The organism is Nonomuraea sp. B208, assembly GCF_057536035.1.
Window position 1 is genome coordinate 220,986 of sequence record NZ_BAAJOU010000010.1, and the last position, 55,879, is coordinate 276,864.

At 69.6% G+C, this 55,879-nt stretch carries 54 protein-coding genes, 1 tRNA gene and 2 pseudogenes (2 of these 57 only partly in view); 26 read left to right on the plus strand and 31 right to left on the minus strand.

Annotated features, from left to right (window positions below; genetic code table 11):
* Positions 1-1,079: the 5' portion of a dihydroxy-acid dehydratase gene (ilvD, locus tag AC27IY_RS06635; protein ID WP_487177396.1), read on the minus strand. The gene continues 571 nt to the left of window position 1, outside the view; the window shows 1,079 of its 1,650 coding nt (coding positions 1-1,079); it begins with the start codon at positions 1,077-1,079; its stop codon lies off the left edge, out of view.
* Between the two features lie 52 nt (positions 1,080-1,131).
* A complete protein-coding gene (locus AC27IY_RS06640) occupies positions 1,132-2,355 on the minus strand; it encodes a saccharopine dehydrogenase family protein (protein ID WP_487177397.1) in 1,224 nt (407 codons plus the stop codon).
* A 102-nt stretch (positions 2,356-2,457) separates the two neighbouring features.
* Between AC27IY_RS06640 and AC27IY_RS06645 the strand changes: the two genes are divergently transcribed.
* From AC27IY_RS06645 to AC27IY_RS06655, 3 genes are read left to right on the plus strand one after another with little or no spacing between them, the layout of a single operon-like run.
* A complete protein-coding gene (locus AC27IY_RS06645; protein WP_371248584.1) occupies positions 2,458-3,156 on the plus strand; it encodes a TetR/AcrR family transcriptional regulator in 699 nt (232 codons plus the stop codon).
* Between the two features lie 9 nt (positions 3,157-3,165).
* The gene (locus AC27IY_RS06650) at positions 3,166-3,918 is read left to right on the plus strand and encodes a DNA-formamidopyrimidine glycosylase family protein (RefSeq protein ID WP_487177398.1); all 753 of its coding nucleotides are present in this window, start codon (positions 3,166-3,168) and stop codon (positions 3,916-3,918) included.
* A 2-nt stretch (positions 3,919-3,920) separates the two neighbouring features.
* A complete protein-coding gene (locus AC27IY_RS06655) occupies positions 3,921-4,985 on the plus strand; it encodes a spore photoproduct lyase family protein (RefSeq protein WP_487177399.1) in 1,065 nt (354 codons plus the stop codon).
* 1 nt (position 4,986) lies between these two features.
* Here the strand turns inward: AC27IY_RS06655 and AC27IY_RS06660 are convergent, their stop codons facing one another.
* The 5 genes from AC27IY_RS06660 to AC27IY_RS06680 form a co-directional block, all read right to left on the minus strand.
* Positions 4,987-6,018, minus strand: a complete 1,032-nt coding sequence (locus AC27IY_RS06660) for a hypothetical protein (protein ID WP_487177400.1) — start codon at positions 6,016-6,018, stop codon at positions 4,987-4,989.
* 55 nt (positions 6,019-6,073) lie between these two features.
* The gene (locus AC27IY_RS06665; protein WP_487177401.1) at positions 6,074-6,307 is read right to left on the minus strand and encodes a hypothetical protein; all 234 of its coding nucleotides are present in this window, start codon (positions 6,305-6,307) and stop codon (positions 6,074-6,076) included.
* Positions 6,308-6,455: 148 nt separating this feature from the next.
* Positions 6,456-8,939, minus strand: coding sequence for a Tex family protein (locus AC27IY_RS06670; protein WP_487177402.1), 2,484 nt, complete (start codon positions 8,937-8,939; stop codon positions 6,456-6,458).
* A gap of 27 nt (positions 8,940-8,966) precedes the next feature.
* Complete coding sequence (locus tag AC27IY_RS06675; RefSeq protein ID WP_423475151.1) at positions 8,967-10,130, minus strand: amidohydrolase; 1,164 nt, start codon at positions 10,128-10,130, stop codon at positions 8,967-8,969.
* A gap of 65 nt (positions 10,131-10,195) precedes the next feature.
* Positions 10,196-10,630 (minus strand): RpiB/LacA/LacB family sugar-phosphate isomerase, encoded by a 435-nt coding sequence (locus AC27IY_RS06680; protein WP_344206721.1) that lies wholly within the window; start codon positions 10,628-10,630, stop codon positions 10,196-10,198.
* A gap of 115 nt (positions 10,631-10,745) precedes the next feature.
* Here AC27IY_RS06680 and AC27IY_RS06685 point away from each other — a divergent pair, with 115 nt between their 5' ends.
* The 7 genes from AC27IY_RS06685 to AC27IY_RS06715 are packed head-to-tail and all read left to right on the plus strand — an operon-like array spanning position 10,746 to position 18,460.
* Positions 10,746-11,804: an S-methyl thiohydantoin desulfurase family protein gene (locus AC27IY_RS06685; protein ID WP_487177403.1), complete on the plus strand. Its 1,059-nt coding sequence runs from the start codon at positions 10,746-10,748 to the stop codon at positions 11,802-11,804.
* Entirely contained in the window at positions 11,797-13,335 is a 1,539-nt protein-coding gene (locus tag AC27IY_RS06690; protein WP_487177404.1) for a hydantoinase/oxoprolinase N-terminal domain-containing protein, read from the plus strand. Before AC27IY_RS06685 ends, AC27IY_RS06690 begins: the two co-directional genes overlap by 8 nt.
* 22 nt (positions 13,336-13,357) lie before the next feature.
* Entirely contained in the window at positions 13,358-14,980 is a 1,623-nt protein-coding gene (locus tag AC27IY_RS06695) for an ABC transporter substrate-binding protein (RefSeq protein WP_487177405.1), read from the plus strand.
* 3 nt (positions 14,981-14,983) lie between these two features.
* The gene (locus AC27IY_RS06700; RefSeq protein ID WP_364453434.1) at positions 14,984-16,000 is read left to right on the plus strand and encodes an ABC transporter permease; all 1,017 of its coding nucleotides are present in this window, start codon (positions 14,984-14,986) and stop codon (positions 15,998-16,000) included.
* Positions 15,997-16,827, plus strand: coding sequence for an ABC transporter permease (locus tag AC27IY_RS06705; RefSeq protein ID WP_487177406.1), 831 nt, complete (start codon positions 15,997-15,999; stop codon positions 16,825-16,827). Before AC27IY_RS06700 ends, AC27IY_RS06705 begins: the two co-directional genes overlap by 4 nt.
* On the plus strand, positions 16,824-17,561 hold the full coding sequence (locus tag AC27IY_RS06710) for an ABC transporter ATP-binding protein (protein WP_449953931.1): 738 nt from the start codon (positions 16,824-16,826) through the stop codon (positions 17,559-17,561). Before AC27IY_RS06705 ends, AC27IY_RS06710 begins: the two co-directional genes overlap by 4 nt.
* Entirely contained in the window at positions 17,558-18,460 is a 903-nt protein-coding gene (locus AC27IY_RS06715) for an ABC transporter ATP-binding protein (protein ID WP_487177407.1), read from the plus strand. Before AC27IY_RS06710 ends, AC27IY_RS06715 begins: the two co-directional genes overlap by 4 nt.
* On the opposite strand, the gene AC27IY_RS06720 is transcribed toward AC27IY_RS06715, so the two are convergent.
* Both AC27IY_RS06720 and AC27IY_RS06725 read right to left on the minus strand, forming a co-directional pair.
* A complete protein-coding gene (locus AC27IY_RS06720) occupies positions 18,438-18,794 on the minus strand; it encodes a DUF742 domain-containing protein (RefSeq protein ID WP_329590998.1) in 357 nt (118 codons plus the stop codon). The two genes, AC27IY_RS06715 and AC27IY_RS06720, sit on opposite strands and share 23 nt — an antisense overlap.
* On the minus strand, positions 18,787-20,643 hold the full coding sequence (locus AC27IY_RS06725; protein ID WP_487177408.1) for a sensor histidine kinase: 1,857 nt from the start codon (positions 20,641-20,643) through the stop codon (positions 18,787-18,789). The genes AC27IY_RS06720 and AC27IY_RS06725 overlap by 8 nt, the downstream gene beginning before the upstream one ends.
* 208 nt (positions 20,644-20,851) lie before the next feature.
* Here AC27IY_RS06725 and AC27IY_RS06730 point away from each other — a divergent pair, with 208 nt between their 5' ends.
* Positions 20,852-22,411: an ABC transporter substrate-binding protein gene (locus AC27IY_RS06730; RefSeq protein WP_487177409.1), complete on the plus strand. Its 1,560-nt coding sequence runs from the start codon at positions 20,852-20,854 to the stop codon at positions 22,409-22,411.
* Here AC27IY_RS06730 and AC27IY_RS06735 read toward each other — a convergent pair.
* The gene (locus AC27IY_RS06735; RefSeq protein WP_344206732.1) at positions 22,387-22,566 is read right to left on the minus strand and encodes a hypothetical protein; all 180 of its coding nucleotides are present in this window, start codon (positions 22,564-22,566) and stop codon (positions 22,387-22,389) included. The two genes, AC27IY_RS06730 and AC27IY_RS06735, sit on opposite strands and share 25 nt — an antisense overlap.
* Before the next feature lie 18 nt (positions 22,567-22,584).
* Between AC27IY_RS06735 and AC27IY_RS06740 the strand changes: the two genes are divergently transcribed.
* The 4 genes from AC27IY_RS06740 to AC27IY_RS06755 all read left to right on the plus strand — a co-directional run bounded on the left by AC27IY_RS06740 (position 22,585) and on the right by AC27IY_RS06755 (position 25,354).
* Positions 22,585-23,205 carry a hypothetical protein gene (locus tag AC27IY_RS06740; protein WP_487177410.1) on the plus strand — a complete coding sequence of 207 codons (621 nt, stop codon included), beginning with the start codon at positions 22,585-22,587 and terminating at the stop codon, positions 23,203-23,205.
* Positions 23,206-23,213: 8 nt separating this feature from the next.
* Complete coding sequence (locus AC27IY_RS06745; protein ID WP_487177411.1) at positions 23,214-24,188, plus strand: inositol-3-phosphate synthase; 975 nt, start codon at positions 23,214-23,216, stop codon at positions 24,186-24,188.
* 45 nt (positions 24,189-24,233) lie between these two features.
* Entirely contained in the window at positions 24,234-25,037 is an 804-nt protein-coding gene (locus AC27IY_RS06750; protein ID WP_487177412.1) for an exodeoxyribonuclease III, read from the plus strand.
* 128 nt (positions 25,038-25,165) lie between these two features.
* The gene (locus AC27IY_RS06755; RefSeq protein WP_423446086.1) at positions 25,166-25,354 is read left to right on the plus strand and encodes a hypothetical protein; all 189 of its coding nucleotides are present in this window, start codon (positions 25,166-25,168) and stop codon (positions 25,352-25,354) included.
* 78 nt (positions 25,355-25,432) lie between these two features.
* Here AC27IY_RS06755 and AC27IY_RS06760 read toward each other — a convergent pair whose 3' ends face one another.
* Positions 25,433-26,461 (minus strand): cobalamin biosynthesis protein, encoded by a 1,029-nt coding sequence (locus AC27IY_RS06760; protein ID WP_487177413.1) that lies wholly within the window; start codon positions 26,459-26,461, stop codon positions 25,433-25,435.
* Positions 26,424-27,212 (minus strand): phosphotransferase, encoded by a 789-nt coding sequence (locus AC27IY_RS06765; protein WP_487177414.1) that lies wholly within the window; start codon positions 27,210-27,212, stop codon positions 26,424-26,426. Before AC27IY_RS06765 ends, AC27IY_RS06760 begins: the two co-directional genes overlap by 38 nt.
* A 162-nt stretch (positions 27,213-27,374) precedes the next feature.
* On the opposite strand from AC27IY_RS06765, the gene AC27IY_RS06770 reads away from it, so the two are divergent.
* A tRNA-Arg gene (locus AC27IY_RS06770) sits at positions 27,375-27,448 on the plus strand.
* A 222-nt stretch (positions 27,449-27,670) separates the two neighbouring features.
* On the opposite strand, the gene AC27IY_RS06775 is transcribed toward AC27IY_RS06770, so the two are convergent.
* Genes AC27IY_RS06775 through AC27IY_RS06790 form a run of 4 tightly spaced genes read right to left on the minus strand, consistent with a single transcriptional unit; the run spans position 27,671 to position 30,340 of the window.
* A complete protein-coding gene (locus AC27IY_RS06775) occupies positions 27,671-29,050 on the minus strand; it encodes a site-specific integrase (RefSeq protein WP_487177415.1) in 1,380 nt (459 codons plus the stop codon).
* Positions 29,047-29,217 (minus strand): helix-turn-helix transcriptional regulator, encoded by a 171-nt coding sequence (locus AC27IY_RS06780; protein WP_487177706.1) that lies wholly within the window; start codon positions 29,215-29,217, stop codon positions 29,047-29,049. Before AC27IY_RS06780 ends, AC27IY_RS06775 begins: the two co-directional genes overlap by 4 nt.
* Entirely contained in the window at positions 29,214-30,047 is an 834-nt protein-coding gene (locus tag AC27IY_RS06785) for a replication initiator (RefSeq protein WP_487177416.1), read from the minus strand. Before AC27IY_RS06785 ends, AC27IY_RS06780 begins: the two co-directional genes overlap by 4 nt.
* Positions 30,002-30,340 carry a tyrosine-type recombinase/integrase gene (locus AC27IY_RS06790; protein ID WP_487177707.1) on the minus strand — a complete coding sequence of 113 codons (339 nt, stop codon included), beginning with the start codon at positions 30,338-30,340 and terminating at the stop codon, positions 30,002-30,004. The genes AC27IY_RS06785 and AC27IY_RS06790 overlap by 46 nt, the downstream gene beginning before the upstream one ends.
* Before the next feature lie 352 nt (positions 30,341-30,692).
* Between AC27IY_RS06790 and AC27IY_RS06795 the strand changes: the two genes are divergently transcribed.
* Positions 30,693-31,076 (plus strand): hypothetical protein, encoded by a 384-nt coding sequence (locus AC27IY_RS06795; protein ID WP_371248561.1) that lies wholly within the window; start codon positions 30,693-30,695, stop codon positions 31,074-31,076.
* A 42-nt stretch (positions 31,077-31,118) separates the two neighbouring features.
* Positions 31,119-32,963: an endonuclease/exonuclease/phosphatase family protein gene (locus AC27IY_RS06800; protein WP_487177708.1), complete on the plus strand. Its 1,845-nt coding sequence runs from the start codon at positions 31,119-31,121 to the stop codon at positions 32,961-32,963.
* 562 nt (positions 32,964-33,525) lie between these two features.
* On the opposite strand, the gene AC27IY_RS06805 is transcribed toward AC27IY_RS06800, so the two are convergent.
* Complete coding sequence (locus AC27IY_RS06805) at positions 33,526-33,690, minus strand: hypothetical protein (RefSeq protein WP_487177417.1); 165 nt, start codon at positions 33,688-33,690, stop codon at positions 33,526-33,528.
* A gap of 606 nt (positions 33,691-34,296) precedes the next feature.
* Positions 34,297-35,079 (minus strand): transposase family protein, encoded by a 783-nt coding sequence (locus tag AC27IY_RS06810; RefSeq protein ID WP_487177418.1) that lies wholly within the window; start codon positions 35,077-35,079, stop codon positions 34,297-34,299.
* A gap of 233 nt (positions 35,080-35,312) precedes the next feature.
* Between AC27IY_RS06810 and AC27IY_RS06815 the strand changes: the two genes are divergently transcribed.
* The 4 genes from AC27IY_RS06815 to AC27IY_RS06830 all read left to right on the plus strand — a co-directional run bounded on the left by AC27IY_RS06815 (position 35,313) and on the right by AC27IY_RS06830 (position 38,240).
* The gene (locus tag AC27IY_RS06815) at positions 35,313-35,765 is read left to right on the plus strand and encodes a transposase (protein ID WP_487177419.1); all 453 of its coding nucleotides are present in this window, start codon (positions 35,313-35,315) and stop codon (positions 35,763-35,765) included.
* Between the two features lie 419 nt (positions 35,766-36,184).
* On the plus strand, positions 36,185-36,853 hold the full coding sequence (locus AC27IY_RS06820; RefSeq protein ID WP_487177420.1) for a helix-turn-helix transcriptional regulator: 669 nt from the start codon (positions 36,185-36,187) through the stop codon (positions 36,851-36,853).
* 54 nt (positions 36,854-36,907) lie between these two features.
* Positions 36,908-37,405: a dihydrofolate reductase family protein gene (locus AC27IY_RS06825; protein ID WP_487177421.1), complete on the plus strand. Its 498-nt coding sequence runs from the start codon at positions 36,908-36,910 to the stop codon at positions 37,403-37,405.
* Positions 37,406-37,496: 91 nt separating this feature from the next.
* A complete protein-coding gene (locus tag AC27IY_RS06830; RefSeq protein ID WP_487177422.1) occupies positions 37,497-38,240 on the plus strand; it encodes an alpha/beta fold hydrolase in 744 nt (247 codons plus the stop codon).
* Positions 38,241-38,641: 401 nt separating this feature from the next.
* Here AC27IY_RS06830 and AC27IY_RS06835 read toward each other — a convergent pair.
* Positions 38,642-38,873 (minus strand): annotated as a pseudogene (locus AC27IY_RS06835) (DDE-type integrase/transposase/recombinase); the annotation flags it as partial.
* A gap of 118 nt (positions 38,874-38,991) precedes the next feature.
* Between AC27IY_RS06835 and AC27IY_RS06840 the strand changes: the two are divergent.
* Positions 38,992-39,411: an HIT family protein gene (locus AC27IY_RS06840; protein ID WP_344206747.1), complete on the plus strand. Its 420-nt coding sequence runs from the start codon at positions 38,992-38,994 to the stop codon at positions 39,409-39,411.
* Positions 39,412-39,904: 493 nt separating this feature from the next.
* Here AC27IY_RS06840 and AC27IY_RS06845 read toward each other — a convergent pair whose 3' ends face one another.
* The 4 genes from AC27IY_RS06845 to AC27IY_RS06860 all read right to left on the minus strand — a co-directional run bounded on the left by AC27IY_RS06845 (position 39,905) and on the right by AC27IY_RS06860 (position 46,351).
* The gene (locus tag AC27IY_RS06845) at positions 39,905-41,089 is read right to left on the minus strand and encodes a hypothetical protein (RefSeq protein ID WP_487177423.1); all 1,185 of its coding nucleotides are present in this window, start codon (positions 41,087-41,089) and stop codon (positions 39,905-39,907) included.
* Positions 41,086-44,019 carry a DEAD/DEAH box helicase gene (locus AC27IY_RS06850; RefSeq protein ID WP_487177424.1) on the minus strand — a complete coding sequence of 978 codons (2,934 nt, stop codon included), beginning with the start codon at positions 44,017-44,019 and terminating at the stop codon, positions 41,086-41,088. Before AC27IY_RS06850 ends, AC27IY_RS06845 begins: the two co-directional genes overlap by 4 nt.
* A 16-nt stretch (positions 44,020-44,035) precedes the next feature.
* The gene (locus AC27IY_RS06855; RefSeq protein WP_487177425.1) at positions 44,036-45,118 is read right to left on the minus strand and encodes a hypothetical protein; all 1,083 of its coding nucleotides are present in this window, start codon (positions 45,116-45,118) and stop codon (positions 44,036-44,038) included.
* A gap of 342 nt (positions 45,119-45,460) precedes the next feature.
* Complete coding sequence (locus tag AC27IY_RS06860; protein ID WP_487177426.1) at positions 45,461-46,351, minus strand: NAD-dependent epimerase/dehydratase family protein; 891 nt, start codon at positions 46,349-46,351, stop codon at positions 45,461-45,463.
* Positions 46,352-46,492: 141 nt separating this feature from the next.
* On the opposite strand from AC27IY_RS06860, the gene AC27IY_RS06865 reads away from it, so the two are divergent.
* Positions 46,493-47,386 (plus strand): LysR family transcriptional regulator, encoded by an 894-nt coding sequence (locus AC27IY_RS06865; RefSeq protein WP_487177427.1) that lies wholly within the window; start codon positions 46,493-46,495, stop codon positions 47,384-47,386.
* 503 nt (positions 47,387-47,889) lie between these two features.
* Here AC27IY_RS06865 and AC27IY_RS06870 read toward each other — a convergent pair.
* The 3 genes and pseudogenes from AC27IY_RS06870 to AC27IY_RS06880 all read right to left on the minus strand — a co-directional run.
* Entirely contained in the window at positions 47,890-48,771 is an 882-nt protein-coding gene (locus AC27IY_RS06870; RefSeq protein WP_487177428.1) for a TIGR03854 family LLM class F420-dependent oxidoreductase, read from the minus strand.
* Between the two features lie 571 nt (positions 48,772-49,342).
* Positions 49,343-49,855: a hypothetical protein gene (locus AC27IY_RS06875; protein ID WP_487177429.1), complete on the minus strand. Its 513-nt coding sequence runs from the start codon at positions 49,853-49,855 to the stop codon at positions 49,343-49,345.
* A 22-nt stretch (positions 49,856-49,877) separates the two neighbouring features.
* Positions 49,878-50,480, minus strand: a pseudogene (locus tag AC27IY_RS06880) (hypothetical protein); the annotation flags it as partial.
* Positions 50,481-50,952: 472 nt separating this feature from the next.
* Between AC27IY_RS06880 and AC27IY_RS06885 the strand changes: the two are divergent.
* On the plus strand, positions 50,953-51,306 hold the full coding sequence (locus AC27IY_RS06885) for a helix-turn-helix domain-containing protein (RefSeq protein ID WP_487177430.1): 354 nt from the start codon (positions 50,953-50,955) through the stop codon (positions 51,304-51,306).
* A gap of 27 nt (positions 51,307-51,333) precedes the next feature.
* Here AC27IY_RS06885 and AC27IY_RS06890 read toward each other — a convergent pair whose 3' ends face one another.
* From AC27IY_RS06890 to AC27IY_RS06900, 3 genes are all read right to left on the minus strand, one after another.
* A complete protein-coding gene (locus AC27IY_RS06890) occupies positions 51,334-51,924 on the minus strand; it encodes a ClpP family protease (RefSeq protein ID WP_371248548.1) in 591 nt (196 codons plus the stop codon).
* Positions 51,921-52,547, minus strand: coding sequence for a ClpP family protease (locus tag AC27IY_RS06895; RefSeq protein ID WP_344206758.1), 627 nt, complete (start codon positions 52,545-52,547; stop codon positions 51,921-51,923). The genes AC27IY_RS06890 and AC27IY_RS06895 overlap by 4 nt, the downstream gene beginning before the upstream one ends.
* 365 nt (positions 52,548-52,912) lie before the next feature.
* Positions 52,913-53,866 carry an NAD(P)-dependent alcohol dehydrogenase gene (locus AC27IY_RS06900; protein WP_487177431.1) on the minus strand — a complete coding sequence of 318 codons (954 nt, stop codon included), beginning with the start codon at positions 53,864-53,866 and terminating at the stop codon, positions 52,913-52,915.
* 103 nt (positions 53,867-53,969) lie between these two features.
* On the opposite strand from AC27IY_RS06900, the gene AC27IY_RS06905 reads away from it, so the two are divergent.
* A complete protein-coding gene (locus AC27IY_RS06905) occupies positions 53,970-54,554 on the plus strand; it encodes a TetR/AcrR family transcriptional regulator (RefSeq protein WP_487177432.1) in 585 nt (194 codons plus the stop codon).
* 284 nt (positions 54,555-54,838) lie between these two features.
* Here the strand turns inward: AC27IY_RS06905 and AC27IY_RS06910 are convergent, their stop codons facing one another.
* On the minus strand, positions 54,839-55,837 hold the full coding sequence (locus AC27IY_RS06910; RefSeq protein WP_487177433.1) for a LacI family DNA-binding transcriptional regulator: 999 nt from the start codon (positions 55,835-55,837) through the stop codon (positions 54,839-54,841).
* Between the two features lie 29 nt (positions 55,838-55,866).
* Positions 55,867-55,879, minus strand: partial view of a glycoside hydrolase family 3 C-terminal domain-containing protein gene (locus AC27IY_RS06915; protein WP_487177434.1) — the 3' end only. It continues 2,624 nt past the right edge of the window; only the last 13 of its 2,637 coding nucleotides appear in the window; the start codon falls outside the window, past its right edge — the gene reads right to left on this strand; it ends in the stop codon at positions 55,867-55,869.

Genomic DNA, 55,879 nt, shown 5'->3' on the forward strand with positions numbered 1-55,879 from the left:
GCCACGACCTCCTGGCCCGGCCGCTCCTCGGCCTGCGCGGCCACGTCGGCGAGGGTGCGGCCGTCCGCCAGCGTCACGTTCTCGCGCAGCAGCCCGGCCTCCAGCAGCCGCCGCGCCACCAGCGAGGTGCCGCCCGCCCGCCACAGGTCCAGCGCGGTGTAAGGACCGCCGCTCGGCTTGAGCCCGGTGATGATCGGCACCCGGCGGCAGATCTCGCCGATCTCGTCGATCACCAGCGGCAGCCCGGCCTCGCGGGCGATGGCCAGCAGGTGCAGCACGGCGTTCGTGGAGCCGCCCATGGCGGCCACCGAGACGATCGCGTTGTGCAGCGCGTCCTCGGTGAGCACCCGTGACGGCCGGGCGTCGCGGGCCAGCGCGTCCATGGCGAGCTCGCCGACCCGCCGCGCCGCGGCGTTCTTCTCCTCCGCCACGGCCGGGATGTCGCCGATCCCGAACGGCGCGAGGCCCAGGAAGTCGGCGACCGAGCCCATGGTGTTGGCGGTGTACTGGGCGGCGCAGGTGCCGGCCCCGGGACAGGCGTGCCGGGCCAGGTCGTCGAGGTCGGCCTGGTCGAGCCGGCCGACCTCGCGCTCGCCCAGCGCCTCCCACATGTCCTGGATCGTCACGTCCCGGCCGCGCCACCGGCCCGGCATCATGGTGCCGCTGTAGAGCACCACGGACGGCACGTCCAGCCGGGCCAGCGCCATGATGGCGGCCGGCACGGTCTTGTCGCAGCCGACGATCGCCACCAGGGCGTCGAAGCCGTGCGCGCGCCCCATGAGCTCGATCGAGTCGGCGATGACCTCCCTGCTGACCAGGGACGCGCGCATGCCCGGGGTGTGCATGGTGAGGTTGTCGGAGACCGCGATGGTGTTGAACTCCATCGGCGTGCCGCCCGCCGCGCGCACGCCCTCGGCGACGTGCGCGGCGAGCTCGCGGTGGGTGAGGTTGCACGGCATGGTGCCGGTCCAGGTGGAGGCGATGCCGACCACGGGCCGGCGCTGCTCCTCCTCGGACAGGCCCATGGCGTACAGGTGGGAACGGGCGGGTGCGCGGTCGGGATCGTCGGCGATGCTCAAGGGGGTCCTCCCGATGTACGGTTGTCGCCCCCTTATGATCCCGGACGCCGTCTCACTGCTCCCGCATGCCCCAGGGGGAACCGTACTCGACGAGCAGGTCCAGGAACGGGCGCGGCTCGAACGCCTCGGGGCCGAGCACGCCCGCGCCCTTCCACGTCCCGTCGGCCAGCAGCTCCAGGGCGATCACCGGGTTGACGGCGGTCTGCCAGACGACGGCCTGGGAGCCGTACTCGCGCATCGACCACTGGTTGTCGACCACGTGGTAGAGGTACACCTCGCGCGGCCGGCCGTCCTTGACGCCCTTCACCCACGTGCCGGCGCAGGTCTTGCCGCGCATGCGCGCGCCCAGCTCGGCCGGGTCGGGCAGGACCGCGGCCACCACGTCGCGCGGTGACACCCGCACCGTGGTCCCGCCGTCGCCGCGCACGGGGACCGGCTCGGTGCGGTCCACGCCGAGCGCGTGCAGGGTCTTCAGCGTGTCGATGAACTCCTCGCCGAGGCCGTACTTGAAGGTGACCCGGCGGGCGTCGACCCAGCGGGGGACCAGCAGGACCTCCTCGTGCTCGACGTTCACGCACTCGACCGGGCCGATGCCCTCGGGGAAGTCGAAGACCTCGGGCTCGCTGAAGGGCTCGGTGGTGTACCAGCCGCGGTCCTTCTCGTAGATGACCGGCGGGTTGAGGCACTCCTCGATGGTGGTCCAGATGGAGAACGACGGGGCGAAGTCGTAGCCGTCGACGGTGAGGTTGGCGCCGTCCCTGATGCCGATCTCCTCGATCTCGTCGAAGAGGTCGTCGGCGGCGTAACGGGCGAAGACGTCGGCGAGGCCGGGCTCGACGCCCATGCCCACCAGCGCGAGGCGGCCGGAGGCGGCCCAGTCGGCCGAGCGGGCGAACTGCTCGTCGCCCAGCTTGACCCCCACCTCCTCGTACGGCCGCTCGGGGTGCGGCCTGGACATCGACATCGCCATGTCGAGGTAGTCGGTCCCGGCCGCGAGCGCCGCGTCGAACAGCGGCAGCACGAAGCGCGGGTCGGTGGCGTTGAGGAGCACGTCGCAGTCGTGCTCGCGGAGCAGGGCGGTGACGGCGTCCCGGTCGGCGGCGTCCACCTTGACCGGCGTGAACCGGTCGGCGTCGGCGCCCAGCGCGGCGACGGCCGCCTTGGCGCGGGGCAGGTCGTAGTCGGCGACGAGCATGTGGTCGAAGAACGTGCGGCGGGCGGCGATCCGTGTGATGGCGGTTCCCACCCCGCCGGCTCCCACGAGAAGGATACGCATGACGAAAAAATCCCCTTTGGATGCTTTTGGGGGGCTGTGTCACTAATCCAACTGCACTACGCTCATCAACGTCAATGGCGTTGGCATAAGGAAGGTTTCGCGATGGCGAAGCGGGTGGTGCCGGAGACGGCACGCAGGCGGCGGCGGCCGACCAAACAAGGGCAGGTCCTGACTCATCAGCTCATCGTGGAGACGGCGCTGCGCATGCTCCGCGAGCACGGCGCCGCCGGTCTCACCGCCCGCCGGCTCGGCCTCGCGCTCGGCGCCGACGCCAGCACCGTCTACCGCTACTTCCGCGGCATGGACGACCTGGTCCTCGCCATCGCCGACGAGCTGTTCGGGCACGCCGTCGAAGGCTGGTCGCCGAGCGGCGACTGGCGGGCCGACCTGCGCGAGCTCGGCCTGCGCATCCACCACGCCTACCTGACGCACCCGCAGGCCGCCGTGCTCACCGCCAGCCGCGTCACCGGCCTCCCCCAGGAGGTCGCCACGGACGAGATGATCCTCGGCATCCTGCGCGGGGCCGGCTTCCCCGACGCCGACGCGGTCCGCATCTACCACGCCTTCATCGACCAGAGCCTCGCCTTCTCGATCCTGGACGCCGCCACCCTCTCCCTGCCGCCGGCCGCCCGCGAGGCCGACGAGGAGGTCTGGCGCGACACCTACGCCCGCCTGCCCGCCAGCACCCACCCCCACATCGCCGCGACCGCCCCGCTGCTGGTCGCCCGCATGAACGACAGCGCCTACCCGACCGCGCTCGACATGCTGCTGGCGAGCGCATCAGCCCAGCTCAGGGGGTAGAGGGGCGGTGTGCCTGAGGGACATCTGGTTCACCGCCACGCCGACGAGCAGCAGGCGGCCCTGGGCGGGCGCGTCGTGCGCGCCTCCGGGCCGCAGGGCCGCTTCGACGCGCGGCCCTACGACGGGCGGACGCTGAGCGCCGTCGAGGCCCTGGGCAAGCACCTGCTGTACCACTTCGAGGACGCCCCCGCGATCCACGTGCACCTCGGCATGCGCGGGATCTTCCTGCGGTACGACGGCCCCGCGCGCGAGCCCCGGCGCGGGACGCGGCTCCGGCTGGCCACGGGCGACGTGGCGTTCGACCTGATCGCGCCCATCCAGTGCGAGGCGTACGGCCCCGGCGAGGTGGCCGCGCTGCGGGCCTCGCTCGGGCCCGACCCGCTGCGGGACGACGCCTCCAGGGACGAGGCCGTACGGCGGTTGACCGCGTTCGGCGGGCCGGTCGGCGCGGCCGTGCTCGACCAGAAGGTGTGGGCGGGCATCGGCAACGCCTGGCGGGCCGAGCTGCTGTTCCTCGTCGGCCTGCATCCCGCCGCCAGGGACGTCGGCGCGGAGGGCGCCGGGCGGCTGTGGGACACCGCGGCCGAATACCTCGCCCTGGGGCGCGACGCCGGGCAGGTCGTCAGCGATCCCGACCGGCCCGACGAGCGCTGGGTCTACCGCCGCGAGCACTGCCGCCGCTGCGGCGCACCCGTCCTGACCTGGGAACTCGCTTCCAGGACCGCATACGCTTGTCCTGTGGACCAGCCAGGGAAGGGGTGAACATGCGGACACAGCCGCTCCTCGACGTCCGGCGCGTCTACGTCGAGCCGGAGGCGGCCGGGCTGCCGCGCGGGCAGGAGATCCTCGCCCGCTTCCCCGACGCCGAGCTCATCGAGATCGGCAGCCACCACCGCATCCCCGAGCTGTACGGCGACGAGACCAACGTCAACCGCTGGGTGCGCATCAAGACCGAGGCGCTGGTGCTCGGCGTCAAGAAGTCGCTCACCGCCCGCCCCAACGACCGCTCGGCCGACTTCATCGCGCCCTCAACCGCCAACGGCTGCGCGATGGCCTGCGCCTACTGCTACGTGCCACGCCGCAAGGGCTACAGCAACCCGATCACGGTGTTCGCCAACATCGACAAGATCCTCGGGTACGTCCGCCGCCACGCCGGCCGCCAGGGCGTCAAACCGGCGCCCAACCAGGCCGACCCGCGCGACTGGATCTACGACATCGGCGAGAACTCCGACTGCTCGGTCGACGCCACGATCTCCGACAACGTGCGCGACCTGGTCCGGCTGTTCCGCGACCTGCCCAACGCCAAGGCCAGCTTCGCCACCAAATACGTCAACCGCGACCTGCTCGACTGGGACCCACGGGGCCGCACCCGCATCCGCTTCAGCCTCATGCCCGCCGCCGACTCCAAGCTGCTCGACATCCGCACCTCGCCGATCGCCGAGCGCCTGGCCGCCATCGACGACTTCGTGGCCGCCGGCTACGAGGTGCACGTCAACTTCAGCCCCGTCGTGGTGCGGGACGGCTGGCTGGAGAGCTGGGGCGAGCTGTTCGACCAGCTCGACGCCGCCCTCGGTCCGCAGGCGAAGGCCCAGCTCGCCGCCGAGGTCATCTTCCTCACCCACAACGACCGGCTGCACGAGGTCAACCTGGGCTGGCACCCGAAGGCGGAGGAGGTGCTGTGGCGGCCGGAGCTGCAGCAGGCCAAACGGTCGCAGACCGGCGGCTGGAACGTCCGCTACCGCACCGGGCAGAAGGGGCGTCACGTCGCCGCCCTCACCGATCTGATCGCGGCGAGGCTGCCGTACTGCCGGATCCGGTACGCCTTCTGACTCACCCGTCCTGCGGGTCCTGGCCGAGTCTGGCTCGGGCGAGGCGTTTGCCGAGGCCGGCCAGCGATTCGTCGGCCATCAGCGCGGCCAGGCGCGGCGCGTCCTCGTCGATCCGGCGCGACACCTCCGGCTGGTCACCGTTGAACCGCGTCCACGCCCGCACCACCTCCGGCATCGCGGCGATGGCCGCGTCCGACAGGATCGCCTCGCGCGGCAGCCACGAGGTCAGGAACCGCGACGCCCGGTCCGGGCTCCACCACAGCGGATGGTCACCGACGAACTCCCGCAGCTTCCCGAACGCCTCCCGCGCCCCCGGCAGGTCCGGCAGGCCCGCCAGCTCCGCGAACCGCTCCGCCGTGTCGTCGCCCGCTCCCCGCACCAGCCCCGGCACGCCCCGCGCCCGCGTCACTGCCAGCGCCCTTACGCCCGGCAGGGTGTCGGCCACCTCCGCCCCGAGCAGGCGGTCACCCAGCTCGAACGCGTCCAGCATCCGCCCCGCGACCACCCCCGGCTCGGCCGCCGCCAGCCCCAGATCGTCGAGGAACTTCACCTCCTCGACCACGGCGTCCACTGCCAGGCCGCCGTGCGGCTGGTCGATGCCGACCACCAGGACGTGCGGCTCCTTGCCGTTCTCGTAGCGGAAGCTCAGCGCCGCGAGGATCTGCTCGCCGTACGGGTCGGCCCTGCCGTACCAGGCGCCTTCGCAGACCACCCGTCCCATGCGCCGGGTCCATCCCGGCAGCGCCTCCAGCGCCCCTTCCGCGGCCCGCCCGAACACCGACCCGCCCGGGGATTCGCCGGGCTCCCGGACGGCGTCTGCCTGCTCCTGGGGCGCCACCGCGGCCAGGGCCGCGAGCGTCAACCGCGCCTCCGCGCGGCCGTCGCCGGTCAGCTCGCGGAGGAACGGCTCCACCTGTCCCGGCTCCAGCTCGGCCGTCAGCCGGGCCGCCCAGAGCTCGGTCCTGAGCGGGGAACGCCACCTGAGCAGGTCGCGAGCCTGCGCGAGCGCCGTACTGAACGTCGAAGTGCTCACCCTCCGACCGTAGCCCCCGCGCCGCCCTCGTCGCGCCCCGGGTGGCGGGGCGCGACTACTTCCTCAGCCAGAGCATGTAGTACGGGCTGTCCCAGCGGCAGTCGTACTCCTTGTAGTTCTCCATGACGAGCTTGGCCGTCCCCGCCTTGACGCAGTTCGTGAGCGTCCGGAAGGCCTGGTACGGGATCCAGCCCGCGGCCGTGGCACTGGCCGGGGAGGCGAGGGCGCCGGCGGTGAGGGCGCCGGCCATGGCCAGTGTCACGCCGAAACGTGCGGCTTTCTGTCGCATGACATCGTCCTTCCTTTGTGGGCGACGCACGCGCCGCCCGTACGGATGGACTCACGCTACAGCTTGTTGATCTAGAAAAATCGGTAATTGTGGATCTTGTCCGGAAGATCCGGCGATCGGTTGAGCGGCCGCCCCGGACAAGTCCCGGCTAGCGGCGGTCGTCGCCGGTGAGGCCCGCCTTGCGGAGGGCTTCGGCCATGGCGCCCGTGGGGGCGGGGCTCTGGCGGCGCTGACCGCCACCACCACGCTGGCCGCCCTGGCCCCGGCCGCCTTCACCACGTCCGCCGTCGCCCCCGCGCCGGCCGTCACGACCACCCTGGCCGCCCTGACCACCTTGACCGCCCTGGCCCCGGTCGCCGCGGGCGCCGTCACCACGAGCGCCGTCACCGCGTCCGCCGTTGCCCCGGGCGCGGTCGCCGCGGGCGCCGTCCCCTCGGGCGCCCTCACCCCGGGCGCCGTTGGAGCGGCGCGGGCCGTCGGACTGGGCCGTGGCGTCGTCCTCCAGGCGCAGGGTCAGGGAGATGCGCTTGCGCGGGATGTCGACGTCCAGCACCTTCACCCGGACGATGTCCCCGGGCTTGACCACGTCACGCGGGTCCTTGACGAACGTGCGGGACATGGCCGACACGTGCACCAGACCGTCCTGGTGGACGCCGACGTCGACGAAGGCGCCGAAGGCGGCGACGTTCGTGACCACGCCCTCCAGGATCATCCCGGACGACAGGTCGGAGATCTTCTCGACGCCCTCCTTGAACGTGGCGGTCTTGAAGGCGGGACGCGGGTCGCGGCCCGGCTTCTCCAGCTCGCGCAGGATGTCGGTGACCGTCGGCAGGCCGAAGGTGTCGTCGGTGAAGTCGTCAGGACGCAGCGAGCGCAGGGCGGCGGTGTTGCCGATCAGCGACTTGAGGTCGGTCTTGACCGAGCCGAGGATGCGGCGGACCACCGGGTAGGACTCGGGGTGCACGCTCGACACGTCGAGCGGGTCGTCGCCGCCGCGGATGCGCAGGAAGCCCGCGCACTGCTCGAACGCCTTCGGGCCGAGCCGCGGCACCTCCTTGAGCGCGGTGCGGGTGCGGAACGGGCCGTTGGCGTCGCGGTGCCGCACGATGCTCTCCGCGAGCGTGGCGCCGATGCCCGACACGCGCGTGAGCAGCGGCGCCGAGGCGGTGTTGACGTCGACGCCGACCGCGTTGACGCAGTCTTCGACCACGGCGTCGAGCGAGCGCGACAGCTTGGTCTCGGCCAGGTCGTGCTGGTATTGGCCGACGCCGATCGACTTGGGGTCGATCTTGACCAACTCGGCCAGCGGGTCCTGCAGCCGGCGGGCGATGGAGACCGCGCCGCGCAGCGACACGTCGAGCTCGGGCAGCTCCTGCGAGGCGTAGGCCGAGGCGGAGTAGACCGACGCCCCCGCCTCCGAGACCACGATCTTGGTGAGCCCCGGCATGTGCTTGCACAGCTCGCCGGCCAGCTTGTCGGTCTCGCGGGAGGCGGTGCCGTTGCCGATGGCGATCAGCTCGACGCCGTGCCGCTGCGCGAGCGCGCCGAGCACGGCGAGCGACTGGTCCCACTGGCGCTTGGGCTCGTGCGGGTAGATGGTGGCGGTGTCGACGACCTTGCCGGTGGCGTCGACCACGGCGACCTTCACGCCGGTGCGCAGGCCGGGGTCGAGCCCCATCGTCGTACGGGTGCCGGCCGGCGCGGCGAGCAGCAGGTCGCGCAGGTTGGCGGCGAAGACCCGCACCGCCTCGTCCTCGGCCGCCTGCCAGAGCCGCATCCGCAGGTCGATGCCCAGGTGGACGAGGATGCGGGTGCGCCAGGCCCAGCGCACGGTGTCGTTGAGCCACTTGTCGGCCGGCCGGCCCTGGTCGGAGATGCCGAACCGGGAGGCGATGCGCAGCTCGTAGTCGGGGCTGTCGTCGGGCTCCAGCGTGACGCTGAGGATCTCTTCCTTCTCGCCGCGGAACATCGCCAGGATGCGGTGGGAGGGCAGCTTGGTGAACGGCTCGCCGAACTCGAAGTAGTCGGAGAACTTGGCCCCCGCCTCCTCCTTGCCCTCGCGGACCTTGGACACGAGCCGGCCGCGCGTCCACAGCTGCTCGCGCAGGCCGCCGATGAGGTCGGCGTCCTCGGCGAAACGCTCGATGAGGATGGCCCGCGCGCCCTCCAGGGCCGCGCCCGCGTCGGCCACGCCCTCGGTGACGAAGCCCGCGGCCTCGGCGGCCGGGTCGAGGGACGGGTCGGCGAGCAGCCGGTCGGCCAGCGGCTCCAGCCCGAGCTCGCGGGCGATCTGCGCCTTGGTGCGCCGCTTGGGCTTGTAGGGCAGGTAGATGTCCTCCAGGCGGGCCTTGGTCTCGGCCGCCATGATCTGCTCGCGCAGCGCGTCGTCGAGCTTGCCCTGGGACTCGATGGACTCCAGGATCGCGGTGCGGCGCTCCTCCAGCTCGCGCAGGTAGCGCAGCCGCTCCTCCAGCGTGCGCAGCTGGGCGTCGTCGAGCGCGCCGGTGACCTCCTTGCGGTAGCGCGCGATGAACGGCACGGTCGCGCCGCCGTCGAGCAGTTCGACGGCCGCCTGCACCTGGCCGTCGCGTACGCCGAGCTCCGCGGCGATCCGCTGGTGAATAGAGAGCACTTGCCTGCCTTTCGATGGTCCCGCCGGTCAATTGTGCAGGACTGCGCCGTCCTTCATGACCAGAGTGCGCGCAGGGTGAACGACCACGGCCTCCGCCGCGCCGCCGCACGGCAGCACGACGAGGTCGGCCCGGTCGCCCGGCTTCAGCCCGTAGCCCCGCAGCCCGAGCAGGCGGGCGCCGCCCGTGGTGGCCGCCTCCAGCGCCAGCTCGATGTCCTCGTCCCTGCGGAAGGTGCTGCGGTAGGCGAGGTGCATGGCCCGCTCCAGCAGGTCGCCGCTGCCGTACGGCCCCCAGAGGTCACGGATGCCGTCGTGCCCGCAGGCGAGCGTGACGCCCGCCGCCCGCAGCTTCTTGACCGGCGGCACCGGGAAGTCGTAGACCGCCGCGGTGACCAGGGCCACGCCCGCCTCGGCCAGCCCCTGGACCAGCCGGTCCTGGGCGGCCTCGCCGAGCTGGCCCAGCGCGTAGGCGTGGCTCACCGCCACCCGCCCGCCCAGCCCGAGCGCCTTGGTGCGCTCGATGATCAGCTCCAGCTCCCAGCCGCCGAGCGTGCCGCCGTCGTGCAGGTGGATGTCGACGTGGGCGCCGTAGCGCTCGGCCAGGCCGAAGATCACGTCGAGGTGGCGCACCGGGTCGCGGTCGATGCCCGCGGGGTCGAGCCCGCCGACCGCCTCCACGCCGCTCTTGAGCGCCTCCTCCAGCAGCTCGGCCGTGCCCGGGTTGGTCAGCACGCCGTGCTGCGGGAAGGCGACCTGGCGCACCTCGACGGGCACGCGGGCGGCGGCCTCGCGCACGGCCTCCACGCCGCGCAGCCCGACCTGCGGGTCGATGTCGGTGTGCGTGCGCACGTGGGTGGTGCCGGCCGCGCTCATGCGCTCCAGCAGGGCCGTGATGCGCCCGGCGTCGGGCACGCCGAGCTCGGCCCGGCGGCCGAGGTCGTTGCCGATGCGGCCGGTGAGGGTGTCGTCGGCGGAGTGGGGCACCCACGGGCCGCCGTAGAGGGTCTTGTCGAGGTGGCAGTGCGCCTCGACCAGGCCGGGCAGGACGAGCTGCCCGGTGATGTCGGCCACCCGCGCGCCGGGCGCGTCGAGATCGGGGCCGACCTCGTGGATCAGGCCGTCGCGGACGAGGAGGTCGGCGGGCGACCCGAGCCCCCAGGGGAGCCCGCCGCGCAGGAGCACGTCGCTCATGCCAGCACCCTAGACGCCGCCGGTGACGTTTTCCCGGCCGCCGCGGTGACCGGACGGGCCGGCGGTCACATCTGCTCCAGGTGGGAGATGTTGGCCCGGTCGGCGGGGTCGTCGCTGGGGCGGCCGGCGAGCCAGGCGTCGAGGATCTCGCCGAGCACCACGTCGGAGGTGAGGCGCAGGCTCAGGGCGAGCACGTTGGCGTCGTTCCACTTGCGGGCCCCGTCGGCGGTGTAGGCGTCGACGCAGAGGGCGGCGCGCACGCCGGGGACCTTGTTCGCGGCGATGGAGGCGCCGGTGCCGGTCCAGCAGCACACGACGGCCTGCTCGGCGCGGCCCTCGGCGACGTCGCGGGCGGCGAGCTCGCAGGCCCACGCCCAGTCGTCGCGCTCTCCGTCGTCGAGCGCGCCGTGCGTGATCACCTCGTGGCCGCGCCCGCGCAGCTCCGTCACCACCCGCTCGGCCACGCCGTCCCTGCTGTCGGCGGCCACAGAGATCCGCATCCACGCCTCCGCCCGTCGTTTCTCCAGAGTCGTTCCCAAAGAGTACGGCCGGCACCTGCCCGACTGGCGAAAGCAGCGGCGGTGTGGTTGGTTGTGTCGCCAAATGAGCATTGATGTGAGCGATATCCCGGCTCTCGCCCGGGGCTGCGCCGTTCTCGGCACCGGCGGCGGGGGAGACGTCCGCACCGGGTCGCTGGCCGCCGTCCGGGCCATCCGCGAATACGGCCCCGTCCCCCTGGTCAGCCTGGCCGATCTGCCGGACGACGCCCTGGTGGTGCCGCTGTCCGGCATCGGCGCGCCGACCGTCAGCCACGAGATGATCCACAGCGAGGACGAGCCCCGGCGCGTCGCCGAGGAGGTCGAGCGGATCTTCGGCCGCCCGCCGAGCGCCGTCATGTCCTCCGAGATCGGCGGCTCCAACGGCGTCATCCCGGTCGCCTGGGCCGCCCAGCTCGGCCTGCCGCTGCTCGACGCCGACGGCATGGGCCGGGCCTTCCCCGAGGTCCAGATGGTCTCCATGTACGTCGCCGGCCTCCCGGCCGACCTGGTGATCATGTCCGACGTGCAGGGCAACGTGGTCACCATCCGCCCGGTGGACGGCCTGTGGTCCGAGCGCCTGGCGCGGGCGGTGTGCGTGGCCGCGGGCTCGTCCGCGCTGATGGCCGACTACGTGCTCACCGCCGCCGGCGCGCGGGGCGCGGTGATCGAGGGCACGGTCACGTACGCGCTGGAGGTCGGCAGGGCCACCGAGGGCGTCCCCGACCCGCTGGGCGCGCTCCAGAGCAGGCTCGGCGCCGCCCGTCTGGTCACCGGCAAGCTGACCGACGTGGAGCGGCGCACGACGGGCGGGTTCGTCCGGGGCACGGCCACGGTCGAGGGCACCGGCGACGACCGGGGCCGCACGCTCACGCTGGAGCTGCAGAACGAGAACCTGGTCGCGATCGAGGACGGCCGGCCGCTCGCGATGGTGCCCGACCTGATCACGGTCGTGGACACCGAGACCGCCGCCGCGATCCAGACCGAGGGCCTGCGCTACGGCCAGCGCGTGACGGTGCTCGCCTGGCCGTGCGACCCTCTCTGGCGTACCCCCAAGGGGCTGGAGACGGCCGGGCCGCGCGCCTTCGGCTACGAGCTCGACTACGTCCCGGTGGAGGAGCTGAGCGCCCATGTCTGACCTGCGGGTGGGGATCGACGTCGGCGGGACCAACACCGACGCGGTGGTGCTCGACGGCGACGGACGGGTGATCGCCAAGGCCAAGCGGCCGACCACCCCGGACGTGACGACGGGCCTGCGGGCCGCGCTCGACGCGGTGCTCGCCCCCCTGGGCGAGTCGCGGGAGCGGATCGGCCGCGTCATGCTCGGCACCACGCACGCCACCAACGCCATCCTGGAGCGGCGCAACCTCGGCCGGGTCGCGGTGCTGCGGCTCGGCGCGCCCGCCACGACCGGCGTCCCGCCGCTGTCCGGCTGGCCGGACGACCTGCGCAAGGCCGTCTCGGCGGGCGAGGCGGTGCTGCCCGGCGGCCACTACGTGGACGGCCGCGAGCTGGCCCGCCCCGATCTCGACGCCGTACGCCGCTTCCTCGACGCGGTCGAGGCGGAGGCGGTGGCGGTCACCGGCGTGTTCAGCCCGGCGAGCGGCGAGCACGAGCGGCTGGTGGGGGAGCTGGTCAGGGACGAGTACGGCCTGCCGGTCTCGCTCAGCCACGAGATCGGCTCACTCGGCCTGCTCGAACGCGAGAACGCGACCGTGCTCAACGCCGCGCTGTACGGGGTCGCCGCCGACGTGACGGGCGCGCTGGTCGCCGCGCTGGCCGAACGCGGTCTCGGCGCCCGCCCCTACCTGGCGCAGAACGACGGCACGCTCATGACGCTGGAGCACGCCGCCCGCCTGCCGGTCGCCACGATCGGCTCCGGCCCGGCGAACTCGCTGCGCGGGGCGGCGTACCTGTCGGGCGCGGCGGACGCGATCGTCGTGGACGTCGGCGGCACCTCCACCGACCTCGGCGTGCTGGCCGGCGGCTTCCCCCGGGAGTCGGCGGCGGCGGTCGAGATCGGCGGCGTGCTCACCAACTTCCGCATGCCGGACATCCTGGCCATCGCGCTCGGCGGCGGCACGGTCGTGCGGGAGCGCGGCCTCGGCCCCGACTCGGTCGGCTACCGCATCGCGGAGGAGGCCCTGGTGTTCGGCGGGGCCACCCCGACCATGACCGACGCCGCCGTGGCCGCCGGCCGCATCCCGCCGGACGATCCCGGCTGGCGGCTTGACATCTCGGAAGCAATCGCCGACATGCTGCAAAGGGCGGTGGCGGCCGCCGACGAGCTGGTCGCCGACGCCGTGGACCGCATGGCGCTGGGCCGGGCCGACCGGCCGCTGGTCGCGGTGGGTGGCGGGGCGTTCGTGCTGCCGGCCAGGGTGCCCGGCGCGGGCGAGCTGATCCGCCCGGAGCACGCCGAGGTGGCCAACGCCGTGGGGGCCGCGATCGCGCTGGCGAGCGGCAGAGTCGATACGATCTTGCCTGCGGGAGATAGCCGGACAAAGGCCATCGAAAGGGCCAAGGAGGAGGCGGCGGCCCGAGCCGTGGCGGCGGGGGCGGACCCTTCCCTCGTGGAGATCGTCGATCTCCTGGAGGTGCCGCTGAGCTACCTCTCCGAGCCCGCCGTGCGGGTACACGTCAAAGCAGCCGGACCCCTCGCCCGGTGACAGAACGGAAGGATCCCCCCACATGCGCTGGCACAAGCGTCTGCTCGTCGCCGGTGTGACCGGTGTCCTCGCCCTGACCGCGTCCGCCTGCGCGGGCGGTCAGGTGCGCGGCGCCGGCGGCACACCCGCGCCCCAGCAGAGCGGCACCGGCCAGAGCCAGAGTGCCCCGTCCGACGGCCCGGCGAACGACAGCACGTTCGTCTACGTCCCCAACCTCGACGTCGTCACCGACTGGGACCCGGCGACGTCCTACTCCAACGAGATCGTCGCGCTGTCGAACATCTACGAGGGCCTGACCCGCTACGACGCGCGGACCCAGAAGGCCGAGCCGCGCCTCGCGCTGAAGTGGACCGCAGGGGCCGGCGGCAAGGAGTGGACGTTCGAGCTGCGCCCCGGCGTCACCTTCCACTCCGGCAAGCCGCTGACGGCCGAGGCCGCGAAGAAGGCCATCGAGCGGACGATCGACAAGAAGGGCGGCGCGGCCTACATCTGGGACGCCGTGGACAAGATCGACGCCCTGGACGACAAGACGCTCAAGTTCACCCTGAAGTACCCGGCCCCGCTCGACCTCATCGCCTCCTCCGGCTACGCCGCCTACATCTACGACGTCGGCGCCGTGGACCCCGACGGCAAGAAGGACGCCGGCACCGGGCCGTACACGATCGACAGCTGGCAGAAGGGCAAGGAGACCGAGCTCACGCTGAAGGCGTACGAGGACTACTGGGGCGGCTGGCAGCCCGACCAGTACAAGAAGGTCGCCTTCCGCGTCACCCCGGAGATCACCACCGCCTGGCAGCTCCTGCAGAAGGGCGAGGTCAACTTCGTCCAGCGGCTCAACCCGCAGCTCTTCCAGCAGGCCGGCGCGACGGACGGGGTGCGCACCTCGCAGTCGCCGTCGTTCCAGAACCTGCTCGTGCTGTTCAACACCGCCTCCGGCCCGGCCAAGGACGAGCGGGTGCGCAAGGCGCTGCAGGCCGCCATCGACTACGACGGCCTGGTGGCGGCGCTCAAGGGCTCCGGGCAGAAGGCCAGCGGCCTGGTGCCGGACGGCCTGCTCGGCCACGTTCCCGGCATGCAGCCCAAGCAGGACCTGGACAAGGCCAGGCAGCTCCTGGAGGAGGCCGGCTACGGCCCCGACAACCCCGAGCTCAAGCTGAGCCTCACCTACGCCCAGGGCGACGACGACCAGAAGCTCCTGGTCACGCTGCTCAGCTCGGCGCTGAAGAAGCTCAACGTCACGCTCCAGGCCCGGCCCATGACCTGGAACGCGCAGTGGGACCTCGGCAAGAAGCGCGGCCAGGACGTCTTCGTCATGTACTGGTATCCGGACTACCCGGACGCCTACTCCTGGTTCCTCAACGTGTTCAAGAGCGCCGACGAGCCGCAGTTCAACCTGTCGTACCTGAAGGACGCGCAGATCGACGCGGGCATCGACGCGTTGCCCGAGCTCACGGCCACCAACCAGGTCCGCGCCGACGAGACCTACCAGGACCTGCAGCGGAAGATCATCGAGGAGCGGGCGGCGGTCGCGGTGCCGTACGTGCAGACCTACCAGCGGGCGCTCTCCGCGGACGTCGAGGGATATGTGGACAACCCCGCCTATCCCAACGTGGTCTTCTTCTACGACCTGAAGCGCGCAGCCTGACCCATGGCACGCCATCTGGCCCGCCGGCTCGGCCAGGCCCTCCTGGTCGTGGCCGGCGTGGTCGTGCTCACCTTCACCGTCATGAGGCTCGTGCCCGGCGACCCGGCGGTCGCCTACGCCGGGCCGAAGGCCACGCCCGAGCAGCTCGCCGAGGTCCGTGAGCGGTTCGGGCTGGACGAGCCGCTGCCCGCGCAGCTCGTCGCGTACGTGCGCGACCTGCTCACCGGCGACTGGGGCACCAGCCTGCGCACCCGCCAGCCGGTCCGCGACGACCTCTACCTCGCCTTCCCCGCCTCGCTGGAGCTGGTCGGCGCGGCGCTGGCGCTGGCGATCGTCGTGGGCGTCCCGGTCGGCGTGCTCGCCGCCCGCCACAACCGGCGGCTGCCTGACCTCGGCGTGCGCTTCACCAGCATGCTCGCGGTGTCCGTGCCGGTCTTCTGGCTGGCGCTCACCCTGCAACTGGTCTTCGCGAGCAAATTGGGCTGGTTCCCGATCGCCGGCGAGTACGACTCCTCGCTCGACACCACGAGCCCGCTCACCCTCTGGACCAACATCACGGTCGTCGACGCCCTCATCACCGGCAACTGGCCCATCCTCACCAGCACCCTCCAGCACCTGGTGCTGCCCGCGCTCGTCGTGGCCGCCTATCCCACCGGCGTCATCGCCCAGATGACCCGGGCGGCGCTCATCGAGGAGTCCGGCCAGGACCACGCGCGGATGGAGCGGGCACTCGGGTTCGGCGAGACGGCCGTGCTGACCAGGTTCGCGCTGCGGCCGTCGCTGGCGCCGGTGCTGTCGATCGTGGCGCTGGTGTTCGCGTACTCGATCGTCAACGGCTTCCTGGTCGAGGCGGTCTTCAACTGGCCGGGCCTGGGCCGCTACGCCGCCGAGTCGATCAAGGCGCGCGACACCCCGGCCATCGCGGGCGTGACGCTGCTGGTCGCGCTCGTGTACACGCTGGCCAACCTGGTCGTGGACCTGCTCCAGGGCGTCGTTGACCCCCGGGTGAGGGCCCGATGAGGCGGCGCTGGCTGCCCAGGATCCCCGACCGCTTCGCCGCGTTCGGCGCGGCCGTCGTCGTGCTCCTCGTGCTGGCCGCGATCCTCGCGCCCTGGCTGGCGCCGTACGACGCCGACCCCCGGCCCCTGGAGTCGCTGCTGCCGCCGAGCGGCGCCCACTGGTTCGGCACCGACAACGTCGGTCGTGACGTGCTCAGCCAGATCCTGTACGGCGCCCGCACCTCGCTGTTCATCGCCGTCGCCGTGCTCGCGGTCTCGGCCACGGCCGGGGTGACGCTCGGCATGGTCGCCGGCTACGCGGGCGGCTGGGCGCGCGACGTGATCATGCGGATCACGGACGTGTTCCTGGCCTTCCCCGCGCTGCTGCTCTCGCTGGCCCTCGCGGTCGTGCTGCCGCCGAGCGTCAACACGGTCGTGCTGGCCATCGCGGTGACCTGGTGGCCCTGGTACGCCCGCCTGGCCGCCTCCACGGCCGCCTCGATCGCGACGCGCGGCTACGTGGACGCCGCCCGCTGCCTCGGCGTGCCCGCGCCGCTGATCGTGCTGCGGCACGTGCTGCCGAACTCGCTCACCCCCGTCCTGGTCCAGATGTCGCTGGACGCGGGCGGGGTGATCCTGACCTCGGCGGCGCTGTCGTACCTCGGGCTGGGCGCGCAGGAGCCGACCGCCGAATGGGGGCTCATGGTGCAGCAGGGGCAGACGTACTTCACCACGAGCTGGTGGATGGTGACCTTCCCGGGGCTGGCGATCCTGGTGACGGCGTTCGCGTTCAACGTGCTCGGCGAGGGGCTGCGCAACGCGCTCGACCCGCGGAGGGTGGTCAAGTGATCGAGGTGCGCGAGCTCAGGGTGAGCTACGCCGGGCGCGTCGTCGCCGACGTGCCCGAGCTGGACGTGGGCGCGGGCGAGTGCGTGGCGATCGTGGGGGAGAGCGGGTCGGGCAAGTCCACGACGCTGCTCGCGCTGCTCGGCCTCCTCACGGACGCCGAGGTGAGCGGGCGCGTCACCGTCTGCGGCGTGGACGTCATGACCGCCCCGCCGCGCCGGCTGCGCGAGCTGCGCGGCGCGCGGGCGGCGCTGGTCATCCAGTCGCCGCAGGCCGCGCTCGCCCCCGCGACCCGGCTCGGCGTCCTCATGCGCCGCGCGCTGCGGCTGCACGGCAGGGAGGCGACGGACGCGGCCATGGCCGAGGCCATGCGGGCGGTGCTGCTCGACCCCGGGCTGCTGCGCCGCTACCCGCACGAGATCTCCGGCGGGCAGGCCCAGCGCTTCGCCATCGCGCTCGCCATCGCGCTCGGCGCGGAGGTCGTCCTCGCCGACGAGCCGACCAGCGCGCTCGACGTGACCGTACAGGCCGAGGTGGTCGCCGTGCTGCGCCGGCTGCGGGCCGAACGCGGCCTCGCGCTCCTGCTCGTCTCGCACGACCTCGCCCTGGTGTCCACGATCGCCGACCGGGTGCTGGTGATGAAGGACGGCGCGGTGGTCGAGTCGGGACCGGCCGCGGCGGTGCTGGCCGCGCCGGCCCATCCGTACACGCGCGAGCTCCTGGAGGCGCTGCCATGACCATGCTGAGGGCCGAGCGCGTCACCCTCGGGTACGGCGGGCGCCCCGTCGTCCACGACGTCAGCCTCGACCTCACCGAGGGCGGCGTCGGCCTGATCGGGGAGAGCGGATCGGGCAAGACGACGCTGGCGCGGGCGTTCCTCGGCCTGCTCAAGCCGATGTCCGGCGACATCGTGTACGGAGGCCGGCCCCTGCGCGAGGCCGACCCGCGCAGGTTCAGGAAGGACGTCCAGCCCGTCTTCCAGGCCGAGGCGCTCGACCCGCGCATGCGGATCGGCGCGTCCGTCGCCGAGGCGCTGCCGCGCCGCGAGCGGGCCCGCGTGGGGGAGCTGCTGGAACAGGTCGGCCTGGACCCGGCGCTCGCCGCCCGCCGGCCCCATCAGCTCTCCGGCGGCCAGCGGCAGCGGGTGGTGATCGCCCGCGCCCTCGCGGTCGGCCCCCGCCTGCTCATCCTCGACGAGCCGACCAGCGCGCTCGACGTGACGGTCCAGGCGCGGATCCTCGATCTGCTCGCCGGGCTGGACGCCGAGCGGCTGCTCATCACGCACAACCTCGCGGTCGTGCGGCGGCTCTGCCGGACCTCGTACGTGCTGTTCGCCGGCCGGGTGGTGGAGTCGGGGCCGACGGCGGAGCTGCTGGCCCGGCCGGCGCATCCGTACACGCTGGCCCTGCGCGACGCGGTCCCCCGCCTCGGCGGGCCGCCACCGGCCGCGACCGGCCACACGGAGGCCGTCCCGGCGGCGACCGGCTGCCCGTACCGGCTGCGCTGCCCGCTCGCCGTCGCGGAGTGCGAGCGCACCCCGGAACTCCGCGAGGTCACGGACGGCCGCCAGGCGGCCTGTCACCGCGCGGCGGACGTCCTCGGGCAGCCTCCGCTCAGAGAGCCTTCAGGCCGCTGATGACCTCCAGCAGGACCTTCGCGTCCGGTGCGGGGGGCGGGTGCTCGACCTGGACGAGTTCCTGCGCGTACAGGTCGCCGACCAGCACGCGGACCACGCCGATGGGCAGGTTGAGCTCGGCGGCCACGTCCACGAGGCGAGTGGGCTTGGTGCACTTCTGCAGGATGATCAGGTGCTCGGGGCCGAGGCCCACGGGCGCGGTGAGGCCGCCGGCGGTGATGATCACCGCGATGAGGTCGATGGCCTCGCTCGCGGGCACCGTACGGCCCCGGGTCAGCAGATAGGCGGGGACGATCGGACCGGCGTCCTCGTCCAGCCAGCGCTCGTCACTCACTGCGCACCACCCGCATGGGGCGTCTGGGCTCCTCGGCGGGAGCCTCGGGCTCTGCCACGTGCTCTTCCGGGATCAACACGATCGCGGTGGTCCCTCCATATGGTGAACCGCGCAACGTCACGCGGATGTCGTGCCTGGCGGCCAGGCGCGAGACGACGAACAGGCCCAGCCGGTCGCTGTCGGCCAGGTCGAACTCGGGCGGGCTGGCCAGCCGCTCGTTGTACTCGGCCAGCTCCTCGGGGCTCATCCCGAACCCGCGGTCCTCGACCTCGAAGACGAAGCCGCGCGCGGCCTTCTCCCCGCGCACGATGACCTGCGTCTTGTCGGGGGAGTAGACGGTCGCGTTCTCGATGAGCTCGGCGATCAGGTGGATCACGTCGCCGACCACCGGCCCGGCGAGGCGCTCGGCCGGCATCGGCTCGACGGTGACCCGCTGGTAGTCCTCCACCTCGGCCGCCGCGCCGCGCGCCACGTCGAGCAGCGGCACCGGCCTGCTCCAGCCGCGGCCCGGGATGGCGCCGGACAGGATGATCAGGCCCTCCGCGTGGCGGCGCATGCGGGTGGTGAGGTGGTCGAGCTTGAACAGGTCCTCCAGAGCGTCCGGCTCGGTCGCCCGGTGCTGCATGTCCTGGAGCTGGATGCGCTGGCGGTGCAGGAGGGCCTGGCTGCGCCTGGCCAGGTTGCGGAAGACGTGCCGGACGCCCTCCCTGAGCTGCGCCTGGCCGACCGCGGCCTCGACGGCGGTCTGCTGGACGGTGGAGAACGCCTGCCCGACGTCGTCGATCTCGGTGGTGGTGCTCGGCACCGACACCTCGGGCAGCTCGACCGTCTCGCCCTTGCGCAGCTTGGCCACCACCTGGGGCAGCCGCTCCTGGGCGACCTCCAGCGCGGCCAGCCGGAGCGCGCCCAGCTCCTTCGACAGCCGGTTGCCCATCCGCAGCGAGAACGCGATCGACACGACCACCAGCGCCAGGCAGAGCCCGGCCAGCATGAACGCCCGGCGCAGCACCTCGTCGGCGATCGGCTCGGCGCGGGCGTTCAGCGTCGCGCTGGCCCGCATGAGCGACTCCTGGAACGACTTCGCCAGCGCCTCCGTCGTGGCCAGCCAGCTCTTGGGCGTGCGGCCCGCGATGATCTGGTCCTCCATCATCCGCATCCGCTGGTAGGCGGGGGAGGAGATGAGGGCGACGTCGGCGTCGCGCAGCGGCCGGTCGAGCTCGCTCAGCGACTGGTCGACGAGGAAGCGCCGGTTGCCGACGATCTGGGTGAACAGCCTGCGCTCGGTCTCGGTGACCGGCCCGAGCGCGATGGCCTGCTCCCTGGTCAGCAGCTCCTTGGCGAAGCCGAGGTCGATGATCACGCGCGACTGCTCGTAGATGGGGATGTCGTCGATGAGGGCGACGTGCCGGTGCAGGCTGAAGATCGTGTCGATGATCGCGCTGTACGACTCCACGGTGTGCAGACGGTCGGACAGGCCCGCGTCGATCTCTCCTCGGATCGCGTCGAGCCTGTCGAGCTGCGTGTCCACCGCGTCCACCTGTGTGCGGATCTCTTCCGATCGGTTCTTGGATGTGCTGGAGAGCTGCCGGAACGTGTCCCTTGCCGCGTCGGTGCGGTTGCGCTGCGCGGCCACGGCGGCGGGGCCGGCCGTGTGGCGCAGGAGCTTCGCCGAGACCAGACGCTCACGCTGAATCTCGCTGATCAGTTTGTACGCGGGAAGGCGCAGGTTCGTCCAGACCGTTTTGTATTCGCGCAGCTCCAAACTCTCGGTCGCCGTGACGGCGGTGATGACTCCCCACAACACCACCATGGAGGCCAGTGGCACCAGCAGCAGTCCGATGATCTTCATGCGGATCGTCCGGCTACGACCCATGGCACCTCACTCCGGTCCTGGTCCCCTGGTGGCAACCCTGGACGGGACAGGCCCTGAGAATAGCAACGCGATCACTGAATTGCCCAATTTTTCGGGACTTTTGGGCACGTGTCGCCGGTCTTCATGATCTTGGAGTAGGTTTCCCGAGTACGTCGCTGAGAGGTCGCTGACAGAGGGAGATGCGTTGCGCCGTCGTCTCGCCGCGGCCGCCGCGCTGGCGCTCCTCGCGGCCTGCTCCTCACCTCCCGAGCCGGCCCGCGCCCCCGCGGGCGAGTCGACGTTCGTCCAGGTGAGAAATCTGGACGTCATCACCGAATGGGACCCGGGAAAGTCCTACTCCAACGAACTCATCGCCTTCCAGAACATCTACGAGACGCTCACGTTCTGGAATCCCGTGACGAAGAAGTCCACCCCGCGCCTCGCCACCTCCTGGCGCGCCTCGGCCGACGGCCGCACCTGGACGTTCAACCTCCGCACCGGCGTGACCTTCCACACCGGCCGCCCGCTCGACGCCGACGCGGTCAAGGCGTCCATCGAGCGCACGATGGCCACCAAGGCCGGCGCCTCCTACATCTGGGACGCCGTCTCCTCGATCCGGGCCGACGGGCCGTCCACGGTGACGTTCACGCTCAAGTACCCGGTGCCGCTGGACCTGGTCGCCTCCGCCGGGTACGCCGCCTACATCTACGACACCAAGGCCGCCCCCGACCTCACCGCCTGGTTCCAGCAGGGCAGGGACGCCGGCACCGGGCCGTACACCGTGGCCCGGTGGCAGAAGGACAAGGAGGAGGAGCTCACGCTCAAGGCGTACGACAAGTATTGGGGCGGGTGGAACAAACCCCACTACAACATGGTCAAGTACCGGGTCGTGCCCGACCCCGACCGTGCCTGGCAGCTCCTGCAGCGCGGCGAGGCCGACTTCGTCGAGCGGCTCAACCCCCGCCTGTTCTCCAGGGCGTCGGCCACGCCCGGCGTGCGCACCTCCGAGCGGCCGTCGTTCCAGACCGCGATGCTGCTGTTCAACACCGCGCAAGGGCCGATGAAGGACGTACGGGTGCGCCGCGCCGTACAGAAGGCCATCGACTACCGCGGCCTGATCAAGGACCTCAAGGGCGCCGGCTCGCCCACCAGCGGGGTCATCCCCGAAGGGCTGATGGGCCACGTACCCGGCCGCGAGCCCAAGCAGGACCTCGCCGCCGCCGAACGGCTGCTGCGCCTGGCCGGTTACGGGCCCGGCGGGCGGCCGCTGCGGCTGCGGCTGACGTACGGGGAGGGCGACACCGACTGGCGGCTGCTCGCCACCCACCTGGAGGCCACGCTGAAGCCGCTCAACGTCACCGTCCAGGCCACCGCCATGCCGTGGAACGACCAGTGGGAGCTGGGCAAGCGGCGCGGCCAGGACATCTTCGTCATGTACTGGTGGCCCGACTACGCCGACGGCTACTCCTACTTCGGCAACGTCTTCCACAGCGGCGAGCCGCCGGTGTTCAACCTGTCCTATCTCAAGGACGACGAGCTGGACGCGCTGCTCGACACCGTGGCCGAGCTGACCGTGACCGACCCGCCCGCGGCGCAGCGGGCGTACGAGCAGGCCACCCGCCGCGTGCTGGACCAGCGGGCGGCCGTGGCGCTGCCGTGGGTGACCAACTACCAGCGCGCCTACCTCGGCAGCATCCAGGGTTATGTGGACAACCCGGCGTACTCCGACGTCGTCTTCGTCTACGACCTGAGGCCCTCGGCCTGATCCTGCCCCTCGACCCGCTCTTTGAGCTTGGCCCTGATCTCCTCGGGCGTGTACGCGCGCCGCCGCCGCTCGGCGCGGGCGACCACCACCCCGGTCGCCGCCACGCCCATGACCCCGGCCAGCCCGAGCACCTTCCACCACCGCCGCTTGCGCATAGTGCCTAGGCTAGCGATGTGCTGACACTCGACGAGGCCGTCAAGGTGACGCGCACCGGCGATCTGTGGATCTTCCGCGGCCGCTCGGTGCCCGACCGCGCCATCCAGACGGTGACCAACAGCCCGGTCAACCACGTGGGCATGGCCATCGTGATCGAGGACCTCCCGCCCATGATGTGGCACGCCGAGCTCGGCCGGTCGCTGCCCGACCTGTGGGCCGGCGAGCACCATCGCGGCGTGCAGCTGCACGACCTGCGTGCGGCCGTCACCACGTGGGTCGGCAGATACGGCCAGCGCCCCTGGCTGCGCCAGCTCGAACCCGAGGTCACGCCGGAGATGGAGGACGCCGCGCTGCGCACGGTCGCCCGGCTGGACGGCACGCCGTTCCCCTCCACGGCCCGGCTGGCCGGCCGGTGGTTCCGCGGCCGCGTCCCGTGGCGGGCCCGGCAGGGGATGGCGCTGGAGAGCGCCTACTGCGCGGAGGTCGTGGCGGCCACGTACGAGGAGATGGGCCTGCTGCCCGCCGGCCGCCGCCCCAACTGGTACGACCCGGGCCGCTTCTGGAGCGGCGACGACCTGGAGCTGCTGACCGGCCGCCGCCTCGGCAACGAGATCACCATCGGCGTCGAACGGACGTGAGCCCCGACATGTCCACCGTGAACATCGCCCTCGTCGGCGTGGGCAACTGCGCGTCCTCGCTCGTGCAGGGCGTCGAGCACTACCGCGACGGCGACGCCCCCGGCCTGCCCAACCCCGTGTGCGCAGGTTACGCCGTCTCCCAGGTGCGCTTCACCGCCGCCTTCGACGTCAACCCCGCCAAGATCGGCCGCGACCTGTCCGAGGCCGTCTTCGCACCGCCCAACAACGCCCGCAGGTTCGCCGACGTGCCGCACCTCGGGGTGCCGGTCGTGGACGGCGTGCTCGCCGACGGCGTCGGCCCCGGCTCGGCCGGCCTCGTCGAGCCGCGCGGCGCCGCGACCGCCGGGCAGGTCGCGGCCCATCTCGCCGCGACCGGCAGCCACGTCGTGCTCAACTTCCTGCCCACGGGCGCGCAGCGCGCCACCGAGCTCTACGCGGAGGCCGCGATCGAGGCCGGGTGCGCGTTCGTCAACTGCATGCCGGCCGTGCTGGCCCGCTCGCCCGAGTGGCGCGCCCGCTTCGACGCGGCCGGGCTGCCGCTCATCGGCGACGACCTGAAGAGCTCGTTCGGCGCGACGCTGCTGCACCGGGCCCTGGTGGACGCGCTCACCAGCAACGGCGTACGCCTGTCCGGCGGGCACCAGCTCCTCGGCGGCGGCAACATGGACTTCGTCAACCTCACCGACGGCGACCGCCTGGCGAGCAAGCGGGCCACCAAGTCCGCCGGCGCGGGAGCGGGGTCGCTGCACGTCGGAGCCTCATACGTGCCCTTCCTTGAGGACCGCAAGGTCGCCTACATCCGGCTCGACGGCGAGGGCTTCGGCGGCTCGCCGCTGGAGGTGGAGCTGCGCATGGTCGTCGAGGACTCGCCGAGCGCGGCCGGCAACGCGCTCGACGCCGTACGGCACGCCAAGGCCGCGCTCGACCAGGGCGTCGGCGGTCTGCTCCGCGAGCCGTCCGCCGCGTTGATGAAAGCCGTGTGAGCGCGCGTTCCGTTGGCAGGCGTAGTCCGGTGGCAGGCTAGGAGGATGCGCCTCGCCACCTGGAACGTCAACTCCGTCAAGGCCCGGCTGCCCCGCCTCCTCGACTGGCTGGCCGCCACCGAGCCGGACGTCCTCTGCCTGCAGGAGACCAAATGCCCCGCGGAGGCGTTCCCTGTCGCCGAGGTGGGCGAGCTGGGCTACGCCGCCGCGGCCCACGGCGACGGCCGGTGGAACGGCGTCGCGGTCCTGTCCAGGGTCGGCCTGGACGAGGTGACGCTCAGCTTCCCCGGCGAGCCAGGCTTCGGCGAGCTCGCCGGCGTCGGCGCCGCCCGCCCCGAGGCCCGCGCGATCGGCGCGACCTGTGGCGGGCTGCGCGTCTGGTCGCTGTACGCGCCCAACGGCCGCGCCGTCGACTCGCCCCACTTCGCGTACAAGCTGGAGTGGTTCGCCGCCCTGCGCGACGCCCTCGCCGCCGAGCTGCCGTCCGGGCCGCTGGTGGCCTGCGGCGACTACAACGTGGCCCCGACCGACGCCGACGTGTGGGACCCGGCCCTGTTCGTCGGCGCCACGCACGTCACCCCCGCCGAACGCGACGCGCTCGCCGCCCTGCGCGCGCTCGGGCTGCACGACGTGGTGCCGACGCCGATGAAGGGGCCGCATCCGTTCACGTACTGGGACTATCGGGCGGGGATGTTCCACCAGAACAAGGGGATGCGGATCGATCTCGTGTACGCGAGCGGGGACGTGAGCGGCCGGGTCAGGTCGGCTTATGTGGACCGCGAGGCGCGTAAGGGGAAAGGTCCTTCCGATCACGCGCCGATCGTTGTGGATCTCGACCCGATATCTTGATTACAAATCGCTATTGCCCGAGTATTCTGTGTTCTCGCCTGGTTCGGGGGCAGCACGTTCACCGAGGTCACAGGGGGTTCTTCATGGGAACACCGGACGGTCGCGTCATTCTGTTCATCCTCCTCGGGGTGGCCCTTTTCGCCCTGGGCCGTCGTTACCAGAACATGATCACCATGCGGCAGGTCTGGAAGCAGAGCGCCAGACAGGTCACCGCCAGAAAGGTCTCCGCCCACCAGGCCGCGAAGGCGATGATCGGGATCACGGTGATCTCGGCCTTCATCGTGTGGCTGGTGTTCAACCTCAACCGCGTGATGTGAGCGAGCGGGGGCGCGCGGCCGGCCGACTGATCCGCTCCTCCGCCGGCCGCTCACCTCCCTGGCGGCCGGTCACCGCGCTCAGGGGCACCGGAGCGAGCGGCGCCGCAATCGCCGACCCCAGACCTCAAGAACCGCCGCCCCGACGACCGCCCCGACCGCAGCTCCCGTACTCACCACCCGCGTCAGCCGCACCGCCCGCCGGATGTCCGCCACGTCAGGCCGCGCCCCGTCTCCCATGGTCGGCCGATGCTCGACCCTGCTCCCGTACACGTTGGTGCCCCCCAGCGTCACCCCGAGCGCCCCGGCGAACGCGGCCTCGCACCGCCCGGCGTTCGGGCTGGGATGCCGGTGCCCGTCCCGCCGCACCACCGACCACGCCCCCCGCCGATCCGGCCCGGCCAGCACCGTGAGCAGCGCGGTCAGCCGCGCCGGAACGTAGTTGGCCACGTCGTCCAGCCGCGCCGCCGCCCACCCGAACCGCAGGTACCGCTCCGACTTGTGCCCGACCATCGCGTCCAGCGTGTTGACCGCCCGGTACCCCAGCAGCCCCGGAACCCCGGCGACCGCCCCCCAGAACAGCGGCGCCACGACGGCGTCGGAGGTGTTCTCGGCCAGCGACTCGACGGTCGCCCGTGCCAGCTCCTCCGCCCCGAGCCCGGACGGGTCCCGCCCACACAGGTGGGGCAGCCGCTTCCTGGCCCGTTCCAGATCCCCGTCCTCCAGCGCCTCGGCCATGTGCAGGCCCTCCCGGGCCAGCGTCGTCCCCCCGAGAACCGCCCACGCCGCCCCCGCCACGCTCCCCACCCGGAGGACCGACGCGATTCGCCCTCGACCGGCCTGTGCCATCACCGCACCGAGAGCCACCGCACCCCCGACGCACAAGGCCACATGAAGCACGCCGGCCGCCCTGGAATCCCGATAGAGCACCCGCTCCACCCGCCCGGCCACCCGCCCGAACACCGCCACCGGATGCCCCGCACTCTGCGGATCCCCGATGACCCGGTCGAGCATCACCCCAGCCGCAAGCCCCAACCCAAGCTCACGCGCGTTTCCCTCACCATCACCACGATCACACCAAATGGGCATGAAGCTCATCTTCGTGCACATCCAGCCATGCCACCGCACGCCGGATGCGTTCCCCCGCACCCTCGGCCCACATCCGGCCCCAGCCGCCGCCCACGGCCGCCCGGCTCCGCATGACCGCGTAGGACCGCTGGAACCGTACCCGTGCGACCTCGACCAGCCGTCTCCGCTCCCGCGCCGGCACCCCGTACGCGTCGCAGAAGATCCGAACCCGCTCACCCACGTCGACATGGCGTAACAACGGATGCCGATCGACCGGATCCGCCAGCGGCGCCCAGTGCCGCAAGGTCGTCACCACGTCGAACAACCGCGTGGTGGGCCGCGCCAGATCAAAGTCGATCATCCCGTACGGCACGTCCGCCCGAAAGACCACGTTCGCCGGCGAAAGATCGCAGTGCCCCACGACCTCCGGCGCCCGATCATCGTTGGACCCGCCTTCCCACCCCTCCATCCGGAGCGGAAACCCGAGGGTCGCATCGTGATAGTCCCGCAGCAGCCCACCCAACCGCCCGAGCGCCTCGTCCTGAACGCTCGCCGCCCGCACCCCGGTGACGCCGGGCAGATAGCTGAGCACCTGCCGCCCGTACCCGTCGATCCCGCTCCCGACCACCCGGGGCGCCCCCGCGAACCCGGCCGCCTCCAGGTGCCGGAGCAGCGCGTGTACGGCGGGAGTCGACGTACTGACCGGTCTCCGCACGGTGTCACCGACCCGCACCACGCCGTCAGTCACGTCCCCGCCCTGCAGGGGAATCTCATGCAGGACCGTCGCGACCATGCCACGACAGCTTAGACCCTCCCACCCCGCCCCCGCCTGGAGTTTCCGCCCGCGATCGGACTTTCCGCTCACCCCCTCCCACCGGCCCCGACCCGCCGCCCTCCCTGACACAACCAAAACATGTGCGTGACAAGTCGCCGGATCATGCACAATAAGGCGGGAGCGCCCTTAGCTCAGCTGGATAGAGCACCGGACTTCTAATCCGACGGTCGCAGGTTCGAATCCTGCAGGGCGCGCAACCGAGACCAGGCAATCCGCGGGTTGACCTGGTCCTTTGCATGATCGGCCCGCTTGGCCCGTAGGCAGCGGGAGGCCCCCGAAAGCAGCCCTGTGCCACTGCTCGCGGAACATACGCGGAATGCTCGCAGTCACGTTTCCCCAGGTCGGCGTGGGAGTTTCGAGGCCCGGAACGGCGAAAGGACCCCGAGGTGTCCCGGGGTCCTGCCGTAGCTCCTGTGTCACGCCGCGAGCGCTTCCAAGATGCGCTGGTTGGCGATCTCCTGTTGGCCGTCGATGCACTTGGCGTAGACGCGCAGCATCACGTCCACACCGTGTCTCGCCCTCTCGGCCGCTTCCGGGGCGTGGACGCCCGCGTTGAACCAGAGCGAGACGGCCGCGTGCCGGAGGTCGTACGGCTGGCCCGCCAGGGGAGAGGCGACCTGGTCAGGGGTGAAGGCATACGTCCAAGCCTCCTGCCAGACCTTCACGTACGCCGAGCCCGAGATCACGCCACCCGTGCGCGTACGGAAGAGCCGGCCGTCCTCGCCGACTCCGAACGCCGCGATGTGATCCCGAAGAATCGCCACCAGCTCGGGAGGGACGGGCACGGTACGCGTGTGCTTCACGTCCCGATGCTTCAGCCCGCGCTCGTCGTGAGCCTGCCCCGAGTCGGTGAATCGCCTGTTGCTCTGCGGCCTGGTCTTCTCCAAGGTCAGCAGTCCCCAGCCCTGCTCTGGGAGCTGACAGTCCTTCTGCCGCAGTCCCGCCGCCTCTGCCGGGCGAAGCCCGCCGAAGTACATGCAGGCGAACATGGCGGCCAGCATCGGCCCTCGCGACCGTCCCACGTAGGTCACCGCGGTGAGCAGTTCACGTGCCTGCCTTGGGCTGACCACCGAGCGCCGATCGATCTCGCCGCTCACCTTGGCCTTGCGGAACTTGACCTTGTGCAGCGGATTCGCCGAAAGCTCCTCCAGCTCAACGGCGTATTCGAGCGCGTGATGGAAGACGGCCCGCTTGCGGCGATACGTCGAGGTCGCCGCAGGCTTGCCGTCCAGGCACAGCCCCAGGGCTTCCAGCGCCGCACGGGCGTGCTTGGTCTCCTCCAGAGCGCTCAGGGGGAGCGAAGCACCTTCCAGCCAGCGGACAGCGCGGGCGATCTCCGGTGTTGGCTCCCGCCGACGGTCCTCGGGCAGGAAGGAGTACTCGCGCAGCGCCCGCCGGATCTTCTCGTCGGACGGGCGGCCGGGTACGTCGCCGACCAGAACGCGGGTGACGGTGGCGAGAGTGTCGGTCATGCCCTCGCAGGACTTGGCCGCATGGGGCCACCAGGTGCGAACGTACGCGACGGCAAAGGCGTACCAGGTCCGGGCATCCTTGGCCTTGACCATCGAAGCGGGAAGACCGCTGTCCACGTCGAAGGCTTCGCCCTTCTTAGCCGCCTGCCGCAGGTCGGACTGGAAGCTCTCGGCCAGGCCCTTGATCTTGAAGGTCTGCGACTTCTCACGGGTGCCGACCGTCCGCCGCACGGTATGGGAGACGACCCGAGGCTTCTTGCCGGGCTTGTCCGCTCTGGTGTTGGTGCGAATATCCCAGAACTTGACCTTGTAGGAGGTAGTCATGCCGCGCTCCTGAGGAATTCGAGCCAGGCTTCGAGGTCGCTGCGGTAGATGCGAAGCTCACCGTTGGGCAGGCGAATGCCCTTCGGTGCCTTGCCGATCTCGCGCCACCGGTAGAAGGTGCGGCGGGAGACCCCGCCGAGTTCGTCGAGGACCTGGGCGACGGTCAGTAGTTCGTCTCTCCTCGTGCCGCCCTCCCGGTCTGCTCAGTTGCCGAAAGATCTTGACCGGCTGCTCTGGCCTCCAGCTCTCTGAGGTGGGCTCGCCAGCGCTGCCGTTCGGCGACGGTGCGCAGGAGCCGTACGGCGAGGGGTGGCACGTTGGCGTCGCCGGCTGGAACGGGCCGCCAGATGTAGCGGTGCGGGTCGGTGGGCTGGTCGGCCTGGCCGAGAGCTTCCAGGACCCAGGTCCGGCGATCCTGCTTGTGTTCGGCGAGCGTCTTGTTGGACCACTTGCGGGACACCAGGACGCGGCGCCCGGCGTAGCCGAGGTGTTCAGGCTTGTGCGCCTTGGAACGGCACCGACCAGGAGCCATCCCCGCCTTGGCGTTCTTAGGCTGGATGCCATAACGCAGCCAGTTCGGGCAGGCCGGCGAGCACGGCTCGTAACGCAGGGCATCCACCATGCGGGAGGCATGCTCACGCTGAGCCTGGCCGCCGTCGAGAGCGTCACCCAGAGACTTGGTCAGGTACTTGGACAGATACCGGATGCACTGGTCGGCGTCCGGCGTACCGGCGAGAACGCCTTGCACGTCCACCTGTTCGCCGAAGCGCAGCACGTGAAGGGGTTCGGCGTCGTCGTCCAGGGCGTCGAGGGCTTCGTCCCAGGTGGGCAGGACCTCGCCGGTGGCCGGGTCGAGGTAGCCGGCCTGCTCGTCCCAGACGGGCAGGTGGTCACCGTCGAAGCGCACTTCGTCGGCCTGTGGCCACCTGACCTGATGGTAGGTGGCTGCGGCTATCTGCTTGATCTCAGCGCGCAGGAGGGTGCCCCGGATGGCCATGTGCAGGTGCGGCGCCAGCCGCTGGCCACTTGCCGGTAGATGGAGGTGTAGGTGTCGGCGGTGAACGCGCTGGAGGTGTGTCCCAAGGTTTCCTGTACCACCTTGATTTCCACCCCGGCTGCCAGCATCAGCGAGGCTGCGCCATGGCGGAGGTCGTGGAGCCGGATAGGTGGCAGGCCGGCCAGACAGGCCAGCCAGAGGAACTGGTCGGAGACGTGCCGGGGATGTAGGCGGCTGCCGTCGGGCTGGGTGAACACGACTCCGGTGTCAGAGCCAAGATCCGGGACGGTCATGTCGCCAACCGGCCCATCTACCTGGTGATGGCGGTCACCGTCGAGGGGCACCGCGACATCCTCGGGGGATGACGGCGGAAATGGCGTCGTGGCTGTGGTGGTGAGCTTCGGTCCTCTCCCTGGCCACCTCGCAAAAACCCTGTGGGGTTTGACGAGGGGTTGCTCTTACGCCTGGCTACGGTCGTTACTCGCCGTTCTCGGCCACCCCAGGAACAATGACGGAACAGGGCAGGAGGTTGTTCATGGCGATTGCAAATAAGGGTTCGCGGCTCATTCACCATTGACGACATGACATCCCGCTGGCGCGTTCCGTCGTAAGCCCACCTACTGCCAGGGGAACAGTTTGGGTCCGTTGACGTTCGCGGTGGAACTGCCCGGCGTGTCGGGCCGCGTCCTGCTGCTGGTGTCGCTTCCCTGCTCCCGGCCGGACGCGTGGTGGGGCGAACGGACAATGGCCGTACGGCCGGCGCTGATGATGGCGACCATACGCATGGCACTCGATCGCGGCTGGCATCCCCGGCGAACAGGCAGCGCCTTCGATCTTGCCCTTGACGATGAGGATGTGACCGAGCTGATGCACGGCCAACCTCCTGCCTATGACGTCCCTTTCATGCGGAGCTGGCTGGACGCTCGGAAATGGCACGCCAGGTCCGGCCAGGGGCCGCCGGAAAAGGGCCTGTATTACGGTCACGGCTTCGTCTCCTGTACCGCTGGGCGCACGAAAGACCTGGGCTGAACGGCATTTCGTCTCCCTTTGTCACTGACATACTTGATCCCTATGACGAGACCGATAAGGCGGCTACTGATCGCCGTAGCCGTATTACTGCTGCCCTGGGCCGTACCGGCTGCGGCGTCAGCGGACAGCTTCGTGTATTCCTACCGCTGTGACGGGAAGACCCTGACTACGCCGGGCCCGGAGCAGGTGGGAAAGCTCTGCACGATCCTGGCGAACGGACCGGCGGTGGCCGGTCAGGTTCACGAGATCAGGATGGCCATCAGGCAGCGGACCCTGGGGTATGTGTGGATGCGGGCCACGCTGTACACGACGAATGGCAAGGCGGAGTCACATCCCTTCGTGGTGCCGCAGGGCGAGTTCGAGCTCGACGCCAGCGACGCGGTCTTCGCCCAGGGACAGGCGGGCACCCAGGTACGGCTCATGACCTGGAACCTCCTCGGCGGAGGCACGCTCGACGGCAAGGACTACACCGGTGAGAACCTGAAGCAGTTGATCGAGTACGTCAACGAGGTCAATCCCGACGTCTTCTTCGTCGTGGAGGCCTACGGCTCGGAGACCGCCATCCTCCAGGGGCTCAACGCCGGGCGAGCCACGACCGACCTGTACAGCTCGGTCCCGATCACGGTGGCGGAAGAGGCGAAGTACCGCAATCTCTGGCTCTTCACCAAGCTGAAGGTCGTCCAGCGCTACACCGAACGGCCGGAGATCACCGACTTCCACTTTGGCGGCGCCAAGCTGCAGCTGCCCAACGGCAAGCACATCCACGCCTTCACCGTCTGGTCCCGGCACGAGGATTCGGTCTTCGCCCCCATGCACCACGCCGTGGTGAACACCCAGTTCGGCAAGCCGATCTCGCCGTCGATCAACACGATCCTCACCTACGACGACACGAAACGTAACGCGCAGGGCCAGGCGATCTTGCAGAGAGTGGTGCCGTATTACGTCAAGGACGACGCCCCCGTGATCATGGGCGGTGACTTCAACGCGTGGTCGTATCGGGACTGGACCGGCCAGTTCGCCAAGGCCCGCGGACATGCCGGGCTGACCGTGCCGTGGACCTACACCAAGCAGTACGTCGACGCTGGTTTCTACGACGTCTTCCGCTACATCAACGCCGACGCCGGGCTCTATCCGGGCCGCACCTGGAGCACGAGGAGCGGCTTCGGCGCCGCCCCCGCTCGCATCGATTACCTGCTCTTCCGTGACAACAAGGCGCAAATGCGCGTGCTGGGCGCCCGCACCGACGTGCGCCGCCTGCCCCGCCACCAGGGCGGCTACCTGGACCAGGAATACCCGTTCTACTCCGACCACGGCGCGGTCATCGCCGACGTGCTGGTCACCGGAACCGGTCCGGGCCCGAATCGTCCCATCGTGACGGAAAAGCCCGAGTACGCGCCCGGGGTCTGGCCCGCGCCGCCGGCGGGAACCCTGATTCCACCGGCGGAACTGTCCGCCACGGCCAGCACGCTCAAGCCGTACGTGGGAGACCCCCGACTCGCGGTCGACGGCGACCCGTTCACCTACTACCACTCGTGGTACCCCGACGCGGCCGATCCCACGGTGAGCCCCGCCCAGCCGCACTTCATCACGGTGGACATGGGGCAGGAGCGCACGCTGTCCGCGGTCCGATTCGTGCCCAAGCTGGCCGCCGTCTTCTCGGCTGCCCAGAATCCGGTCGTCAACATGACCGGCACACCGCTCAAAGGTGTGCTGGAGGTCAGCGCCGACGGCACCTGGTGGGCGCAGGTGGCAAGCGTGACCTGGCCGCGGATCACCGGGCCGAACGACGTCCACCTCAATGGCGTCAAAGCCCGCTACCTGCGACTGCGCGTGGACAACGGAATGGGCGGCGCCACCGCGATCGCCGAGATCACTCCCTACGAATGACGTTGGAAGGGGTGTTGGTCCGCTGGTGAGAATCGCCACACAGCTCAGATGAGCGGCGTCGCCGCAGGCCACGGTGTGGGACTGCGCCACGCTCCGCGTTACGCACCGCCCGTGTGGCGCGAATCCTACCGGCAACCATGACCGAGGCCGGCTGCACTGTGGAGGGCTCCATCCTGAAGCAGCACGGCGTGGTCAAGGACTACACGTGCAGGCACCATTGCATCAGCTCACATCAAAACTGGGCGCTCTTCGTCCTGGAGTAAGCAAGGTCCGCAGGGGGAGTCCATGCCCTCGGCCAGGACTCCCCCGGATGGTTCGGGCATTTCAGGCGGCCTGCGGTGCGCTGGCTCGCGGACCCATGCCGACGGCCTCTCCCTGGTCAGTCGCCTGGTCATGAGCGTGATCGCGGCGACGGTCAGATGGGCTTCACTGTGCGACGGCTTGCGTTCCAAGCCGACGACGTTGCGACGAGCGTTTACCAGCCAGGGCAGGGATTTGTCCGCGATCTACCGACGCGCGAGCACTTTGAACCCGGTGTGACCAGGCCGTTCAGTCACGGTCTTCAAGGTGAGGCGTAGGAAACGGCGGGCCCACTCCACCAGCGGGCCGGCGTAGGCGCTGTCGCCCAGACGAGGGTGAACTGCGGATGCAGCATCCGCAGCCGGACCAGTAGTTCCAGTGCGGCGTCGCAGTCGGGCTGCCCGGCGGCCGTGACCATGACAATCATGAGCAGGCCGAAGGTGTCCACGACCAGGTGACGCTTCCCGGCACCTTCTTCCCAGCGTCGTAGGAGCGGGAGCGGCCGGCGACGGTGGCCGCGGCACGCACCCACTGGGAATCGATGACGCCGGCGACCGGGTGGGGACAGCGCCCGGCGCGCAACCGGATGGCGCGGCGAAGCTCATCCCGGACGTGGTTGAAGACCCCGGCCCTGGTCCAACGGCTGAAGAAGCCGAACATGGTCTGGTAAGGCGGAAGTCCGCTGGCAAGGCCCTCCACTTGCAGGCGTTGTCGGTCACGTACCTGATCGCGTTGAAGATATCGCGGCGGTGGTGCCTTCCCAGCCGCCCGCCCGTGCGCGTCTGGCAGGCGGGCACCGGCAAGTTCCTCGGTCTCCCGCCGATGTCGTCGTTTCCGCTGGTCAGCAGCCTGCGGGAGAGCCAGCGGCGACCTGATGAAGCAGTGCTCACGCCACGTGAGGACGGGCACGACATCCCATCAGCGATCAACTCTCCCGACCCGCCGGCAGGGGCACGGTCTTTCGCCAGGACTCGATGTCCAGGACGCCAGAGTGCTCACCTGCCGGCGGCCACTATCCACCATGGAGCCCTTTTCATCCTGAGTAGCGGCCTTCTTCGATGAGCTGCATGACGAGGATGGCCTGCACGATCATGGTGGCGCGGTGCGGGCAGCAGCGCAGCCGGGTCAGGACCTTCCAGGTCTTCAAGGTGGCAACGGCGCGTTCCCCGCAAGCACGGATGCGGGCATGTGCGCGGTTGACCGAGCGCTGATGACGCGACAGCGGAGGCCGCAGCCGATGGCCTTTGAACGGCGTGCGGATGCTGCCGCCCGCGCCCTGATATCCCTTGTCGGCGAAGGTCTTCACCCTTGCGGCGGTGAGCGCGTCGATCAGGCCGGTGGCGCGGGCGGCGGTCAGGTCGTGCGTGGCACCGGGCAACGCGGGTGAGGCCCAGACCAGCCGGCCGACTGGATCGGCCAAGACCTGCACGTTCACGCCGTGGCGCCGGTGTTTACCGGAGTAGTACGGCCGTTCGTCGGCCAGCCGGTCGATCGGGATCAGGGTGCCGTCCAGGATGGTGTAGGCCAGTCGGCCGGCGCGTAAGACGGCGGCGTGGACGTCGTCGGCGAGCAAGGCGAGCAGGTCGGTCGCCTCGCGGACGTAGCGCCAGGCGGTGCTGGTGCCGACGTGGAAGCCGGCGGCCAGCCGGGCGTAGGTGTCACCGTTACGCAAGTGGGCCAGGACCAGCAGGGCTTGCCGGGACGGGTCCAGGCGCCGCCATCGGCAGCGGCGCTCGGCACGTCGGACACGGATCAGCTCGGCCAGGCGGATCAGGGTGCGATTGGACAGCGGAATCGAGGCACGGTAAGACAGCAACGAGGCTCTCCGGTAGAGGCATCGGATCTTGGTCGACTGCTGTCTTACCGGGAGCCTCTTCTCATGCCAACCCGTGCCGGCGCCGCCCCCTGCTGACCAGCGCGATCAGGTTGGAAAAGCCTCATGGAGTCTGCCGGATGGCTTACTCCCAGCACTCATTAGGACGCACCCGGCCGCCGGTCAGCGCTCGGCCGGTAGTGACGGTCAGGGGCAGAGGCTCGGACGGGGTCAACGTGGCCGGCGTCGTCTGCTACCGCGACGGCGAGCGGCCGTACCTGTTCTACCGCCTGCACGTCTACCACGGCCGCAAGGGCGAGCCCAAGACCTTCTTCTGGATGGACTACCGGGACCTGATCGTGGCCATCCACCAGCACCTGGGCGCGCCATTGGTGTGGTGCTGGGACAATCTGAATGTGCACCTGGCCGGCCAACTCGCCGACTTTGCCACCGCGAACGCCGACTGGTTACGCATCGTCCAGCTCCCCTCCTACGCTCCTGGACTCAATCCCGCCGAGGGCAACTGGTCGCTGCTCCGCCGGGCCCTGGCCAACTTCGCCGTCACCGACCTGCCCGGGCTCGTCCGGATCGTCAAACGCAAGCTGAAGAAGATCCAGTACCGGCCCCACCTGCTCACCGGCTGTCGGACCCAGACCGGGCTCACCCTGGATACCCCGGCAAAGCCATGACCGACCCTACGAAGTCAACCTGTGTAGCCGCTGATGTTGCACGACGTCCTCACCAGGGGCCCGCGCAGGTACCCCCAGCCGACGCCCATCCGGTCAACCGGGAGGACCGTTGCCACTGCGGACGGACGCCCTGCGCCCGACGCCGGCCGCCGAGGGGTGCCGGTAGGCGATGCCGGGCACGCGCTGACCTTCGCAGTTCGGCCATTCTCGTCAGAATGAGACGCAGAAAGCGGCGGACCTAAGTTACGAGCGTCCCGGCCGTGGGCGCTGCCGCACCGACCAAATCGAGCTTCGGGTGCGAGATGCGGAGCCGGGCCAGCAGGATTTCGACTCTCGTCGAAAATCATCGGGTGTAGGGATCACGAAGATAGATCTGGACTAGTCTATATTCACAGCGTGTGGGGCTAATTTTCAACGATGTGACCGGCGAACTCCCGTTGGTGCAACGGGTGTGGTCGGCGAGTTGTGACGCCACGATCGATTTCACTTCGGTGGCCAAAACCTCGTCCATGATCGCATTTGCGCGGGGCCATGACGGATGGACAGTGCACGTGCGCGGACCGGAGATAAGGGGCACCTCGCTGACTTGCCTGGAGGGCTGGGAGTTTTTCGGCGTGGAGTTGCGGCTTGGTACTTGTCTGCCGCTGCACCCGCCCTCAGGTCTGACCGACCTCAGGGATGCGTTGTTGCCGACCCTGCCGGGTGGCCGGATCGTGTTGGGCAACCGGGACTGGGAGATGCCGACCGAGCAGAACATTGACGTCTTCGTCGACCGGCTTGCGCGTGCGCGTTTGTTGTTCTTTGATCCGCTCGTTGACGAGATCCGGCACGGCGAGCGGCCGCACGGCATGTCGGAACGGATCGCGCAGATCCGGTTCCGCCGGGCTGTCGGGATCTCGCACCGCAAGCTCGCCAGCATCGAGCAGGCACGGCACGCCGCGCAACTTCTCGCTGTGGGGAGATCGATCGCCGACGTGGTCACCGCCGGCGGCTATTACGATCAGTCGCAGCTCGCACGGGCGATGCGGTGGGCGACCGGTCACACCCCTGGCGAGTTAAGGTCCGGTACCCCGTTTCTGGCGTGGTGATACGGCTTCGGTTCGATACAAGACGGACCGATCAGCCTGTGGTTGACTCCCGGCGTGCGAAAACTGATCGAATACAACCACCTCTCGATCGATGGGAGAATGTCTGGCGACGCCTGGTGGGCCGGGCAGATGAAGGTCGTCCCCGACGATAACCACTTCGCCTATCGGCTCCCGCTGCTGTCCTCGGCGATCGGTCTCGTGCTCGGCCGGGCGACCTATGAGGGATTTGCCCAAAGCTGGCCGACCATGACCGGCGACGTCGCGGACAAGATCGACTCTCTGCCCAAGCACGTCGCCTCCACCACGCTGACCGAGACCACGTGGAACGCGCGGGTGTTGGCTGACGATGCGGTGGAGGCGGTCGCCCGGCTCAAGGAGGCTGGCGACGGCAGATTGTTGAAACATGGCAACGGCCCGTTCAGTCGGGCGCTGGTCGAGGCAGGTCTACTCGACGAACTGCATCTGAGTATCTCCCCCCTGCGTCGCTGGATCCGGGGAGTCACTGCTGTCCGGCATCCGGACTACCGCCATGGACCTGACAGAAGTAACTGAGCTCGGTAACGGCACAGTCGTGCTGACCTATGTGCCGAGCCGATAGACAGGGATAAGGGGAATCGACATGACTCAGGGTGCATACGCCTCGGTGAACGGCATCGACCTCTACTACGAGATCATGGGCGCTGATCACTCCGGTCCGCCGCTCGTCATGTTGCACGGTGGCGCGTATACGTTCCATCTGAGCTTCGACTCGCTGCTGCCGGCGTTGACCGCCGAGCGAAAGGTGATCGGTATCGAGCTGCAGGGGCATGGGCACACCGCCGACAGCGACCGGCCGTTCTCCATCCGGCAATGCGCCGAGGACGTGATCGCGCTGCTCGATCACCTCGGCGTCGAGCGGGCCGACTTGTTCGGCTACAGCTTGGGCGGGCTGGTCTCCACCGAGGTCGCCGTCTCGGTCCCGGATCGGGTCGGCCGGGTCGTGCTGGCGGCCTCGCATTTCGGGGCGACCCGGGGCGAGGCGTATTACCCCGAAATCACGGCGTTGGAGCTGGATTCGCCTCGGATGCCGACCGCGGCGGAGTCCGAGGCGATGCAACGCGCCTACGAGGAGGTGGCGCCGAATCCCGAGGAATTCTTCCCGTTCGTGGCGAAGATCGGGCCATTCGTACATGATCTCGACGGGTGGAGCGACGAACAGCTGGGCCGACTGACGATGCCGGTCTTGATCATCGTCGGCGACACCGACTTCGTCCGGCTCGAGCACGCGGTCGAGATGAAGCAACTGCTGCCGAACGCGCAACTGGCGATCCTGCCGGGCACGAAGCACCTGCAGGTCATCCGGCCCGACCTGGTGCTGCCGATGGTGACCGCGTTCCTCGGCCGGTGATCAGCCCCGGCAGGTGCGGAAAGAAGACTGGAGTGATTCTGGTTGGTAGTCAAACGCACCCGGGTCGTTCCGCGTCAGGACGCGTAGCGGGCGCTTGTATGGTTCCGCTGGGACGCGAGCTTTGGCGCTTGAGGGCTAAGCACACCTGCCGGATGCGCTGGACCTATTCGGGGGCTGGGGTGTGCGTAGTCTGACGGGTGGTGAGCTTCCCGTCGACGAGCAGGTAGACGGGGGCGGCGTCCGGGACAGGTGTTCACCGCCTTATCGATCCCCAGTCGTACGGCCGGCTCGGCCACGTCCCGAACCGCTCGTCGCCGCCGCTGAAGCGGTCGTCGTCGTGCTCCTGATGGCCGCGCCCCGCAACCGAAGTGTCGCGCGTCACCTGCGAAAGGAGAACGGTTCGAGCCGCGGTCGGTATGGGACACGGCGCCTGGCTGGAGCAGACCGGTGCCGGCGGCCATCCGGATCCTCCTTGACCAGTTCGGCGCGATAAGGGTCGGTCATCGCCCAGCCCAGCACCGCCTTGCTGGGGCAGTCGATCACCGTGGCCAGGTAGAGGAAGCCCTCCCAAGTGCGGACATAGGTGATGTCGCCGACCAGCTTGATGCCCGGCCGCTCAGCGGTGAAGTCGCGGCTTCCGACCAGCGCTCGACGGCACGGGTCGCAGTGAGGCTCTGGACGCGTCCCGCTCTCCCAAGCCTGATCCGGCGTTGCTACGCTCTGGTTCGATCAAGTGGAGGAGAGGCGGCGCATGACCGGGACCTGTACATTCTGCGGCATCGTAGCTGGAGAGATCCCTGCGGAGATCGTCTACTCCGACGAGCATGTGGTCGCCTTCCTTGACATCTCGCAGGCGACTCGCGGTCACACCTTGGTCGTCCCCCGCGAGCACTGTCGCGACCTGACCGACATCGGTCCGGACCGCGCGGGCCTGCTGATGCGGGGTGCTGTGCACACCGCCGCTCTGCTGCGGCGCGCGCTGGAACCGGGCGGGATGAACATCTGGCACGCCACCGGCCCTACGGCGTGGCAGACCGTGTTTCACTTCCACCTTCACCTGCTTCCCCGCTACACCCCCGAGGACCTCAGGCAGGCATGGAAGCATCGGGAACTGTCGCTGTCGTCGCTGTCGCCACTGGCCGATCACATCAGAACCGCCGCGGCGTCCTGAAAGCGCGTCGCTTACGGCGCCGTCCGTCTGATTTGCCCCACGCGGACAGGGCAAGGGATGACAGTTGGAAACCAGCAACGACTTCGACCGAGGCGGACACCTCGCGGGGGCAACATAGAGGGGCGTACGAATTTGAGCACGTGCCGAGCACTGCGACCGTCATCTATAGATGGTGCCAGCGGGGCTGGAGCGCGGCGTCACCACCAGCATGAATAATGGAATTTAGTGTCTTGGCGGGATCGCGCTTCTGTTAAAGAGTGAGCGGTTCTATCGGTTGGGCGTGAATGCTCGGACTGATGTGTGCTATCAAGCCTGTGATGTGCGGGTCATAGTCATCGTAATCATCCCATTCGTAACCTACCGGAGAAGACGGGTCTATGCCGCTGGCTCGCGCAGCGTCGACGAACCAGTAGAGCTGACCGAAAGTCAACTTCACTGAGCGTCACTGTGATGAACACGCTGTCCCTTCTGATAGCGGCATCCGGACCGACTTTCATTCTTTGAAATCCAGAGCGCCGTATCCGGTCTTACGGGCGTGCATCTGCAGGTCGTCGAGAGTGACGTCGGCATCCGGTTCGAGCTGGCGGCAGACGCGTTCGAGGAACGCCATTACCTCTTGAACGTTGCGGCGGGTCGCTGTCGCGTAGGCCAGGGCCCGGTTGAGGACGGCCTTGGTCCGAGTAGGGGCGTCGTCGCACCACAGCTGGAGGACGTGGCTCCGTGGAGCCACATACGAGCCGAGCATCGTGAGTGCGAAGGTGCCTTTTTCCCTTGCCTCGATCGTGTGCTGCAAATAGCGGGAGGGCGGAAGGACGAGCCGGAAGCCGTAGTGGTCGACCCAGGAGAGTGCCTGTGGGGTGATTTTTCGTTCACGCATCCACTCCGCGAAATGGTCGCGTGGCTGCTCGGAGTCGGCGCTCTCCATCACGTGCGTGGCCGTCGGCCAGGAATTGAGGATCTCTTCCAGGTGGTGGTCACGCAGTTCGGCGACACCGGAGTAGATGAGTGTCCTGAGCCGCCGGCCGTCGTGTGCCCTGACGGCGTAGCAGGGTAGGAATGCCCGGCTCACCTCCAGAACCTCAAGGTTGAGCAGTTCATCAGGCAAGTCGTACTCGCCTCTGTCGGGACGTCGGGCAACTTCTGCGACGGCGCTGGGGCGGAATCCGCAGGCCTCGGGGAGGAGGCGGAAGGCCCGCTGTGCGTACGCGGCGTCCCGATCGAGAATCCGCACGCCATGAGCGTAATGGGCGGTGCGAAGCGGTCCGCATCGCACGCCGTCGAAATACAGGCGCAGCCGCTCCTGCTTCTCGGTATAGCGGCGGTCGTCGCGCACCGACCGCAGGCCGCGCTCGGTCAGGGAGAGGGCGTCGGCGCTGCCTTGCAGATGGCCGATGCCGCCCAGGAAGCGCAGGACCCGGTCGACCATGTGCTCGGAGACGCCCAGGAACGCGGCGATGTCCTGGAGGCGGGTGAACCCGCCTTCGGCGATGGCGAGGCCGACATAGCGATCGAGGAGGTCGAACGGGCTACGTTCTTCGATGGTCGCGGAGAGCTCCGCGGCGTGCAGGGGAAAGGCGAGCGCGTGGATCCGCACGGGCCGGGTTCCGGGCAGGTCGGCGGCGTGCTCCAAGGCGCGGGCCTGGGCGTAGAGGATCGTGTCAGTTGACGTGCTGCTCATGGGTTCTCCCCGAGGCGTCGCATGATGTCGCGATAGCCGCGCAGGTCGCCGGAGGTTCGTACGTGATCGTGCAGTGCGTGTGCCAGGTCCCGGAAGCCGGAGTTGGTGGCGTTGAGGAGGGTCATGAGGTCGCCGACGAGGATCAGCCGCTGCTTGGCCCGGGAGAAGGCCACGTTGGAGCGGCGTACCTCGCTGAGGAAGCCGACATTGCGGTACGGGTTGCTGAGCGTGAACCCGAAGAGGATGGTGTCGTGCTGGCCGCCCTGGAAGGAGTCGACCGTCGCCACCCGGCGAGCGACGACGCTTTCGTCACCGATGCGCCGGGTGAGCAGGGAGGTGACCAAGCCGATCTGAGCCGCGTAGGGGAGAATTACCGCCCAGTCATCAGACTGCGCGTGATAGTGGGTGGCTAGGAGTGTCAGCAGCCTGGCCTCACACTCGTTGAGCCGGCTGTCCTTGGGCCATGGCTCGTCCGCGCGGGGTCTGCGGTCGCGCCGCGCACGCTCCGGGAGTTCCGCGGTGTCGACGAACGCCACGGGAGCGGCGAACAGGTCGTCGTGGTGGACTCTCCACACGTCGGTTTCCAGGAGACCGTCGTAGAAGTGGCGGGAGATGAAGCGGGCCAGGCTCTCGGGCATTCGGCGCTGGTAACGGAGCAGCTCCTTGTTCTCCGGAGGCGTCACGGGGAACAACAGCTCGAAGGCGCTGTCAGTGATGAGCCGGACCAGCTCGGAATCGCCGGGATGCTCCTTCTCGGCCCAGGCGACGAGCCGTTGGTCCGGCAGCGGCGGCAGCTGCACGTGGTCCCCGACGAGGACCGCCCTGCGTGCCCTGACCAACGGAACAAGCAAATCAGCCGTGCCGATCTGGCCGGCCTCATCGACGATGGCCACGTCGAAGTCGACGTCGTCGAGATGCTCGCTCGTCGCGGTGCCGATGCAGGTCGCGCCGATCACGTCTGCGTATCTGACGAGCTCGCCGTACAACTGCTCAGTACGCCGTTCGAGTTGTGCTCGCCAGGAGATCAAGAGATCGAACCGGCTGCGCATCCGCCCGAGTGCCGAGCCTGCGGCGCGCAGGAATGCGGCCAGCCTCGCCGGGTCGGCGCTGATCTCGGGCGTCTCGCCGTCGAGCAGTCCGCGCAGAGACGTGGCGACCTTCGCGGCTCGTTCTGCGCCGGCTCGTCGCCTGGCCAGGTCGCGTTCGTGAGTCCGTCGGGCGGCCACGAGGTCGGGATGCGTGGCACGGACCTGGTCGAGCTCGACCGCCAGCCGTGCCCGGTCCTGCGCGATCAGGCCCGAAGTCCGGCGGATGTCCTCGGACTCGGCCGCCGTCCCGGATCGCTTCTCTTCGAGACGGATGAGCCGCCGCCGGAAGAACCGGCCGACCAGCGGGAGGCCGGCGGCCTTCCGGGCACTGTCCAGCGCGCGTTCTAGCCGGTCGAGGGCATGGACATGTTCGGCGAGCAGCTCTTCGTGGCGGCGCTCCTCATGGTCCAAGGCGGCCGTCCGCTCTCGGAGGTCGGCGGTCACGGAATCTTCACGCTCAGCCAGGACAGCGGCGCTTCGCTGGACATCCGCATCAGTCTCCTTCAGACGCCCCAGGTCTTGGGCGAGCTGCCGGTACAAGGCGTCCGCCGGACCATCCGAAGCCGCCGCTGCATAGCGCGCGAGAACAAGCTCCGTCCGCTCGGCGATGCGCCGCTGGAGCTCGACCGCCCGCGCCTCAAGCATCAGGTGCTCGCAGCCCGGGGTAACGCCGTCTTCCCGGCCGATCCGCAGGACCAGCAGGTCTTCCGGCAGGTCCTGGAGCACGTTGTCCACCGCTCGGTTGGTGTAGGACGAGATGAGGACCTTGCGCTGCTCATCGGCGCAGGCGAGAACGACCTGGCGGATGGTGTGCGTCTTGCCGGTGCCGGGCGGGCCCTGGATGAGAGCGAGGTCGGGAACGGCCAGAGCCTTGTGAAAGGCACTCAGCTGGCTGGCGTCCAGACGCTCCCGGGGACGGCGCCCAAGGACGGGGGCGAAGGGCTGAAAGCGGTGGTCGGCCAGCGTGGTCAGGAGCTGAGGATTGCGGGTGCGGCCCTCCCGAAGAATTTCGATGGCCGCCCGCTGCTTGTCGTAGGCGATCAGGTTGGGTGATTCAGCGAAGGCACCGCTCTCAGGGATCCGGCCGAAGTCGACGGGCCGTTCGAACCTTACTGTGGCCACGCCCTCGTCGATCCGCTCGATCCGGCCGCGTAGGTCGGGCTCGCCGTCAATGTGCACGCGGGTGCCGGCCGTTAGACGGTTGGCGTCGATGAGCTGGAAGGCGTGCACCGACCGCGCGGAGCGGCGGGTCGCCGCCACTGGGGTGACGCGGTGGTACGGAACGAGTCGGCTGGCGTCTCCAGCCGAGGCCTCGATCCGGCGTCCCTGATCTACCAGTGTGCCGAGTTGGTTGAGGAACGCGGTGTGGGAGGCCCGTACTGTGGGCGTTGGCTCCTGGCCGGGCGGCGAGGTGAAGCCGGTGGCCCAGGTGGTCTGGATTGCTGGCCAGCCGGAGGAGTGCTGCAGCTGGGAGGGGTGGTCGAAGACCCGCCATCGCCCGGCGCGCAGCAGCAGGCCGCCGCGCACAATCTGGTCGTGGTCGCTGAAGTGCATCGGATGGATCCCACCGATCCAGTAGCCACGCGAGTCCTTGGTGGGGAAGAGCATGAGCGCGTACCGGCCGTCGACATAGATCTTGAGGAAGTCGTCCCGGCCCTCCCAGCCGCGTTCCACACGAGCGGGAATGAGGTTCTGCGATCCGGCCGACCACAGGTCGTGGCGGATCCCTTCCAGCCCTGGCAGGAGCGGATGCCGCTCGCGTTGTCTGACCAGCTTGCCGGGGAAGTTCTTGGACCAGATCAGACCGACCTCGACGCCGAGATCGACGATCTTTCTCTCCACCAACTGCTCCTTCACCTCACATGCGCAGTCCCGCGCTGAGTTCCACGATGTCTCCGCGCCCAGCCGGATCAGGGAGAAGCGCGCGGTCGAGGGCTTGGGCGAAGCGCTCCGGGACTGCAGGGTTCAGGACCGCCGCCGAGACGAGCGGTACGGGCAGGCGTCCGGTCACCGTCACGTGGATCAGCTCGGCCAGGCGGCGAACGTCCTCGGCGGGTTCGACGGGATGGAGGAACGCATCGCCGACGTCACGGAGAAAGAGTGCCCCACCTCGGTCGGTCATGATCGAGTCAGAGTCGAGGGAGCCATGGGCGAGGCCTCTGGCATGTAGGGAAGCAAGCCCTTCGCAAAGTCCGGCGATGCCAGCGGCCAGGACCCTCACGGCCTCGGACTCGCGGCCTCGGCCGCCATAGAACTGGGCCAGGGTGGTGAACGAGGGGATCGCAGTGACCAGTGTCGCCGTCTCCGCGGTCATAGACGCCGCGACGGGCGGAGGCAGGCCGGGGAGTGCTTCGGCGAGCAGGTCGGCCTCGGCGGCCAGGGCGACGCGGAGATCCAGGGCTTCGGAATCGGGCCACCTGGTGGCGATTCTGCGGATCCAGAGGTGATGGCCGTCAGGTGTGAGCGCGAAGGCCCGGGACCTGATCGCTCGGCCGTCCGTGGACCTCTCCTCTTGGGGATTGCCGGCGATCCGGTAGGCGACGTCCCCGATCTCAACGATCTCGCCAAGGCCCATGGGCTTTTCGTCAAGCGGCTTGTCCGGCTCCGGCCGTGCCCGCTCGACGACCACCCACCCCTCATGCTCGGCTTTGATGGCGCGCAGATGGTCATCCGGCCATAGGCCCGGCTCTTTGTCGATGGTCCGGTGGCAACTCGGGCACAGCAGCATGAGATTGCTAAGGCCATCGACTTCCGCCGGTCTGACCGCCTCCCGGCGAGGTCCGTCAGGGGAGTGGGGTGCGATGTGGCCCATCTCGCCAATGTGGTGGGTGCCACCCTCTATGTCCAAGGGTCTACGGCAGATGGTGCATCGCCTGTCGGTCGCGTCGAAGAGCGCGCGTCGAATCTCGTTGGGGATGTGCTTGCGCTGAGCTTGCGCCACTTGAGGATGGTAGCGACTGCTGCGCCCAGATGACGGCTGTCCGCCAAAGTACGCAGCCTCCGAGCAGGTAACTCACTTGCCGCGAAAATCGTCGAATTAGGTGCAGGTTTGAGCGCGAGCCAAGCCCTGCGACCGTCATTCATGAATCACGCCATGAGGTGCCTAGAAGATTCCGGACAGCCAGCTACATAAGCTGACAGCAGTCTGGAAGAGGTAGGTACGTGACGAGGCGTCGAGTTCTCGCCGGAGTTCAAGGAAGAAGCCGTCCGCATGGTGCTGGCCGACCCCGCGGGCTCCTCGCTCCACGCGACGAGCCCGCGGTGAGAACCGGGATGTGGTGCGTCAGGAGATCGCGGCGAGCCGGTTCGCGGCCAGGTCCTCGACGATCGTCGACTGCTCCGGGGTCCAGCCGAGGATCCGCCGTGCGGCGTCCCCGCCGGCCTGCTGGTCGAGCAGCAGCGCCTCGCCGAGCAGGCCGAGGCGTTCGAGCGTCCGGGCCACCGGCTCGGGAGCGACCCGGCCGGACAGGCCGATCGCCCGGCTCACGGCTTCGGTGATCTCGCGGACAGTGGGGTTCACGCCACTGGCCCCGATGAAGTACGAGCCTGCGGGCGCGCTCTCCAGCGCCCGTACGTAGAGCACGGCGAGGTCGTCCACGTGCACCGTGCCCCAGTGCTGCTCCCCATGGCCGATCATGGTGAGGGCCGGCGCGTCTCCTGCGGTTCTCGGCCCCGAGGCCACGAGGTTCAGCAGCCCACCGCCACGGCCGTAGACCACGGCGGGAGCCACCACCGCGACGCGCACGCCGGGTGTGGAGAGCACGCGCTCCACGATCGGCACCCGCCAGGCCGTCAGACGCGGCGGGTTCATCGGGGTCGATTCGGTGATCGCGGTGCCGCTTCCGTGCACCCAGAGTCCGCTGGTGTGGATGTAGGGCCGGTCGGTGCCCTTGAGGGCGCCGAGGATGTGCGTGGCCGCAGCGTCGTCGATCCGCGCACTGCTGTCGTCACCAGGAGCGGCCAGGTGGATCACGCCGTCGGCGGCGTCGGCGAGCCGGTGCACCGCATCGGCATCGGCCAGGTCGCCGAGGACAGGGACCGCCCCTCTGGCTCGTACGGCCTCCGCCTTGCCCTGGTCGCGGACCAGGGCGGTGACCTGGTGCCCCTCGGCCACCAGCCGATCGAGAACCGCCGCGCCGATGTAGCCGGTTGCGCCGGTGAGAAATACGCGCATGAGTCGTCCTTCGTCGAGGAGTTGTGGAAGGCGGCCTGGAAGCCGGTGGCCGCGCTGGCCACTGTTGTCGATCGCCGCTTATCGTGTCCAACGAAGAATCTCGATGCTCATATCGCCGGCACCGATAGATGGAGGAGGCGCATGGACCAGCGCAGGCTGGAGTACTTCATCGCGGTGGCCGAAGAGATGAACTTCACCCGTGCCGCCCAGCGCCTCCACGTGACGCAGTCGACGCTGTCGGCGGGGATCAAGGCGCTGGAGAGTGACCTACGGGTCGAGCTGGTGACCCGGTCGACCCGATCGGTCCAGCTCACCGAGGCGGGATCGGCGTTCCTCCCCGAGGCCAGAGCGGCCCTGGAGGCTCTGGACCGGGCCCGCGCCACCGTTGAGCCGGTCTCCGCCGGCCTGCGCGGCAGCCTCACGGTCGGCATGCTCACCAGCATGACCGTCGTGGACGTCCCCGCATTGGCCGGTGACTTCCATCGCCGGCACCCGGGGGTGCGGCTGCGCGTCGCGATGTCGCAGCGCGGCACGGCGGGGCTGGTCGAGGACGTCAAGGAGAGCCGTGCGGACGTGGCCTTCGTCGGCAGGCGCCTCCGGGACGAGCATCTCAACGTCATGCCGATCAAGGATTTTGAGCTCCAGCTGCTCGTCGCCGAGGACCACCCCCTGTCCCGGCGTGACGCCGTGCGCCTTGCCGACCTCGCGAGTGAGCCCTTCGTCGAGATGCCGATCGGCTTCTGCCAGCGGGAGCTGGTGGACGAGGCGTTCGCTCGCGCGGAGCTGACGCGTCAGGTGCTGGTCGAGGTCTCCGACATCACTACGATTCCCCAGTACGTGATGCGTGGGCTCGGCGTGGCATTCCAGCCCAAGACGTTCCCCGTGCACCCCGGTGTGCGCGCGGTGGCGCTGCAGGGGACGGGACTGTCCTGGACGCTCTGCGTGATCAGCTCTGCGAAGCGCAAACCGACCAGGGCGCTGCACGCCTTCATGGACCTGCTCCCACGGCACATCCATCACGAGCGCGCCTTCTGACAGGAGATCGATCGACGATGGCGACGGAAACGGTCAGCCGTCGCATGCGAGGACCGGCCGGAGCACTACGCCACGGTCATGACGGCCTCGGACAAGGGGCGGAGTACTGGCAGAGACCGTTGATCGAGTGATCTGTATTCACCTGTGCGGGAAGAGCGGCGGTCACCTTGAGCGGTCGCCGGCGGCATAGCGGCTCCAAGGGCTTCCGACTGCCGCATTCTGGCGTGTCGTCGACAGCTTCCTGTGCCGCTCGAATATCGGATCACGTCATCTGAGCTGCGGTTGAGCGGCGTGATGGTCTTCGTTGGTCGTCAAGGTCGTTCACGTGCGCGGCAGGCCGTGTCGCGGCATCCGGGGCGTCGGTTCCGGGATCGGCGTTCGCGGCCGAGTGGTGACGATCCGCAACCCTTCACCTTGAAGAACTCTCGGAAGGCGGAGGTGAAAGGCGCGCCTCATCAGCAGGCCCCCAGTTCAGAGCACGTGGGGGCACGTCAGGGTTGCGCTCAGTTCTGCAGCGGCATGAGGTGGTCGGCGAACTCGTCGAGCCAGCGCTCGACCGAGGACACAGGCGTGGCGGGCCGTACGACGAACTTGGTGATCCCGGCCTCGACGAAGCGCCCGATCAGATCACGGGCGGCGGCCCAGCCGACCGGGACGATCTCGGCGGGGTCGGCGCCCGGGTTGCGCCTGGCGATGGCGTCGATCGCGGTGGCAGGGATCTCGGTCGCGGCCACCGCGAGGCTGGTGCCGTAGTGGTCGGCCTCGATCTCGCGGCCCGCCTCGGCCGCGTGCGCCGCGATCGCCATACGGCCGGCGGCGGCCTGGTCAGGAGTGAGAAAGCTGGCCAGCCAGCCGTCGGCGAGCCGACCGGCGCGGCGCAGGGCGCGCTCCCCGCTGCCGCCGACCCAGATGTCGAGCGGCCTGGCCGGCAGCGGGCCGACCCCGGCGTTCTCCACCGCGAAGAACTCGCCGTGGAAGGTCACCTTCTCCTGCCGCAGGAGCAACCTGAGCAGCTCGAGCGACTCGTCGAACACCGCACCGCGCGGCCCGGGAACGGGGAACGCCTCCCGCTCGGCGGGCCTGGCCGGGGTCAGCCCGAAGGCCGGCAGCACGCGCTTGGGGGCGAGCGCAGCCAGCGAGGCGAGTTGCTTGGCCACCCGCACCGGGTGACGGCCCGGCAGGATCGCCACCCCCGTGCCGACCTTCAGCCTGCGGGTGGCGGCCAGCGTGTAGGCCATGCCGACGATGGGCTCGACGGACGGCCCGTGGACGATCTCCGACAACCACAGCGAGTCGATCCCGAGAGCCTCGGCCCGCTCCGCGAGTCCGGCGAGGCGGTCAGGGTGGTCTCCAGGTGGCGGAGCTATCCCGATCCGTACCTTCATCGGGCCATTATCGGCCGGACCGGCGCGGGCCTGCTGATGCGGGGGGCTGGGAAGCGGGAATCAGAACCGCCGCGGCGTCCTGAGATCGGCGCTGCTCCCGGCGCTGTCCACGTGCTTTGTCCCAAGTGGCGGTGCAGGGGGTCACAGTTGGAATCCTCGACGGCCTCGATCCGAACGGGCAGCTCGCGCTGCGGGGTTTTTGAGTTGCGTCCAGGGTGGAGCAAAACGCACTGAGATGGCACGAACCATCATCCAGTGGCACAGTGCGACACTTAAAGATCTTGCTTCTGATCCGGCGGCGCAGGTTCGAATCCTGCAGGGCGCGCAATCGAGACCAGCTAAAACCTCGTCTGAGCTGGTCTTTTGCTTGGGTGCGGCTCTCGCGTGATGTGCAGCAGTAGGCCGCCGAGAGCCCCTGTCTGTCGGTGGTCACGGGATATACGCGGGATGAAAGGGGCCACGTATTCGTACGTCGAGGCCAGGTTTCTGGACGTCTGCGGGATGAACCCGACGTGAGCCGAAGAGCCCCGGAGCGATCCGAGACCCATGGCTGGCGATGGACTCCCATGTTCTACGGTTCCTGATCTGCCTTCGCGTCGGGCCACCCTGGTGCGGCATCGACGATTTTGCGTGCCTGCTCTCGAAGCTCGTCGTCGGTCGGCGGAGTCCCACGTAGGACTTCCCAGCCGTCGATGAGGAGGATCAGTTCCCAAATCTCGTGGGGGGTGGTCCATCTATCGCTGAGCTCCATGATCAGGAAGTCGGCGCCCTTGCCTATGGGTAGCGTGCCCTCCGCTATCCCCTGCACCACGTCCTGAGCGACCGCCCACGGCTCGCGCTGGAGGTCGATGGACGGGAAGCCGCTCTCCGCCAGCACCTGGCGGACCAGCGGCTCAACTTCCTTCATAGGTCCGATGGACAACGCGTAACCCGCAAGCTCCCACACCGCCGGCGTATCCAGACCGGCCTCGATGAGCTCACAGGCCAGCCATCCAGCATCCGCCGCCCTCCCCGGGAGCCGACCCCAGAGGAGATCACCTCTGAGGTCGGCCAGACGATCTCTGAGCTCAGCCGGGAGATCCACCGGGCCAGTATCCCTGGATCGATCAGTCACGAGCCAGCGCACCCTCTATCCGTTGGTTGGCCACATTGCGTTGCCCGTCAACGCACTTGGCATAGATCCGAAGCATGACGTCCACCCCGTGGCCGGCCCGTTGCGCCGTTTCGGGTGCGTGGACGCCGGCCTCCAGCGACAGGGAGACGGCGGCGTGCCGCAGGTCGTACGGTCTGCCCGCGAGGGGAGAGGCGACCTGATCGGGAGTGAGGGCGTAGGTTCGGGCCTCTTTCCAGATCTTGGCGTAGACCGAGCCGGAGATCACGCCGTCCGTCCTGGTCCGGAAGAGCCGTCCGTCCTTGGCCGTGCCGTGCGTGTCGAGGTGCGCCCGGAGGATGGTCACCAGTTCGGGCGGGATGGGCACCGGCCGCGTGGTCTTCGCGTTCCGATGCTTCAGGCCGCGTTCGTCGTGGGCCTTGCCGGAGTCGGTGAATCGCTTGTTGCTCTGGGGTGCGGTCTTCTCCAGAGTGAGCAGGCCCCAGCCGGATGCGGGAAGGTCGACTGTGGCGAAGTACTGCACGTCATAGCCGGCCACCGGGCGCAGGTTCTGCACGAACCGATCCACCAGTTTGGAGAAGTGCAGCGCATCGCGGGCACGAGCTGCCGGTTGACGGTCAGCGTGCTGCCGTCGAGATTCATCTGAACCTCGTTCCCCGCTCGCTGCAGGTCGCCCAGCAGGCGGGCCACCGCCTTGAGGTTGTCCAGGGGGACGTGTGCGGCGGCGCGCTCGGCCAGGATGACGACCTCGCCGTCGACCACGCCGGGTCATGGCTCGGTGCGGTATCCGGTCAGCAGGTCGGCGTGGGTCGTCGGCGGCTGCCTGCCCGGAGCGGGCGATCAGTTCGACCACGTTCACCAGCGGGTCCTGCCAGCTGAGCTTGCGCCTTTGCAACGCCTGCGCAAGCGGTGCTCACGTGGCTGCTCTTCGGCTTCACCGAGTGGTCGCCGCCGCGACGACCGCTCGGTGAGCGCGCGAATGGCCTGAGGCTGGGCAAGGGTAAGCGGAGACGGTTCTGCTCTGCGCGAAGCCGGCAGAGCTCGAACGCGCCATCGACCTATGGTGAGGCATGGCCTCATCCATGCCGTCGCGTCCAGCGATCAATCGGACCGCCCCCGAGCCGTCTCCGGCTCGCGAGCCGCTGTGGCGGCAGGTGCTCGGTGAGTGCTTGAGAGGGCTTCGCCATGAGCGCGGTGAGAAGTTGAGCGAGACGGCAAGCCGCGCCGGAGTCTCGCCGCAATATCTCTCCGAGATCGAACGAGGCGTCAAGGAGCCGTCGAGCGAAATGATCGCCGCGGTCGCCGGAGCGCTGGATGTGACCCTGGTCGATCTGACCCTCGCCGTTGCCGAGAGTTTGCGGCCTGCTCAGCAGAGCGCGTCGAGAGGTGCCACCTGCTCGGCGGCATATGCTCTGGCCGCGTAGCGCGGCTTGCCGGGGTTGTCCACGGGCCTATGAACGCTCCTCGATGATCTGATCGAGGAGCCCGTACTCCAAGGCCGCGGTAGCGGTGAACACGCGATCGTGATCGGTGTCGGCGCGCAGGGTCTCGACCGACTGGCCGGTGTGCCGTGAAAGTATGCGCTCGATGTCTGCCCGGACACGTACGACCTCGTCGGCCTGCAAGATGAGATCGGGGATCGCTCCGCGCCCCTGGGCTGCCGGCTGGTGCAGGATGATCCGTGCGTGGGGGAGAGCGGCACGTTTGCCTTCGGCGCCGGCGGCGAGAAGTACGGCACCCACCGCGACGGCCTGTCCGACACAGGTCGTCGAAACCCGCGGGCGGATATGGCGCATGGTGTCGTAGATCGCGAGCATCGCGCTCGGGTCTCCGCCTTCGCAGTTGATATAGAACTGGATCTCCGCCTCGGGGTTGTCTGATTCCAGGAAAATCAGCTGCGCGATGAGAGCATTCGCGACGCCCGCGTCGATTGCGGTGCCCAGGTAGACGATCCGCTCGGTGAGCAGGTGCGAGTAGACATCCATGATCCGCTCGCCACGAGGGTTCGAGGCGATGACGTTCGGGATCGTATATGTGGTCACTGGCCGACTCCTTGGGTGATGCCGAATCCGAGCCGCGGGCGGTTTTGTGGCGCGATTTCGTCGAAGTTCTGCACGATGGCGTCGATGAAGCCGTAGTCCAGTGCTTCCTGTGCCGTGTACCAACGATCGTGCAGAGAATCCTCGAATATGCGCTCGACAGGCTGACCTGTGTCCTCGGCAATCAGACCGAGCACTGTGTCGCGCGTATGCCGAAGGTCGCCGGCCTGCAGTTCGATGTCGACCGCGGTGCCACCGATGCCCGCCGAGCCTTGGTGCATCAGGACTCGTGAGTGCGGTAGAGCGCGGCGCTTCCCACGGGCCCCCGACGACAGCAAGAACTGCCCGGCACTGTAAGCGATACCCAGGACGAGGGTCGATACGTCACAGGGAATGAGGCGCATGATGTCGCGGATCGCAAGCATCGACGGGACCGAGCCACCTGGGGAATGGATCCACAAGGCGATATCGGACGACGCATCCTCCGTGGCGAGCGCCATCAGCTGGGTGGCCAGCAGTGTCCCGTTGTCGTCGTCGAGAGGGCCGTCGAGAACGAGAACACGCTGCTCAAAGAGTTCGCGTCTCATTCGTGGGTTGAACAGCGGAAGTTTCGATTCTTCGCTCATGCGTCCATCTTGTGAGGCGATCCGGACCGGCGTCGACACGATCTGCCTGGGGCAGATCTGCTCTGAGCAGCGAGAGTTCCCGAGCAGGGACAGCGCGATTACCGGCCGGTTCGGGGAGCGCGGTCCAGCTGCCGGGCCGGCTTCGATATTCGTATGGGTACGCATGGCCAGAACGGCTTCGTACGGCTCCACCTGTCGAGCCGAACTTGTGGATCGTCCGGGCACTGATGTCCGTGCGCAGCGCAGATCACGTACCTGACCGAGCGCGGCCTCGGCGGCGTCTTGGGGGGAGGCGAACCCGCCGCGGCGCAGCGGCCCGCGTCGCTTGCCGTCCGCGGTGGTTCGGGAGTTGCTTCGCGCAGGGGTCAGCGTTGCATGTCGATGATGAGCTTCCCGCGGACTCCGCCGGTCTCGAGTCGTCGGTGGGCCTCTGCGATGTCGTCGATCGGGTAGACGGTGTCGATTACAGGGCGGATGCTGCCGGCCTTGGCGGAGGCGGTGAGCTCGGCGATCCGCGCGGGGGAGGGGTTGTTGCTGAAGAGTTTCACGCGCCGGGGCGAGAGGGCGGCTCGCAGCCCCGTGGTGACCATCGAGGTCAGGATGTGGTTCTGGTCGAAGGCGAGCGCGACCATGCGGCCACGCCGGTTGAGCCGGGTCTGGTAGGCGCCGAGGTCGGTGCCCACGACGTCGAGGATCACATCGTAATGACCGAGGTCCTGCGGCCGGGTCGTGCGGTAGTCCAGGGCCGCGTCGGCGCCGAGTTCGGTGACCCAGCCGAGATTGCGGGCGCCGGCGAGCGCGGTGACGTGGGCGCCGAGCGCCTTGCCCAGTTGCACGGCGATGTTGCCGACGCCGCCTGTGGCGCCGCGGACCAGGAGCCGTTCACCGCCGGCCAGGCGGGCCTTGTCGGTCAGGGCGGTCAGGGCGGTGGTGCCCGACGAGGGCAGGGCGGCGGCGTCGAGCAGGCTCAGGTTCTCGGGTGCTCGGGCGAGTCGCTGTTCGGGGACGGCCACGTAGTCGGCGATGGCGCCGAAGGTGAAGTGCGGCATCAGCCCCCACACCTCCTGTCCCGTGCTCCAGGCGTGTACGCCGGGGCCCAGGGCCGCGATGCGGCCGGTGAAGTCGACTCCCAGGCCGCGGGGGAATCGGGCTCGGGCGATGCCGCGGAGTCTGCCTGTGCGGAAGGCGAGTTCTCCGGCGTCAACGCTCGCGGCGCGGACCTCGACGAGTACTTCTCCCGGCCCGGGCTCCGGCGTGGGCACGTTGTTGACGCGCAGCACCTCGGGAGGGCCGAAGCGGGTGTATTGGACGGCGCGCATGATCTCTCCCAGTCGTTCCGGACGTAAGTGGGCTGGCGGCCCACTTACGGTTCGGCTACTCTAACCGGAGCGCCAGCCCACTTGTCAAAGCCTGGAGGAGGCCATGCCCCACACCGCCCGGCGACGGCCCTTGCGTGCGGACGCCCAGCGCAACTACGACCGCATCGTCAGCGCGGCCCGGGACGTCTTCGCGCGTGACGGCGCCGGCGCGGCCCTGAAGGAGATCGCCCGCCAGGCCGGGACGGGATCGGCGACGCTGCACCGACTGTTCCCCTCCCGTCGAGCTCTGCTCGAAGCCGTCTTCCACGATCGTGTCGAGGAGTTGTGCGCCATGGCGGCGCAACGGGCCGAGGAGAGCGAGCCGGGCCCCGCGCTCCTGGCCTGGCTGAGGGACCTCAACGCCTACGCGGGCACCAGCCGCGGCCTGGCCGCCTCGCTGCTGCACGACGGCCGGGATGCCGACCTGCTGGAACAGAACGAAGGCTGTCAGGCGATGATCACCGACGCGGCGCGTGAACTCCTGCGACGGGCACAACAGGCAGGCGCCGTACGTCCCGGGCTCCGCGCCGAGGATCTGCTCGCGCTCGTCAACGCCATCTCGCTGGCCACCGAGCGCGACGACGACACCGAGCGGGCGGACCGGCTGCTGGACATCGCGATCAAGGGCATCCGAGGCCGGGCCGCATGAGAGATCAGCTGGATCCGTACATGATCGGCATAGCCCTGCCGGGGCGCGCTCGCGGTGCCGCACCGATCACGGCCGGCCGGAGCGCAAGGGGATGTCGGTGCCGCATGGCACTGTGACGTCGATGAACGTGCGGGTGCGCGAAGCCGTCCTCGACGCTGAGCTGCCGGAAGAGCTGAAGAAGGATGCCCTGCACTCAGCCATCGGACACGTCCGCCCGACGGGTTCGAGGCCATCCACTGCGCTCAGCACCACGAATCCGCACGACACGACTCGGCCGTCTGCTGTCAGCCGGAGTCGCGGACGATCAAGGCAGGCTCGAAGATGACGGACCTGGGCGTACGGCCCGGCTCGTCGATGTGGTCGAGCAGGAGGCGAGCCATCTCGGCGGCCATGTCCTCGACCGGGTGCCGGATGGTCGTGAGCGGTGGGCGGCAGGCGGTCGCGGCGCTGCTGTCGTCGAAGCCGATCACCGCCACGTCATCGGGGACGGAGCGTCCGTGGTGGCGCAACGCGTGCAGCGCGCCTTGGGCCATCAGGTCGTTGGCGACGAACACGCCGTCGAGGTCGGGTCGTTCGGCCAGGAGCCGTTCCATGGCCCTTTCGCCGCTGTCGTAGGTGAAGCCGCCCTCGCTGTAGGGGACGTAGGCGTGTCCGTGCCTGGCCATCGCGTCCTGGAATCCCGCCAGGCGTGCCTGGGCGGCGGGCACGTCGAGCGGACCGCAGACGCTGGCGACGCGGCGGCGCCCCAACTCCACGAGCCGGTCGGCGGCCAGGGCGGCGCCGGCCCGGTGGTCGAGGTCGACGTAGCTGATCGGGACACTGCCCGCCGGCCGGGCGAACAGCACCGCGGGCACCTCCGCCTCGACCAGCTCCACCGGCAGCGGGTCGGCCGCGTGCGTGGAAACCAGCAGCGCGCCGTCGGCATCGCCCTGCCGCAGGTACGACACGACCTCCGCGCGGCTCTGCGCGGTGTCGGCGAACATCAGCACCGGGTGGATGCCACGCGGCCGCAGAAAGCTGATGATCCCGGCGACGACGCGGCCGAAGAACGGGTCGGTGAGGATGGGGCTGGGTGACGGGTCATCGTCGCCCCCCGCCCCGGACAGCACCAGGGCGACCGCGCCGGTGCGCCTGGTGACGAGGGACCGGGCGGCGCGGTTGGGGACGTAGCCGATGGTATCGATCGCCTGCAGCACCGTCGCCTGGATGACAGGGTCGACGTTGCGGATGCCGTTGATCACCCGGGAGACGGTGGCGCGGGAGACACCGGCGACCCGTGCCACGTCTTCCAGGGTAGGAGAGCCCCCTTGTTTCACCCGCTCTTT

Excerpts from the sequence above, each read along its gene's own strand:
- AC27IY_RS06640 (WP_487177397.1), bottom strand. The coding sequence starts at position 2,355 with ATGCGTATCCTTCTCGTGGGAGCCGGCGGGGTGGGAACCGCCATCACA.
- AC27IY_RS06645 (WP_371248584.1), top strand. The coding sequence starts at position 2,458 with ATGGCGAAGCGGGTGGTGCCGGAGACGGCACGCAGGCGGCGGCGGCCG.
- AC27IY_RS06655 (WP_487177399.1), top strand. The coding sequence starts at position 3,921 with ATGCGGACACAGCCGCTCCTCGACGTCCGGCGCGTCTACGTCGAGCCG.
- AC27IY_RS06665 (WP_487177401.1), bottom strand. The coding sequence starts at position 6,307 with ATGCGACAGAAAGCCGCACGTTTCGGCGTGACACTGGCCATGGCCGGC.
- AC27IY_RS06675 (WP_423475151.1), bottom strand. The coding sequence starts at position 10,130 with ATGAGCGACGTGCTCCTGCGCGGCGGGCTCCCCTGGGGGCTCGGGTCG.
- AC27IY_RS06680 (WP_344206721.1), bottom strand. The coding sequence starts at position 10,630 with ATGCGGATCTCTGTGGCCGCCGACAGCAGGGACGGCGTGGCCGAGCGG.
- AC27IY_RS06690 (WP_487177404.1), top strand. The coding sequence starts at position 11,797 with ATGTCTGACCTGCGGGTGGGGATCGACGTCGGCGGGACCAACACCGAC.
- AC27IY_RS06695 (WP_487177405.1), top strand. The coding sequence starts at position 13,358 with ATGCGCTGGCACAAGCGTCTGCTCGTCGCCGGTGTGACCGGTGTCCTC.
- AC27IY_RS06700 (WP_364453434.1), top strand. The coding sequence starts at position 14,984 with ATGGCACGCCATCTGGCCCGCCGGCTCGGCCAGGCCCTCCTGGTCGTG.
- AC27IY_RS06705 (WP_487177406.1), top strand. The coding sequence starts at position 15,997 with ATGAGGCGGCGCTGGCTGCCCAGGATCCCCGACCGCTTCGCCGCGTTC.
- AC27IY_RS06715 (WP_487177407.1), top strand. The coding sequence starts at position 17,558 with ATGACCATGCTGAGGGCCGAGCGCGTCACCCTCGGGTACGGCGGGCGC.
- AC27IY_RS06725 (WP_487177408.1), bottom strand. The coding sequence starts at position 20,643 with ATGAAGATCATCGGACTGCTGCTGGTGCCACTGGCCTCCATGGTGGTG.
- AC27IY_RS06735 (WP_344206732.1), bottom strand. The coding sequence starts at position 22,566 with ATGCGCAAGCGGCGGTGGTGGAAGGTGCTCGGGCTGGCCGGGGTCATG.
- AC27IY_RS06745 (WP_487177411.1), top strand. The coding sequence starts at position 23,214 with ATGTCCACCGTGAACATCGCCCTCGTCGGCGTGGGCAACTGCGCGTCC.
- AC27IY_RS06750 (WP_487177412.1), top strand. The coding sequence starts at position 24,234 with ATGCGCCTCGCCACCTGGAACGTCAACTCCGTCAAGGCCCGGCTGCCC.
- AC27IY_RS06760 (WP_487177413.1), bottom strand. The coding sequence starts at position 26,461 with ATGTGCACGAAGATGAGCTTCATGCCCATTTGGTGTGATCGTGGTGAT.
- AC27IY_RS06765 (WP_487177414.1), bottom strand. The coding sequence starts at position 27,212 with ATGGTCGCGACGGTCCTGCATGAGATTCCCCTGCAGGGCGGGGACGTG.
- AC27IY_RS06775 (WP_487177415.1), bottom strand. The coding sequence starts at position 29,050 with ATGACTACCTCCTACAAGGTCAAGTTCTGGGATATTCGCACCAACACC.
- AC27IY_RS06785 (WP_487177416.1), bottom strand. The coding sequence starts at position 30,047 with ATGGCCATCCGGGGCACCCTCCTGCGCGCTGAGATCAAGCAGATAGCC.
- AC27IY_RS06790 (WP_487177707.1), bottom strand. The coding sequence starts at position 30,340 with ATGACCGTCCCGGATCTTGGCTCTGACACCGGAGTCGTGTTCACCCAG.
- AC27IY_RS06800 (WP_487177708.1), top strand. The coding sequence starts at position 31,119 with ATGACGAGACCGATAAGGCGGCTACTGATCGCCGTAGCCGTATTACTG.
- AC27IY_RS06805 (WP_487177417.1), bottom strand. The coding sequence starts at position 33,690 with ATGATTGTCATGGTCACGGCCGCCGGGCAGCCCGACTGCGACGCCGCA.
- AC27IY_RS06840 (WP_344206747.1), top strand. The coding sequence starts at position 38,992 with ATGACCGGGACCTGTACATTCTGCGGCATCGTAGCTGGAGAGATCCCT.
- AC27IY_RS06845 (WP_487177423.1), bottom strand. The coding sequence starts at position 41,089 with ATGAGCAGCACGTCAACTGACACGATCCTCTACGCCCAGGCCCGCGCC.
- AC27IY_RS06860 (WP_487177426.1), bottom strand. The coding sequence starts at position 46,351 with ATGCGCGTATTTCTCACCGGCGCAACCGGCTACATCGGCGCGGCGGTT.
- AC27IY_RS06865 (WP_487177427.1), top strand. The coding sequence starts at position 46,493 with ATGGACCAGCGCAGGCTGGAGTACTTCATCGCGGTGGCCGAAGAGATG.
- AC27IY_RS06870 (WP_487177428.1), bottom strand. The coding sequence starts at position 48,771 with ATGAAGGTACGGATCGGGATAGCTCCGCCACCTGGAGACCACCCTGAC.
- AC27IY_RS06885 (WP_487177430.1), top strand. The coding sequence starts at position 50,953 with ATGGCCTCATCCATGCCGTCGCGTCCAGCGATCAATCGGACCGCCCCC.
- AC27IY_RS06895 (WP_344206758.1), bottom strand. The coding sequence starts at position 52,547 with ATGAGCGAAGAATCGAAACTTCCGCTGTTCAACCCACGAATGAGACGC.
- AC27IY_RS06900 (WP_487177431.1), bottom strand. The coding sequence starts at position 53,866 with ATGCGCGCCGTCCAATACACCCGCTTCGGCCCTCCCGAGGTGCTGCGC.
- AC27IY_RS06905 (WP_487177432.1), top strand. The coding sequence starts at position 53,970 with ATGCCCCACACCGCCCGGCGACGGCCCTTGCGTGCGGACGCCCAGCGC.